Genomic DNA, 57,671 nt, shown 5'->3' on the forward strand with positions numbered 1-57,671 from the left:
CGGCGGCGAAGACGTTGTATGTCACGTTGTGCATGCGGACGAAACAGCTGTTCGAGTTTAAGGCCGTATACGGGTCGGTAAACCAGTGGGTGAATTACGTCGCCCGCCAGATGCAGGAAATGATGCCGGGTCGGCAGAAAATTAGCGTGCAGGACCTGAAGAAACAGCTTCAGGACAAGGCCACCGTAGGAGGAAGTGCCGAGCCGGAAATTAAGGCGAAGCAATTCGTGCTAGTCGAAAGCCCTGCGACGGAGGCCGCCGCCCTGGCAAACGTTAAGGCCAAACCCGGCTTCGAGAAGTTGGCCGGTGCGACGCTGACGTCTGAAGTGGTCGAGACGATTTACATGCCGAAGTTCCGGCTTATGACGAAGGGAGAACCCGGGTTTGCGGGTATTGGTGCGATATTCGGTGCAATCAATCTTCGTTTCGCTCGTGAGGAGTTGAAGAAAGCGAATCGGTTCAATCAGACGGAAGCTGGCATCAAGTTCGACAATGCAGTCGGTGGGCTCGTAGCGGGCGTCGCACAATATGGTTCATCCGCGCTTGAGCAGATGGAGAAGGTGGGCGTCAAGCTTTCCGAGAGCTTGGCCAAGGTTGGGCGGTTCCTAGCCATCGTGGGCAGGTTCGGTGGGGCTATAGTCGGGTTAGTATCGGCGGCTATCGATGCATACCATGCCTACGACGAACTGGAGCACGGAAATATTCTTATGTTTGCGCTCTACACCACGTCGGCACTTATCGGAGGAGCCTTGGTCGTTGCCGCGTTTTTGGGAAGTGTTCTGACGTTGCCGTTGCTCCTTCTCGCTGCTCTTATCGGTGTATTGATTAATTATTTCAAAAGTCGCGAAGTGGACGATTGGCTAGAGCAATGCTATTTCGGTATCAAGGCGACTAGTGAAAGATTTGAGCGCCTTGAAGAAGATCGGAAGGCGTTTACAGCAATTTTTTCTTGAATGGAACCAGTATGGCTTTCGACGGACACTCCCGGTACAAACTAAATCGACCGGTAACGGATACGGAGTCATCAGCACGACTGTATGTCAACGAACGGTGCACTGATAGTGCAAAGAGTGTTGGGACGGCCTTCAAAGCAACCGATTCCTACCTTGAGGTGTGTGATGGCCTTTATCGTGAAAAAGGCTGGGGGTTACTGGCATTCTCTACCGCTGGTCTCCTCTTCTTGTGCCTAGTCGCGATGTTTATGTGGATAGCGACACACATGCCAATCGCTGTCCGGGAAAAAGGGCAGGAGGGTATTGTTTACTTCCTGCTGACCATTTTCACATTGGCTGGCATTGGAGGGCTCGCAATAACAGTGCGAGCGCTTCTCGTCGATTGCTTTAATTACACTCGCAAGCCGATACGGTTTAACCGCCTGGACCGCACGATATACGCCTTCCGTCACAATGGGCCAGGCGGCGTCTTCTCAGTTCCGTGGGATAGCGCATTTTTGTATATTGAACGCAAGCCAAAAGCTGGGCTCGCGGCAACCGCGCCTCGTGTGGTCCGTTGCCTTGTGCTTAACGACAAGGGGGTGGTTGTCGGGACGTTCTCCGTCGGAAAATACGTAGAGCTGGCATTTGACGAGAACAGCCCGGCTGGACAGCAGGCGATGGAAGAACTCTATCAAGACTTTGAATACTATCGGCGTTTCATGGAAGAGGGGCCATCTGCCGTACCTCCGGTAGCCGAGTTTCTCAGTACGGAAGTCTCGTTTCGAAATTCGCTAAAGTTGCAGTTCGACGGCGCATCGGACCTGTTGAAGTCGGGGAGTCTGGTTATGTCTCTGATGACGGTTATTGCAGCGGTACCGACACTCGCCCTGGCTGTTGCCTACTACATCGCGCAACTGACCTGTCGCGAACCGGTGTGGCCCGAGGAAGTCGAGCGGGCGTGCAACGCTGTGACGCCATCCAACGGGCTTACAGCATGAGCCGACGGTTCATTCGTCAGAGCGATAAGACCGACCGGAGTGGGGCTGTGATTGACGGTATCGCAGGGACCTCGTTTCAAGGTCAACCTTTCTCATATCTGGGCGCCACACGTTCAGTGTCCGGCCTGCGGCACAACTACTTCAAAGGAAAGAAAGTGGATGAGTAGCTCGAACGATGTTTTATAAGTTGAAAGAGGCGAAAGACCGGTTTCCGACTCTGGCCGAAGACCAAAAGGCATTTGCGGCAATGCTTTCGTGATGGAGAAAAGAGATGGCATTTGATGGACTCTCGTGGTACCGCCTGAATCGGCCGGTCAGCGAGGAAGAACAGGGTGCTCGTCTCGCAATCGGACAGCCTGCATCTGACACGCCCAAGGACGACCGTTCCGTATTCTCGATGAGCGATACCTGTCTTGAGGTCCGCGATGGAACCTACTTGGAGAAGGGCTGGGGGGTTTTTGCCTTTATGCTGCCAGGGCTCGGTTCGTTGGCATTCACGGCGGCCCTACTTTGGATGCTGACTCATGTACCTCCAATCTACGAGCAGCGAGGACAACAGGGCTTCATGTACGGTGCGCTGGGCTTTTTCCTGTTTGTCGGGCTTTGCTTCTCGGGGATTGGCATTTGGGCATTGACGCGCGACTGTTTCAACTACATCAGCAAACCCGTCCGTTTTGACCGGCGCAACCGGATGATTTATGCGTTCAGGCACAATGGCCCTGGCGGGGTTGTGTCAGTACCTTGGGATAGTGCTTTCCTGTACGTTGAACGCAAACCCAGACAGGGCCTCGCGCGTACCACGCCGCGTATGGTTCGCTGCCTTGTTCTTGACGACAAGGGACTGGTTAGGGACACTTTTTCGATAGGAACACGAGTCGTCATGGCATTCGATGAGAGCAGTGTGGGAGGCCGGGAGGTCATGAAAATCCTTTACCAAGACTTCGAGTTTTATCGGCGGTTTATGGAGGAAGGTCCCGCTTCCGTGCCGCCCGTGACAGAGTTTCTGCCGAGGGGAGCCTCCCTGCGCAATTCGCTTAGGTTGAATTTTGAAGGCTGGTCTGCCCTGACTAACTCGCGCAATCCGATGGTGTGGCTGGTAATGGGTATTGGCGCACTTCCAGCATTCATTTTCTCCCTGATGCAGTGGTTCGCCCAACTGACTTGCCGCGAACCGGTGTGGCCCGCAAATATCGAACGTGCGTGCAATGCCGAGGCTTCGTCCACGGGGCTTCCGGTATGAGCCGACGGTTCATTCGTCAGGGCGATAAGACTGACCGCAACGGTGTCGTGGTTGACGGTATCGCTGGGACCTCGTTGCAAGGCCAACCTTTCGCTTATCTGGGCGCCCCTGTTCAGTGCCCCGCCTGTGGTACGACGGGCGTCATCATAAGCGGCGGCTCACCGCGCACGATGACGATGATGGGTAAGCAGGTCGCATTGGAGAACGATTTGTGCCAATGCAAATGTGAGCCACTGCCGAAGCTGGTGGCGTCACAGACTCTTGGCTCAATAAAGGCATGACGGGGCGTCGCTGCCTGTTGCAGGACAACGGGCGTGGTCGTTGAAACGTCTCAACGACGGGCCCGTTGCCGCTCGCGATGAGCTTTACGGTCATTTCCTATCAGCGTGCGAACGACTGAGGGGTTGGCTTGAGAAAGATGTTCGATTTCCGCGCGATAGCCATATAGCTGGTGGAGCGCCAAGGCGATGGTACATGAACGCGAGCAACCTCCTTCGCAGTGGACGACCACCGACACGACTTCGTCAGGCAGGGCCTCGACGAACGCGCGAATCGTCTGAGCCTGCTCTGCGGTGAACGCCTCCCCCAGCTTTTCCCGCGCCTTCTCCGAGAGACTCGGACTCAGGAAATCGACGTCCGCGAAGCTCAGGCGAAGCAGATGGGCGAAGCCATCGAGGCTGGCGGGCGGGCGCTCCGGTGCGGTGACCGAGATGATGGCAACCGACGGTAGCCGCGGCAGTTTCTCGGCGTCGCGGCGCGACAGCGCAAACACCTGGCGTGCACCGTCCGCCGGTGGCTTGTACAGCTTGCCCACCACCTCCTGCAGTCGCTGGACCATCGGCTGGATGCTAGGAACTCAAGGGTGGATGCACTTCGACCAGCCACTCCCGGATGCGCTGCTGGACTTGCGCGTCGCCAATTCCGCGCTGGGCGTCGAGCAAGACCAGGTGCGGACTCAGGTCGAGGAAATCGGTGCTCAGGTGATATGCACCGTAGACTGAGTCGTCAATCGCCAGTCAATTTTTCAGGCGTTTCGCGAACACGTAAAACCTGATGATATAGGTCCGTGCCGACCCGTCCATCAGATACCCAAAGCGCGCTTTGATGCCGCAAGTTGTGCCCACGACCCGTCTGGCAAGCGCAGCCGGCAGGTACGAGACGACCTGGTCGAGCGGTAGTGTGTCGAGCCAAGACGTTGTCAGGACAATCTGTACGTCCGGGTACGGCTCGAGCATTTCCGCCAGCAAAGGAGCAAATTCGAACAGCGGATGTCCCGAATCCAGTAACACATCGCCGTTCTGGTCGAGAGCGGCGTGTCCCCGGTGGAGCGTGCCGTCATAGTCGACGAAGAGGGTAGGTGTCGGCTGGTCGAGCACGAGCACGGTGTACCTACTATCACTCACCATAATTGTCGTTCCCGCTATGGCTAGGAAGATTCGAGTCTGGTTCGAGGGATTTGTCGCCGGCTGTGGCGGTCGACAGCAACATGCGGGTACGGTCGACGGTCCAGCACTTGGACGGCGCAGATGTACAACATACCGCACATGCTGGTTTAGCAAGCGAGTTTACGCGCGAATGCGCGCCCAGATATCCGTGCGGCGAGCGCCGGCTGGATGTTATTGAGCTATGTAGCTGGTGTGAGGTTTTGGACATTACAGCCAGCCAGTTCGTCGCTGAACTTGAGCAGAAGTTTTGACCGATTGAGTGCGCTCCTCGAGAACGAGCAGCATCATCTGTAACAATGGCCGTTGTCATGATGACGGTGCACTGCAAGGTCCCCGTATGCACAACTCTGCTGCCCACACCACAAGGGTGTGGACAGCCGCCCTGCGGGCGGTACCACAGTTGCACACACTCGAACGTCTGACGCGCCGGCTTTGGCAACTCGCCCCTATCTGTAAAAAGAGGAATGGAAAACCCGAGAGGGTTGCTGTCGGTCGATTCGGATCTGTTGCCTAACGCTCGTAGGCTGGGCCGGGACCGCCGTTACTCGTCTGTCACAAAGACATACGCTCGCGGCCGACGTCCATACGCTTCCGATTCCGGGGTGAACGTCCATACCTGCTTATGTGCGGGTGAGCTACAGACTTCAATCTATGGTCTTTAACCTGTCTGTATAACGAAGAAGTAGTTGCCGCCGACGTACAGCACGAGCTTCGGCGCGGTGAGGTCGCCGTGGAAATCGGCGAGCACGTCGACCTGCGGCACCGTGAATTCGAGGCCGCGGTTCGTCGCGTCGTTGTTGCGGCCGTCCTGCCACGGCGGAAAGACGCTGTTTGAAGCATCGGCCGGGGCAGCGAGCGACAGCGCCGACGTGCAGCAGAGCGCGGCCAGCGTGGCGGACAGCGCCGTGAGCCACCGGCGTCGCCACGGAGAACGCGTGCGGATCGATGTCATCGGGCGCCTCACTTCGCGTAAGTGAAACCGGCGTGCTGCAGCTCGGGCAGCGTACCGACCACGCCCGGCGTGACGATCGCCGACGGAATCACGTGGTTGGTCAGGTCGGCGGCGAGCGCGTCGAGCGGGAGCTTGTCCGGATTTGCATTCGCGCGGTCGAGCCGTTCCGCGAGCTCCCAGATCGCGTTGTGGCATGCCAGGAACACGACGCCGCGCTGCTGCAGCGCGGCGATGCTGTTGTCGTGCGACGAGAACGCGCCATCAGGTAGTTCGTGATCCTGCGCGTCTTTCGACTGCGCGGGTTCCGCGGCGAGCAGCGTGTTGGTCGCGAACGCGGCGCCGGCGAATGTCGCGAGGCCGTATTTGTCCCACGCGGCCGGGTCGAACAGCGCGAGATGCGCGGCGCCGTGCGTGGCCGACACGACGAGGAAGTCCGGATGACCGAATCCCCAGACCTGCGCGTTCAGCGCATTGCGCATCAGGTTCAGCCACGGGCCGCGAGCTCGGTGTTGTCCCACACCTGCTTCGGGCCGCCGCGATAGCCGATCACTTCCATGAGCGCCGCGTGATCCCATTGATCGGGGCGCTCGACGATCATCGGCACCGTCTTGAAGTCGCGTCGTCTCGGCGTGGCCGCGAGGCGGCGGGTGAGGTCGGCGAGGCGCGTCGCGCCGCCGGCCAGCAGCGCGCCGGATTCGGGCGTCGCAGCCTGAGCGGTGCGCGCGGCGCCGAGCAGCGCCGTGGCGGCCGCGAGGCCGAGTGTCTTGAGCGCGCCGCGGCGCGCATCCCGGTCGGACATCGAACTCTCCCATATCGTTTTCGTGGGGGCGTGCCGCTGCGCAGCGTCGCCATCGCGTAGCCAGTCTAGAGGCGCGCGATCGACAGCGGAAATCGCGATATCGGATGGGAGATATTCGAGGGTGCGATGATTGGATGAAACGACAAGGCCGCGCGGTGCTGACTCATGCGGCGCCGCGCGGCCTTCGTCAGCCTTGAAAGGTCAGTGTGCGGTGCGTTCGCGCAGCACTTCCGACGGCCGTGCGTTGCGCACGAACACGCCGGCCAGCACCGCGCCCGCGAGTGCGATCGCGCCGGCCAGCACGAACGCGGACGCGAACGAGCCGCTGCGCTCGACGATGAAGCCGGTCACCGCCGGCCCGATCACGCCCGACAGGCTGCCCATGCAATGCAGGAAGCCGCTGACGCCGCCGACGCGCGCCGGGTGCACGACGTCCTGCACGATCGCCCAATAGATCGCACCCGTCACGTACAGGAAGAACAGCGACACGGACATCAGCGCGACCGCGCCTTGCGTCGACTGCACGGCGCCCGCGACGGCCACGCACGCGCCGGCGCCGAGCAGGCAGGTGACGAGCACGATCCGGCGCGACAGCAGCAGGTTGCCGGTGAGCCGGTACAGCGCATCCGAGATCGCGCCGCCGCACGCGAGGCCGACCGTGCCGACGAGCCAGGGCACGACGGTGGCGACGCTCATCTCCTTGATGTTCAGATGGTGCGCACGCACGAGGTAGCTCGGGAACCAGCTCAAGAAGAAGAACAGCACGTAGTTGTAGCTGAAGAACGCGGCGGCCGTCGCGAGGATGCGCGGCTGGCGCACGTAGTGCGACAGCGTGTGTGCGGGCGTTGCGGGGCCGGCGGCGGCACCTGCGTGGGGGGGCGCAGCGGCGGGTGTCGCTGCGGGCGCACCCGCTGCGCCGCCGACCGGCGTGGCCGGACGGTCCGAGGTCGACATCATCCACACGACGACCCACACGAGCCCGATCGCACATACGATCCAGAACGCCGGTCGCCAGCCGAACTGCGCGGCCAGCAGGCCGACGATCGGCCCGGCGATCGCGCCGCCGAGCGGCGAGCCGGCGCTGAGCAGGCCCATCGCGGTCGCGGCGGCGTCGCGCGGCAGCCAGTTGTTGACCATCTTGTTCGCGGCCGAGCACAGCGGCCCTTCGGCCATGCCGAACAGCAGCCGCACGATCAGCAGGCTCACGAAGCCGACGGTGAGCGCGGTCATTCCGCAGAACACTGACCACAGCCCGACCGACAGCACGTATACGAGCTTCGGCCCGAGCCGGTCGGACGCGAGCCCGCCGATGAAATTGAACAGCGCGTAGCCGATGAAGAACGTGCTGAAGACGAGGCCCATCTGCGCGGCGTCGATGCCGAGATCGGTCTGCACGATCGGCGCGACGATCGACAGCGCGACGCGGTCGAGATAGTTGATGCCATACACGAGGAACAGCAGGAATACCGTGAACCACGCCTGCGACTTCTGCTTCATGTCCGTCTCCTTCGTGCCGGTGGGCCGGCTGTCATGGTTGTCTTGTCGATCGTTTGCCGCGTCGGCATGTGCGTCGGCGGGCAGGGCACTGCGCGGTTCGATCAGGAGTCCAGCGAACCGGGGTAAGCGGTCGTTCAGCGCGCGTACAACGGTGCGAGCAGCCCATCGGTGCCGCTCGCGCGAAGCGTCGCGAGATGGGCACCGATGCGCGTGATCACTGCATCGGGCCATGCCGCCGAACCGGCGAGCGCGAGGCTGCCGAGGGCAGCCCGAACCGCGCGGGTGGCATCGCCGGCTGCCGACAGCGCCGCGCCGAGTGCGGCCGCGCCCGGATCGCTGACCGCGAGCGCGCGGCCCGATTCGTCGCGCGCGTTGGCGAGGTAGTGCAGCCAGAGCGCGAGCGCGCGTTCCAGATAGGGCCGCTCGACGCCGGCCCGCGCGCTTTCGGCGAGCGCGGGAAGCCAGCGCAGCGGCACCTTCTGCGTGCCGTCCATCGCGATCTGTTCGGTGCGATGCGCGAGAGTCGGATTGCGGAAGCGCTGCACGAGCGTCGCGCAATAGCCGTGCGCGTCATAGCCGGACGGCACGTCGACGGTCGCGAGCAGGTCGCGCGTCATCACGCCGTCGACGAGCGCCGCGATCGCCGGATCGGCCATCGCGTCGGACACCGTCGCGCGGCCGCGCAACTGTCCCGCATACGCGATCGCCGAATGCGAGCCGTTCAGCAGCCGCAGCTTCATCGTTTCGTAGGGCCGCACGTCGCCGACGAGGTGCGCGCCGGCGTCTTCCCAGCGCGGGCGCGGGCCGGCGAAGCGATCCTCGATCACCCATTGCGAGAACGGCTCGCAGACGATCGCAGCCGCATCGCGCGCGCCGAGATGGGCGTGCGCCCAGTCGAGAGATTCGGGCGTCGCGGCCGGCACGATCCGGTCGACCATGCTGTTCGGGAACGCGACGTCGTCGCGGATGCGCCGCGCGAGCGCGCCGTCGATGCGTTCCGCGTAGTCGATCAGCAGCGCGCGCAGCGTGTCGCCGTTCGATGTCATGTTGTCGCAGCAGACGACGGTCAGCGGCGCATGGGCCGGCCGCAGGCGCAGGCCGGCCGCGATCACGCCGAGCGCGGTGCGCGGCGTGCCGGGCGTCGCGAGATCTTGCCGGATCGCAGGATCGTCGGTATCGAGACCGCCGCCGGGGCGGCGGCAATAGCCTTTCTCGGTGACGGTCAGGCTGACGATCGACACGGCCGGATCGGCGATCAGCGCCAGTAGCGCGGGCAGCGATTCGGGCGCGAACAGCGCGTCGTGCACCGCACCGACGATGCGCGCGCGCGCGCCTTGGCCATCGCGTTCGATCACCGTATACAGGTGATCCTGCGCGGCGAGCAGGTCGACGGTATGCCGCCGCCGCAGTTCGACGCCGACGATGCCCCAGCGCAGGTCGCCCTGTTCGAGCACCGTCTCCGTATGCAGCGCCTGGTGCGCGCGATGGAACGCGCCGAGGCCGAGATGGACGATACCCGTGCGAACCGCCTGCCGGTCATAACCGGGACGGCCCGTGCCGGGCGGCGCAGTGCGCAGAAAATCGGGGGCAGATAGCATGACGGTCGGTAACGGTTTGTACCATGGTAGATGATGGAATGCGTGCAGGTTATTTCGAGTTTTAGCGCGAAGTTATCGGTGTAAACGCTAGATCGCCTGAAATCGACTGCTTATGTACCATGGTAGGCATCGATATCAAGTCGGATCCATCGCAACCATGAGCGAAACGGCAGCACTGGAAGAAGCGGACGTCGTGGTCACGGCGTTGCAGGGGTTCTCGCTGGACGAGAGCCGGTCGTATACGGAGCAGGTGCATGCGCTGCTGCGCCACGCGATCGTGCGCGGTGCGCTGCCGCCGCGCACCGCGCTGTCGGAGGCGGTGATCTCCACGACGATCAAGGTCAGCCGCACGCCGGTGCGCGAAGCGTTCGCGCAGCTCGCCGACGAGCGGCTCGTGCAGATCATCCGGAAGGTCGGCACGCTGGTCGCGCCGATTCCGGTGTCGATCCTCGAGGAAGGGCGCTTCGCGCGCAGCACGCTCGAATGCGCGAACCATGTCGAGCTCGCGCAGAAGATCACGCCGGCGCAGCTCGCGGAGCTGTCGCGGATCATCGACGCGCAGCGCGAGGCGGTGGCCGCGGGCGACGTCGAAGCGTTCTTCGATCTCGACGAGGCAATGCACGGCCGGATGTTCGCGTTCGCGGGTCGGCCGCACGTGTGGGAAATGCTGCAGCCGATGAAGCGCCAGTTCGACCGTGTGCGCTGGCTGCTGCTCGACCGCGTCGAGGATCACGCGCGCCGCGCGCTGCAGGAACACGAACAGATCCTTGCGCACATCGCGTCGCGCAACATGGCGCTGCTCGGCGCATCGGTCGCGTCGCACGTCGACCGGATCGGCTCGCATCTGCCGGAAGTGCGCAGCCGCGCGCCCCATTACTTTGTCGACTGAAACGCCCGCTGGAGGAGCGCAGTGAAAATCGAACGCTTGCAGACCATCGTCACGTGTCCGGGCCGGAATTTCGTGACGGTGAAGATCGTGACCGACGAAGGCGTCTACGGCCTGGGCGACGCGACGCTCAACGGGCGTGAGCTCGCGGTGCGCGCGTACCTGGAAGACCACGTGTTTCCGTGCCTCGTCGGACGCGACCCGCGCAACATCGAGGACATCTGGCAATACCTATATCGCGGCGCGTACTGGCGGCGCGGGCCCGTGACGATGGCGGCGATCGCCGCGATCGACATGGCGCTGTGGGACATCCTGGGCAAGCTCGCGGGCATGCCCGTCTATCAGTTGCTCGGCGGCAAGAGCCGCGACGGCCTGATGGTATACGGCCACGCGAACGGGCGCGATCACGAGGAAGCGGTCGACGCGGTGCGCGCGCACATCGACGCCGGCTACCGCGCGATCCGCGTGCAGTCCGGTGTGCCGGGGCTCGACAAGGTGTACGGCGTCGGCAAGACGGCCGGCGCGTACGAGCCCGCCGAGAAGGGGCTGCCGCCCGAGGAGCCGTGGGACACCGCGCTCTACCTGCGCCACACGCCGGAACTGTTCCGCAAGGTGCGCGACGCGGTCGGCGATGCGCCGCACCTGCTCCACGACGCACATCACCGGCTCACGCCGATCGAAGCCGCGCGGCTCGGCCGCGATCTCGAGCCGTATCGCCTGCTCTGGCTCGAGGACGCGACACCCGCGGAGAACCAGGACGCGTTCCGCCTGATTCGCCAGCACACGACGACGCCGCTCGCGGTCGGCGAGGTATTCAACTCGATCTGGGATTGCAAGGACCTGATCCGCGACCAGCTGATCGACTACATCCGCGCGACCATCGTGCACGCTGGCGGCATCACGCACGTACGGCGCATCGCCGACTACGCGGCGATGTACCAGGTGCGCACCGGTTTCCACGGCGCGACCGACCTGTCGCCCGTCTGCATGGCGGCGGCCGTGAACTTCGGGCTGTGGGCGCCGAACTTCGGCATCCAGGAACTGATGCCGCACAGCGCGCTGACCGACGAAGTGTTTCCGCACAGCTACCGCTTCGAGGACGGCTATCTCGTGATGGACGACGTGCCGGGCCTCGGCGTCGACATCGACGAGACACTGGCCGCGAAATACCCGTACGAGCGCGCGTACCTGCCGGTCGCCCGGTTGCGCGACGGATCGATGTGGAACTGGTAAGCGCCGAAGACCGGAAGGAGAGAACCGAAATGTTGAGCGTCGTTGTCGATCGTCCGAACAGCATGGGCGTGCGCGAAGTGCCGCTGCCCGTACCCGCAGCCGGCGAAGTGCGCGTGAAGGTGCGCTATGCGGGCATCTGCGGGTCGGACCTGCACATCTTTCACGGCAAGAATCCGTTCGTGTCGTATCCGCGCATCATCGGCCACGAGTTCGTCGGCACGATCGAGTCGGTCGGCGCGGGCGTCGACGCCGCGCGGCTCGGCGAGACCGTCGCGGTCGATCCGGTGATCAGCTGCGGGCATTGCCACGCGTGCACGATCGGCCGGCGCAACGTCTGCCGGCACCTGACCGTGCTCGGCGTGCATCGCGACGGCGGCTTCAGCCAGTACACGTGTGTGCCGGCCGGCAATGCGTACCGGATTCCGGACGCGATCGCCGAACCCTGCGCGGCGATCGTTGAACCGTTCGCGGTGGCCGCGAACGCGACGTCGCGCACCGGCGTGCTGCCGGGCGACGTCGCGTTGATCTATGGCGCCGGCACGGTCGGGCTGACGATCCTGCAGGTGCTCAAGCGCGTGTACGGCATTCGCGCATTCATTACCGACCGGCTCGATGCACGGCTTCAGCTCGCGCGCAAGTGCGGCGCGGCCGAGGACGAAATCATCGACACGAGCGTCGAGTCGTTGCCCGACGCGCTGGAAAAGCGCGGCGTCGACGGCGGCCCGACGCTGATCTTCGATGCGGTCTGCCATCCGTCGATTCTCGAGGAGGCCGTGCGGATCGCCGCGCCGGCCGGCCGGATCGGCGTGCTCGGGTTTTCGTCGGAACCGTCGGCGATCGTGCAGGCGGAGCTGACGAAGAAGGAGTTGACGCTCGCGGCATCGCGGCTGAACTGCGCGATGTTCCCGCAGGTGATCGACTGGATTGCTCGCGGGCTGATCCAGCCGGAGCACATCGTTACGCACAAGGTGGGCTTTCGCGACATCGCGCAGGCGTTCGAGATGGCCGAGCGCAATCCCGAGAAAAGCTGCAAGATCCTGCTCGATTTCGCGGGCGGGTGAGATCGGCTCGTGTCGCCGGCGGGGGCGCGTGGCACGGCCCCAGCCCCGGCCACCCGGCGCAAAGATGCGTCAGAACGACACCGTCGTCGTCAGCGTGACGAGCCGCGGCTCGCCGACCGCGACGATCAGGTTGCTGTTGCTCGACGGGTAGTAGGTCTTGTCGAGCAGGTTCTTCACGTTGAGCTGGATGCGCGTCGGGAACTTGCCGATCGTCGTTTCGTAGGCCGCGAACGCATCGACGGTCACGTAGCCGGGCAGCGTGAAGCTGTTCGCGGTGTCGCCGGGCCGTGCGCCGACGAGCCGCGCGCCGCCGCCGAAGCGCCAGCGCCCCGGGAGGTTCGCGATCGCCGTGTCGTACACCGCGAACACGCTGCCGGTGTGGCGCGCGACGTTGACGAGCGACGTGTTGCTGTCGCGGTCGTTCGCGTTCGTGTACGCATAGCTGCCGATCAGGCTCAGGTGCCGCGTGAGCTGCCCCGCGACGTCGAGTTCGATGCCGCGCGAGCGCGCGGTGCCGATCGTCGACGTGATGTCGTTGACCGTGACCGCGACGTTGCGCTTGTCGATCTGATAGGCCGCGAGCGTGCCGGTGATGCCCGGCTTCAGGCTGAACTTCAAGCCGGCTTCCAGCACGCGGCCGAATTCCGGCGCGAGCGGCGCGGCCACGTTGGACGCGACGTTCGGCTTGAACGAACGGCTCACGTTCGCATACGCGGTCAGCGACGGCGTGAGCGCATACGCGAGCCCGAACTGCGGCAGCCACACGTTGCCGTGCGAGCGGTCGGCGAACACGAACGGCCGCCCCATTCCCGATTCCTGCTGCCAGTCCTCCCAGCGCAGCCCGCCGACCGCGGTGAGCCGGTCGGTGATCTTCACCGAGTCCTGCACGATCATCGAGTACGTGTGGACCTTCGAGAGCGAATCGCTCTGCTTCGCGCTCACCGTGCCGCCGGGCGCGAGCAGGCCGTAGACGGGATCGTAGAGATCGAAGCCCTTCGTCGCGGTGCCGCGGATCGTGTCGCCGCGGAAGCTGCGCTGCCGCTCGTATTCGCCGCCGACATAGAGCGCGTGGCTCATCCCCGCGAGCGTCAGGTTGCCGAGCAGGCCGAGCGTCGCGATCTGGTCGGAGTCGTTGCGTCCGAGGTTCGCGTCGGACGAGCGCGATAGCGCGCCGGTCGTGCTGTTGAAGGCGGTCGCGCGGGCGATGTATTGATCGTAGCGGTCGCGGCCCCAGCCGTAGGTCGCGCGCATGCGCCATGCGTCGGAGAAGCGGTGCTCGACGCGCGCGCGCAGCGTTTCCTGGATGCCGCTGCTTTGCGCCCACGCTTCCTCGTAGCGGCGATAGCGCAGCGCATCGTCGGGGCGGCCGTTCACGAGCACCGTGCCGCGATCGAACGGCATCGTGTAGTCGACGTACTGGTAGCTGACGTCGATCGACGTGTTCGCGTCGTGCCACGACAGCGCGGGCGCGATCAGCGCATTGCGCTCGCGGCCGAAGCTGCGCCAGTAGCGGCTCGTGTCGTATTCGCCGGTGAGCCGGAATGCGAGCGTGCCGCCCGCGACCTGGCCCGGCTTGCCGAGCGGGCCGGTCAGGTCGAACTGCGCGCTGCTGCCGCCGTGGCTCGTGCGCGAGGCCGAGATCGAGCCGCCGAACGTGTCCTCCGGCTTGCGCGTGACGAGGTTGATCACGCCGCCCGGGTCCTGCATCCCGTACAGCAGCGAAGCCGGGCCCTTCAGCACTTCGACGCGGTCGATCGTCGCGAGGTAGCTGTGCAGCACCGGCGTGCGCACGCCGTCGACGAGCACGGAGCCGTCGTTGTTCGAGCCGAAGCCGCGCTTGATGAACGCATCGCGCGTGCCGCCGAGCGTGTTGGTCTGCGTGACGCCGCTGATGTTGCCGAGCACGTCGTCGAGCGAGCGCGCCTGCTGGTCCTGCATCACGCTGCTGCTGACCACGGCGACCGATTGCGGAATCTCCCTGAGCGGGCGATCGTCGCCGCCGGCGACGCTGCTCGTGCGCGGCTGGTAGCCGACGGTCGGATCGACTGCTGACGATGCGCTGACGCTGATCGTCGGCAGTTCGCGTTCGGGGCGCGCGGGCGTCGACGAGGGCGAGGGCGTGGCCGCCGAAGCCGTGGCGGCAGGTTCGGCATCCGCATGCGCGCCGCTTGCGACGCAAAGCGTGATCAGGGCAGGCAGGCTCGCGCGCCACGGACGAAGCGTCCGGGCGCGGTGGGGCGTTCGGCGGGATGGCATGAATCGATGAATGGACGGAGTGCTAAGGACGATGACGCGGGCCGCAGCGCCTTTACTGCGTCGCGCGGAGGATGTGCATGATATACGTAATGAGAATCGTTTGCAATTGTAAAGAGGCCGATTCGGACCGGGCATCGTGATTGCCGGGCCGCCGGCCGTCTGCTACCGTAGCGCCCAAAAACAGACGCAGTGAAATTCAATGAGAGCCGGGGGCCGCACCATGTCATCTTCCTGTCACGTCGCGTGCCGCGCGACGTCGCGCACCGCAGCCGACCACGCGGGTGCTGAAGTGATTGCAGCCGTGTTCCACGATTCGAACGATTGACGCAACGGCCGCACGTCATTCCCTGGTGTTTCGCCGGGCAGCCGGCGAAGCGCCGCGATCGATTACTTCAACCACCACGCTTGACGGGAGACCACCCAATGAAAAAGAGTTCCGCGCCGTTCATGACGGCCGCGCTGGCTGCCTGCGCGATGCTGGCGGGCGTTCCCCAGAGCGGCTACGCTGCGCCGGCCGCCGAGCCCGCGATCGACGCGCACTACGCCACCGTGATCGAGGCCTACACGCAGGACATGGCCGCCGCGAAGACGAAATACGACGGCAGGCGCCTCGCGTTCGTCGGCGCGGTGATGCGGATGGGCAGCGACCCGGGCGGCACGTACTTCGGTGCGTTGACGGCCGACGGCGAGCAGTTCGACACGCATTTCGACGCGGCCGACCAGGCCGCGTTGAAACCGAAATTCCCGGGCGGCGAGATCAAGCCGTTCACGGCGTCCGCGAATTTCCGCTTCAGCTGCGTGAACGAAGGTTATATCGACGCGCCGGTGCTGCCCGGGCTGAAGCTGTCGCATTGCCGGCTCGCCGATTGATCGAGGTGCGGTGTCCGGCGTTCAGAACTTCTGCTGGATGCCGGCCATCACGCCGAGCTGATTCATCCCGGTGCCGACCGTCCCGCCGGCCGCGACCGCGTTCGCGGCCAGCGCGCTGTTGAACATGTAGCCCACCGACGTATACACGGTCGTCCGCTTCGACAGGAAATAGTTTGCGCGCCCGACGACCAGCGTCGCGTTCGTGCCTTCCTTGTTTTCGCGGCGTTGCAGGTAGCGCACGCCCTGCAGGTCGAGCGCGAGGTAGGGCGTCGCGTAGTACGTGCCGCCCGCGAACACGATGTCGGCTTGCAGATGTTCGGCCGCCGCGAGGTTGCGGCGGATCCACCCGGCGCCGAGTTTCGCGGGGCCGATCTTCACGTAGCCCGCGACGATGTCGCGCGTGTCGGTGTAGGCCGGATTGTTCAGCGGCGCGAGCGCGCCGCCGCCGCCGCGCATCACGTCGTGCGACGCGGCCAGCCCGAAATTGCTCGCGTCATACGCGAGCATCGCCGTGTATTGGCGGCACGCGACGATGTCGCCGGGCACCTGTCCGGCGCAGCCCGTCGCCGACGGCCCCGCCGGCCCGGCCGCGTCGCGGCCGAAGCTGTAGGTCGCGCCGAGCGTCACGCCGTGGAACGTGCCCTTGTAGCCGATCGCATTGTCGCTGCGCGCGTTCGGCAGATACGAGTCGAAATCCGCCATCGAATGAATCGACGGGCCGATCACGTCGGCATTGGTCAGCACGATCATCGACATGTTCATCTGACGGCCGAGGGTCAGCGCGCCGAACGGGCTGTTTACGCCCACGTTGGCCTGCCGCCCGAACAGGCGCCCGCCGTAGTTCAGCGCGCCGGTGCCCGGCTGGAAGCCGTTTTCGAGCACGAAGAAGGCCTGGTAGCCGCCGCCGAGATCCTCCGTGCCTCTCAGGCCCCAGCGTGACGGCACTTCGCCGGTCAGCGTCGGCATCCCGGTGAAAGACCCGCCGCGCGCGGCGTTGTTGTAGTAGGACACGCCGGTATCGATGATCCCGTACAGCGTGACGCTGCTTTGCGCACAGGCCGGCCCGGCCAGCGCCATCGCCGTCGCGAGTGCAACGCCCAGTTTCGTTTTCATGGCTGTCTCCAAACAGTATGCAGATGTACTTATCGATTTTTTTATTGCCCCGGACCTGCCCGGGATGCCGACGGGTATCGGCAGGACTGCGGGTGTCGCGTGTTACGAGATCGCCGGATCGCGTTGCCGGTGCGGCGCCGCGACACGCGCGCCCGCCACGGCGACGGCGATCGCCGCGCCGGCCATCGGCACGAGGAACGCGAAATAGAGATGGGGCACGGACCAGCCGTCGTCCAGCAGCGCGCCGACCGTCATTGGCGACAGGATCGCGCCGAGGCGGCCGATGCCGACCGCGAGACCGATGCCGGTCGTGCGGATCTCGGCGGGATAGGGCGTTGGCGACAGCGCGTACATGCCGGCCACGCACGCGTTGATCACGGCGCCGAGGAACACCGCGACGATCATCCCGGTGCCGAGCGAGCCGGTGTTCGCGCCGAACGCGACCATCAGTGCGCCGCCCAGCAACAGCGTCGCGCCCAGCAGGCTGCGCAGGCCGAACCGGGTCGACAGCAGGCTGAACAGCGACGCGCCCGCGATGCCGCCGAGGTTGAGCAGCACGCCGCCGGTCACACCCTGCGAGGCCGACAGGCCGGCCTGGACCAGCAGCTTCGGCGTCCAGCTGACGACGAAATAGAAACTGCCCATCACGAGGAAGAATGCGATCCAAAGCGCGATCGTGCGACGCGTGAGCGGCGCGCGCAGCACGGCTGTCCAACTTGAGGCGGGGCTCGCCGTGTCGATGGATGCGCTCGCGGCCGGCAGCGCATCGATCGGCGCGCGCTTCATTCTCGCGAGGATGCGGTTGATCTTCTGCAGCGCGTCGTCCGGACGTCGCGCCAGCAGGAAGTCGAGCGATTCCGGCAGCAGTGCGAGCACCATCGGGATCGCCATCAAGGTCAGGATGCCGCCGAACGCGAACACGCTGCGCCATCCCCATACCGACAGCAGGTAACCGGCGAGAACGCCGCCCGCGGTGGCGCCGATCGCGTAGCCGGTCGACTGCATGCCGATCGCGGCGCTGCGCCATTTGTTCGATGCGTATTCGCCGCTGATGACGGTCAGGCTTGCGAGCATCCCGCCGATGCCGAGCCCCGTATAGGCACGCGCGACGGCGAGTTGCAACGTGCTGTGCGTGGCCGCACAGGCCAGCATGCCGGTCGAGATCACGGCGAGGCAGAGCAGGATGATGCGGCGGCGGCCGACGCGGTCGGCCAGCGGGGCGATCAGCACCGAGCCGATCCCCATGCCGGCCAGCCCGGCGCTCAGCAGCAGGCCGATTTCCTTTCCGCTCAGTTTCCACTCGGCCGCCAGGTGCGGCGCGGCAAACGCGATGGCCAGCACGTCGAAGCCGTCGAGCATGTTCAGCACGACGCAGGCCGTGACCGCCATCGTCTGGAACGCGCTCATCGGGGACGCGTCGATCGTATTGCGGATGTTTTCGCTCACGTCAGAGATCCTTGATAAAAATAGTATGACTAATCGAATGGGATGAAATCGAAGGCGGCAGCAGCGAAATGGGACGAAAGCGAATGCGTGGATTGACGGGCAATCCGGGGAACGTCCGTCGCGGCCGGCTCGCGTCGTTCGCGCGCCGGGGCGAGGGTTACGCGGGGTCGGGCTGCAGCAGCAGCCGCTCGATCACGCGCCGCGCGCGATTGGGGCCCGCGTCGACATGAATGTCGATCTGGCGGCAGTCCGGAAACCGCAACTGATTCCGGTATTGCGCTTCGATCACTGTCTTGTCTTCGTCGAACGTCGCCGCGGATTGCTCGATGACGGTTTGCGCGATGCGTTCGACGTCGTGTTGCGGATTGGTCGCGACGGTCCAGAAGTAGTGCGTCGTCGTTTCCGTCTCGGGCGTGATGCCGTGGAAGCCGCGCATGTGAAAACCGCCGCGCGCCGGGTCGTGAAGGTCGCCGGTGCCTGCGTCCATCGCGCCGGTCCAGATCCGGATATGCGACACGTGGAATTCGATTTCCTGCCAGCGGTCGACGCGGCCCGCGAACGGCCACGCTGCCGTGTAGGTCGGCGGCGGGTCGGACGCCGGCATCCGGCGGACCAGCGTCACCGTGTCGCCTTCGCTGCTGACGCGGGTTTCCGCGCCCATATGCAGCGGCGCGTTACCGCCGATCGTTTTCAGATGAACGTAGCCGAGGTGGCTCAGGTCCATCAGGTTGTCGTGAATCAGCTGATACGGCGCGTCGTAATGGTAGTGGCCGCCGCCGAACCGGTATTGCGGATCCGTGTGGAACGCATAGCGCGGCGGCGCGCAGGTCGGTTGGGCGTGCGCGTCGGCGCCGATCCAGATCCATACGATCGCGTCCTGCTCCTGCACCGGATACGACGCCACGCACGCCTTCGCCGGAATGCGTTCCTGGCCGGGAATCTCCACGCAGGTGCCGCCGCGGTCGAACAGCAGCCCGTGATAGCCGCAGCGCAGGCCGCGCGCCTCGAGCGAGCCGCACGACAGCGGTAGCGACTTGTGGCAGCAGCGATCCTCCAGCGCGCCGACTTCCCCGGACGGCAAACGGAACAGCACGACCGGACGGCCGAGCAGCGTGCGGGCGACGGGGCGGTCCGTCAGTTCGGATGACAGCGCGGCGACCCACCATCGGTCGACCGGGAATTGAGCAGTACTGATGGGTGCCTGGGCAGGTCGTTCCATTGATCGTCTCCAGTATTGTGGTTGGCCGCCGCGTATCGGGCGGTCCGTCTACAGATCGAGGACCAGCAGGTCGCTTCGCGATCGGGAGCAGCACGGCATGAACTGGTCGCCGGCCGCTTGTTCCGCTTCCGTCAGATACGAATCGCGATGATCGGGCTCGCCTTCGAGCACGCGCGTCATGCAGGTGCCGCATACGCCTTGTTCGCACGACGTCAGAACGTCGATGCCGTTGGCCGCCAGCGCCGCGATGACCGTGCATTCGGCCGGCACGTCGATCACCTTGCCGCTGCTCGCGATCCGGACCTGGAACGCGCGATCCGCGCCGGACGACTCGACCGCGCCGCCGAAGAACTCGTAGTGCAGCCGCGCTTCGGCCCAGTTGCGCTCGCGCGCGGCGTTCAGCACCGCATCCATGAAGCCGCGCGGGCCGCATACGTACAGGTGCGTGCCTTCCGGCGCGGCGGCGAGCACCGCGGCGAGGTCGAAGCGTTGCGCGGGGTCGCCGTCGTCGACGTGGAAGCGGACGCGGTCATGGAACCCGGCGGCGTTGATCCGCTCGACGAAGGCCATGCGATCGGTCGAACGCGCGCAGTAGTGCATGTCGAACGGCAGGCCGGACGAGAACAGCCGTTCGGCCATGCTGAGGATCGGCGTGACGCCGATTCCGCCGGCGAGCAACAGGTGGTGCGGGGCGTCGGGCGCGAGCGGGAATTGATTGCGCGGCATGCCGATCCGCACGGTATCGCCTTGCCGGACTTCGTCGTGAATCGCGCGCGACCCGCCGCGGCCCTCGGCATCGCGCAGCACCGCGATCTGGTAGCGATCGCCGTGCTCCGGGTGGTTGCACAGCGAGTACTGGCGCACGAGCCCGCCCGGCAGATGCACGTCGATATGGGCGCCGGCGTCGAAGCGCGGCAGGGGCGAACCGTCGTCGCTGATGAATTCGAAGCCGCAGATGTCGCGCGCTTCCTGCCACTTGCGGGCCACGCGGACCGTCAGCGTCGCGGCGCTCATGACGCCTCCTTGATCTGCGCGACCGGAATCACGGGCCGCTGCGGGCTCGCCGCATTTTCCTCGGCGAGCAGCCGCTCGATCACCTTGCGCGACAGCACGCCGCCGGCGTCGATGTTGAGCTTGAGCAGGTTGCGCTCCGGCCACTGCTCGAGGTTGCGCTGCTGGCGCTCGAGCATCTCGAGGTCCTCGGCGAAGATCTTGCCCTGGCCTTCGCGGATCTCGGCGGTCAGCGCGTGATCGTCGGGCCGGAAGTTGCGCGCCATCCCCCAGAAGTACCAGATCGAGGTGTCCGTCTCCGGTGTGATGAAGTCGACCACGATCGACGACGCCTTCAGCTCCGCCGGCGCGTCGTAGCCGCCGTGGCCCGCATGCGCGACGCCCACTTCGATCATCACGTGGCTCGGCGGCGTGAAGCGGCAGATCTGCCAGCGGTCGACCGGCACGTCGTCGGCAAGGCCGTTGCCGCGCAGCGCCATCCGCCAGAACGGCGGCGGCATCACGTTCTCCATGAAGCGGCTGGTGACGACTTCGTCGCCATTGCTGGTGGTCTTCGGCGCGGCTTCGTCGATTTCCTTCTGGCCGATGCTCGTCGCATGCACGTAGGTCTCGTGCGTGAGGTCCATCAGGTTGTCGATCATCAGCCGGTAGTCGCAACGGATGTGATACAGGCCGCCGCCGTGCGCCCAGGCCGGATCTTCGGCCCATTGCAGCGCGGGCAGCCTGGCGGGATCGGCTTCGGACGCGTCGCCCGGCCAGACCCACACGAATCCGTACCGTTCGACCACCGGAAAGCTGCGGATCGGCGGGAAGCCGCCGACGCGCTGGCCCGGCATGCCGGCCGTCTTGCCGTTGCAGCCCATTTCGAGCCCGTGATAGCCGCACACGAGCACGCCGTCACGCACGAAGCCCAGCGACAGCGGCGCACCGCGGTGCGGGCAGAAATCCTCGAGCGCGGCGACCTGGCCGTCCGCCGCGCGGTAGAACACCATCGATTCGTTGCAAATCTTGCGTCCCAGCGGCTTGCCGTCGATCTCGTCGGGCGTGCAGGCCACATACCAAGCGTTCTTGAGAAACACGTTGTTCGTCTCCTTCAGGGCGGTGCCGCCGGTACGCGGCAACTCGTCATTCCGTGTACTGAATGTGATTCAGTGTACTCATTGAGATTGGCTGGAGCAAGGCGAGCGGTATACTGGTTTTCCCGGGAAATGGCGCGAGGCAGCGCCATGCCGTCGGCGCACGCAACGGCGTGCGCCGCCTATGTCATCGACTCATTCATGGAAAAAACGAATCCCGCCGACACGCCGGTTTTCCCGCTCGACCTGTACGACGAGCCCGGGCATCTGATCCGGCGCGCGCACCAGATCGCGGTCGCGATGTTCTACGAGAAGCTGGGCCGGGACGTGACGCCGGTGCAGTACGCGGTCCTGCGGATGCTCTACGAGTGCCCGGGGCTCGATCAGGTGACGCTCGCGCAGCGGGTGGCGCTCGACACGTCGACGACTGCCGATCTCGCGGTCCGGCTCGAGGCGAAAGGATTGATCGTCCGCGAAGTGCTGCCGCGGCGTCAGCGGCGCCTGCTGCTGACGCCGGCGGGCGTCGAGCTGCTCACGCACCTGATTCCGTCGGTGAAGGAATTGCGCGCCGGCCTGTTCGACGGCATGGGCGAGGACGATTCGCAGGAACTGATGCGCCTGTTGCGCAAGTTCGTCCATCTGAACAACGAGCAGAGCCGCGCGCCGCTGCGGGTGAGCGAGGAATCGTAGCGGTTGGACTCGGCTCGATGGAGCAGGTGATGCGGCAAGGCGCCAGGCGCGCCGCACCGCCTGCCGGCGTCACGCGCGTGACGCTTCGCCTTCCAGCCGCCGCACCGCTTCCGCGACTTCGTTCCTGAAGCGCACCAGCGCCGCCTGCTCCGGCGCGGGCGGCTGCACGGCCGCCCACAGCATGTCGATCAGCTGCGTGGCCGTCGTTTCCGTATCGAGCTTGCGGTGCCCGAGGATCGCATCCCACAGCACGTGCTCGATCGGCCCGAACACCATCGAGCGCAGCAGGCTCAGCGGCATGTCGCGGCGCACCTGCCCGGCCGCCTGGCCGCGCGCGAGCACGTCCATCAGCGGCGCCGTGTAGCGGCGCTGCAGCGCGGTGAGCTCGTCGCTCAGCGCATGCTGCTTCGCACGCCCCTCCGACAGCACCAGTGCGCACAGTCCCGTGCCGTTCACCAGCATCAGCCGCAGGTGCGTGCGCACGATGAACGCGAACTGCTGTTGCACCGGCGCGTCCTGCGGCATCCCGAGTTCGAACGCGGCAATGATTTCGTCATACCAGTCGGCGATCACACGCGCGCACAGCTCGCGCTTGCCGCGGAAGTAGCTGAACACCGTCGCCTCCGACACGCCGACGCGCTGCGCGATCTCGGCGGCCGTCGCATGCTCGTAGCCCTTTTCGGCGAACACTTCACGGCCGGCGCGCAGGATGTCCTGCACGCGCTGCTGGGACTTGCGCCCGGCGGGTGCGCGCGACGGCTCGGCGCGGTCGGCTTTGGCGGTGGCGGTCATGGTGTCGGCGGTAGCGGCTGTCATCTCGCAATGATATCTGAGTGTCACTCAAAAAACTATTGACGGCAAGCCGGACGAGGCGCGAAACTGTGCAAAATTTCCGCTGTATTGGCTTAATGAATCGACGCATTGATCCGATTTGAGCGAAACTCAGAAATCGGCGCGTGCGACCCACTTTCTGGAGACGGAGGAGACATGATCAACCTGCCCGGTGTGCAATTCATGCTCGGTGAGGACATCGAGATGCTGCGCGACGCCGTCGCGACGTTCGCGGCGAAGGAAATCACGCCGCGCGCGGCGGAGGTCGACCGCACCGACCAGTTTCCGATGGATCTGTGGAAGAAGTTCGGCGATCTCGGCGTGCTCGGCATGACGGTCGCCGAGGAATACGGCGGCGCGAACATGGGCTATACCGCGCACATGGTCGCGATGGAGGAGATCTCGCGCGCATCGGCATCGATCGGCCTGTCGTACGGCGCGCACTCGAACCTGTGCGTGAACCAGATCCACCGCAACGGCACCGACGCGCAAAAGCAGAAGTACCTGCCGAAGCTCGTGTCGGGCGAACACATCGGCGCGCTCGCGATGAGCGAGCCGAACGCGGGCTCCGACGTCGTCAGCATGAAGCTGCGCGCGGACAAGCGCGGCGACCGTTACGTGCTCAACGGCACGAAGATGTGGATCACCAACGGCCCCGATTGCGACACGCTCGTCGTCTACGCGAAGACGGACCTCGACGCCGGCCCGCGCGGCATCACCGCATTCATCGTCGAGAAGGGGATGAAGGGCTTCTCGGTCGCGCAGAAGCTCGACAAGCTCGGCATGCGCGGGTCGCACACGGGCGAACTCGTGTTCCAGGACGTCGAGGTGCCGGAGGAGAACATCCTCGGGCAGCTCAACGGCGGCGTGAAGGTGCTGATGAGCGGCCTCGACTACGAACGCGCGGTGCTGTCGGGCGGCCCGACGGGCATCATGGCCGCGTGTCTCGACGCGGTGGTGCCGTATATCCACGACCGCAAGCAGTTCGGCCAGTCGATCGGCGAATTCCAGCTGATCCAGGGCAAGGTCGCCGACATGTACACCACGTTCCAGGCGTGCCGCGCGTACCTGTACGCGGTCGGCCGCCATCTCGACTCGGCGGGCAGCGACCATATTCGCCAGGTGCGCAAGGACTGCGCGGGCGTGATCCTCTACACGGCCGAGAAGGCGACGTGGATGGCCGGCGAGGCGATCCAGATCCTCGGCGGCAACGGCTACATCAACGAATATCCGGTCGGGCGCCTGTGGCGCGACGCGAAGCTCTACGAGATCGGCGCCGGCACGAGCGAGATCCGCCGGATGCTGATCGGCCGCGAGCTGTTCGCGGAAACGATGTAACGCCCCACGTCACGCGAACGGAGCCCCGTCGATGCCGATCATCGAATCGAAACTGAACCCGCGTTCGGAAGAATTCCGCGCGAACGCCGCGGCGCTGGAGGCGGTCGTCGCCGACCTGCGCGCGAAGATCGAACAGCTCGCGCAAGGCGGCGGCCCGGCCGCGCGCGACAAGCACCTGTCGCGCGGCAAGCTGCTGCCGCGCGACCGCATCGCGCAACTGCTCGATCCGGGTGCGCCGTTCCTCGAGCTGTCGCAGCTCGCGGCGAACGGCATGTACAACGACGACGCGCCGGGCGCGGGCGTGATCACCGGCATCGGCCGGATCGCGGGCCGCGAGTGCGTGATCGTGTGCAACGACGCGACGGTCAAGGGCGGCACCTACTACCCGATGACCGTGAAGAAGCACGTGCGCGCGCAGGAAATCGCCGCGGAAAACCGGCTGCCGTGCGTGTATCTCGTCGATTCGGGCGGCGCGAACCTGCCGAACCAGGACGACGTGTTTCCCGATCGCGATCACTTCGGCCGCATCTTCTTCAACCAGGCGACGATGTCCGCCGCGGGGATCGCGCAGATCGCGGTCGTGATGGGCTCGTGCACGGCGGGCGGCGCGTATGTGCCGGCGATGAGCGACGAGTCGATCATCGTGAAGAACCAGGGCACGATTTTCCTCGGCGGCCCGCCGCTCGTGAAGGCCGCGACCGGCGAGGAAGTGAGCGCCGAGGACCTCGGCGGCGGCGACGTGCACACGCGCCTGTCGGGCGTGGCCGACCACCTCGCGCAGAACGACGCGCATGCGCTGTCGATCGCGCGCAACATCGTCGGTCACCTCGCGCCGAAGATCGCGTCGCCGGTGGCGCTGCGCGAACCGAAGCCGCCGCGCTACGACGCGAAGAGCCTGTACGGCGTGATTCCGGTCGACACGCGCAAGCCGTTCGACGTGCGCGAGGTGATCGCGCGCATCGTCGATGATTCGGAGTTCGACGAATTCAAGGCGCGCTTCGGCACGACGCTCGTCACGGGCTTCGCGCACATCTGGGGCCATCCGGTCGGGATCGTCGCGAACAACGGCATCCTGTTCTCCGAATCGGCCGTGAAGGGCGCGCATTTCATCGAGCTGTGCTGCCAGCGCAAGATTCCGCTCGTGTTCCTGCAGAACATCACGGGCTTCATGGTCGGCCGCAAGTACGAGAACGAAGGCATCGCGCGGCATGGCGCGAAGATGGTGACGGCCGTGTCGAACGCGAAGGTGCCGAAGTTCACCGTGATCATCGGCGGTTCGTTCGGCGCCGGCAACTACGGGATGTGCGGCCGCGCATTCGGCCCGCGTTTCCTGTGGATGTGGCCGAACGCGCGGATCTCGGTGATGGGCGGCGAGCAGGCGGCGTCGGTGCTCGCGACCGTGCGCCGCGACGGCATCGAGGCAAAGGGCGGCGCGTGGTCGGCCGAGGACGAAGAGGCATTCAAGCAGCCGATCCGCGACCAGTACGAGCGCCAGGGGCATCCGTACTACGCGAGTGCGCGCTTGTGGGACGACGGCGTGATCGACCCCGCGCAGACGCGCGACGTGCTGGGCCTCGGCCTCGCCGCGTCGATGAACGCGCCGATCGACGACACGCGCTTCGGCGTGTTCCGCATGTAACGGCCGGGAGGGCTGACCGATGCGATACGAAACGATCAAGGTAAGCGAAGCCGGCCGCGTGGCGACCGTCACGCTCGCGCGGCCCGACGTGCGCAACGCGTTCAACGAGACGACGATCGCCGAGCTGACCACCGCGTTCGAATGGCTCGACGCGCACGCCGGCGTGCGTGCGATCGTGCTCGCCGCGGAAGGCGTGGCGTTCTGCGCGGGCGCGGACCTGAACTGGATGAAGAAGATGGCCGGTTACTCGGACGACGAGAACCGCGCCGACGCGCGCAAGCTCGCGCGCATGCTCGAGGCGATCCATCGCTGCGGCAAGCCGGTGATCGCGCGCGTGCACGGCGATGCGTATGCGGGCGGCGTGGGTCTCGTCGCGGCGGCCGACATCGCGATCGCCGCCGACGGCGTGAAGTTTTGCCTGTCCGAAGCGCGGCTCGGGCTGATTCCCGCGACGATCGCGCCGTACGTCGTGCGGGCGATGGGCGAGCGCGCGGCGCGCCGCTACTTCACGACGGCCGAGGTGTTCGACAGCGCGCGCGCCGCGTCGCTCGGCTTCATTCACGACGCGGTGCCGGCCGATGCGCTCGACGAAACGGTCGCGAAGCTGGCCGCGACGCTCGTCGCGAACGGCCCCGACGCCGTGCAGGCGTGCAAGCGGCTCGTCGCCGACGTGGCCGGCCGGCCGCTCGACGCGACGCTGATCGAGCAGACGGCCGACTGGATCGCGCGCACCCGCGCCGGCGCGGAAGCGCGCGAAGGGATCGCGTCCTTCCTCGAGAAACGCACGCCTTCGTGGCGTGAATGACGGCGTGCCCCTAACTTTCCGGACGACATCGAAGCCATGTTCGACAAGATTCTGATCGCCAACCGCGGTGAAATCGCCTGCCGCGTCGCCGCGACGTGCAAACGTCTCGGGATCGCGAGCGTCGCCGTCTATTCCGACGCGGACGCGAACGCGAAGCACGTCGCCGCATGCGACGAAGCCGTGCACATCGGCGGCGCGGCGGCCGCGGACAGCTACCTGCGCATCGAGCGCATCATCGAGGCCGCGCGCGCGACCGGTGCGCAGGCCATCCACCCGGGCTACGGCTTCCTGTCGGAGAACGAGGATTTCGCGCATGCCTGCGAGGCGGCCGGCATCGCGTTCATCGGGCCGCCGGTCGACGCGATCGCGGCGATGGGCTCGAAGGCTGCCGCCAAGGCGCTGATGCACGCGGCCGCGGTACCGCTCGTGCCCGGCTATCACGGCGACGACCAGGACGCGGCGAACCTGCATCTCGAAGCCGACGAGATCGGCTACCCGGTGCTGCTGAAGGCGAGCGCGGGCGGCGGCGGCAAGGGCATGCGCGTGGTCGAGCGCTCCGAGGACTTCCCGGCGGCGCTCGCGTCGTGCCAGCGCGAGGCCGCGAGCAGCTTCGGCAACGACCGCGTGCTGATCGAGAAATACCTGACGCGCCCGCGTCACGTCGAAGTGCAGGTGTTCGGCGACACGCACGGCAACACCGTCTACCTGTTCGATCGCGACTGCTCGGTGCAGCGCCGTCACCAGAAGGTGCTCGAGGAAGCGCCGGCGCCGGGGCTGCATGAAGACGTGCGCCAGGCGATGGGCGAGGCGGCCGTCGCGGCCGCGCGCGCGGTGAATTACGTCGGTGCGGGCACCGTCGAGTTCATCATGACGGGCGAAGCGTTCTACTTCATGGAAATGAACACGCGCCTGCAGGTCGAGCATCCGGTCACCGAGATGGTCACGGGGCTCGATCTCGTCGAATGGCAGCTGCGCGTCGCAGCGGGCGAGCCGCTGCCGCTGAAGCAGGACGAACTGCGCGTGCAGGGTCATGCGATCGAGGCGCGTCTTTACGCGGAGAATCCGGCGCGCGGCTTCCTGCCGTCCACCGGCACGCTGAAGCACCTGCGGCTGCCGGAAGGCGTCGAGTTCGCGATCGGCGCGCCGGTGCGAGTCGACAGCGGCGTGCGCGAGGGCGACGCGATCACGCCGTTCTACGATCCGATGATCGCGAAGCTGATCGTGCACGGCGCGGACCGCGCGGAAGCGCTCGGCCGGATGCTGCGCGCGCTGCGGGCCTGCGAGGTGGTGGGCCTGCACACGAATGCCGCGTTCCTGCAGCGGATCGTCACCTGCGGGCCGTTTGCGAGCGCCGATCTCGACACGGGCCTGATCGAGCGCAACCACGATGCGCTGTTCGCACCGCAACAGCCGCCGCGCGCGACGCTCGCGCTGGCCTGCGCGGCACTGCTCGCGCGCGAACGCGGCGCGGCCGCACGGGAAGGCGCGTCGCCGTGGGGCGCGCTGCCGGACTGGCGGCTGAACGGCGGCTATCGCCGCACGCTCGAATGGCATGCGCCCGATCGCGAAGCGGACGTGACGGTCACCTACGAGGACGACGGCGGCAGCACGCGCCTCGCCACCGGCGACGCGGCCGCGCAGCCGTTCGCGTGGACGCGCGGCGCGACGCCGCTCGACTTCGACGTGACGCTCGACGGCGTGCGCAGCAGCGGCCGCGTGTATGCGGACGGCGACAGTTTCCACGTGTTCACGCAGGGTGTCGCCGAGACCTTCGAATGGCGCAACGTGCTCGCGCACGCGGGCGATGCCGAGCATGGCGGCGGCCGCCTCACTGCGCCGATGCCCGGCAAGGTGATCGCGGTGCTGGTCGAGCCGGGCCAGAAGGTCGAGGCCGGCACGCCGCTGATCGTGATGGAGGCGATGAAGATGGAGCACACGATCGGCGCGCCCGGCGCGGGTGTCGTCGCGGAAGTGCTGTACGGCGTCGGCGACCAGGTCGCGGATGGCGCGCAGTTGCTGATGATGGCGGAAGATTGAGTGACGTGTGTGCGTGAGAGCCGCTGCCGACTCTCACGGATGGCGCAAGCTCCGCGCTTCGATGCAGAAAAAGGCCCGGCGTCGCAGCGGTGACCGACGCCGGCCATCGTGGCTCGTGCTGCTGAATCGTTACGGCAGCATCCTGTAGCGGGATGTCCGACGCAAATGCATCAGGACGATATCCGCATTTCGCGTTGACGGTCGCTTTCGTTGCCTGCAGAAAAAAACAATGATACGCACGCAACGCTGTCGAGGCTTTTGACAATTCAACTGTTTCCAACTGTTGACCGGCGGCACAGCGGCACCGTTTCGCACTGGTTCGTTTGCTGCAACGGTTGTTGAAGAATTGACAGCCGGCTTGTCCGGGCTGCTTCGTCAAGCCAAGCCGGCTTCTTCCTCTTGTAAATGAAGGGGGGCGAGCCACAGTAACCATCGTTTGCAAGCGTCAAAAAGGTCAGGCCGGCTCGAGAAGTGGTCGCATCTTCCTGCCCGCGTTCGAGTGATTAGGCTACGGTAACAGCCGGGGTGCAGCATGTGCGCTGCACACTCATCAAATGAGCGTTGCCGAGAGACGAATCGAGATGACGAAGAAATATAATTACGGGGTGCATGGAAACCTTACGCCACCAGAACTTTTTTTCCTGATTGTTATCGACGTAGCCTGCGATGAATTGGGTATCGACGACGCGGTCGGGATCGCAATGATTTTGCTGGGGCAACGATTCGTGCCGACAAGGGGAAAGTTTGGCGGAGCGGTCAAGGGAACCTCGATCGCATCGCGGGTTTCGCGGAGATTGCTGCCTTATGAGGTCAAGCACAAAATTTTGCCGACGGTGACGTCATTCAAGAGTCTTGTGCTTCTGAAGGTCAAATTTACCAGGGAACTCGGTGTATTTGTCGGGCGGGCCGTGCCGGTGGTTGGATGGGTTATTACCGCTGCCGACATATCGATCATAATGTATCGTTCTGCAGTCAAGTACAATGACTTGGTCAAGCCGGAGGATCGCATCTAATGGATGCTCGTCTAATCGAGATGGTGCGGGATGAAGCTGACTCACCATTGTGGGGCGAGCTCGAAATTTCTCCGGAAACAGATCTCTGTGTCGATCTCGAAATTTCCGATCGGGCTATGTTGCGGCTAATGAGAAGGCTTTCGGATGAATTCGGTGTTGATATGTCGGACTTCGATATAGATTATTACTATCCGTCGAGAAAAATGCGATTCGGTCAGTTTTTGATGGAGGTGCTGAGATCTCCGTTCAGTGCCGGCGCCAGGGATAAAATACTGGAGCGTCCGCTGACCATTAAAATGATGGAGTCTGCAATCGAGACCGGACGATGGAGGATATAACCGGTGCGAAAGCATCGCGTGTTGCGTCGGTACTTTCCAAAAGCGAAAAGGAGCCTGGAAGAAGAGAAGTTCCTGGGGGACGATCGTTAAAGGGAGCTCTGGCGCGGGAGCCCGGTGCACGGCGATGATGTCCTCATCGGTTTAGCGACGGGCGAAGGCATTCGCCGGCGTGCCCTTCAGCCACGCGAGCCTTGGCCCTTGAACCCAGCGCTGTACCAGCAGTGTCATGTGAGCTCGGCTGAAACCGCTAAAGCGTCGCAGATAGCGCAGCACGAGCCCGCGGTGAGGCCGCTTGAGCTGATCGTAGCGAAAGCGCCGCAGCACGGACGCGACCCATTCGCGACGTTCGTGAGGGCACGCGGCGGGTGCAAAGTCGAGCGTCCGTGTGCCGTCGAGGACGGCGCGCACTTGGTCCAGGGCGCGGATTTGCGATTCGTTCAAATTGATGATCATCCGCCCTGGTGCTCCAGTGTCGGTCAATTCGCGCGTGTCGGGCCAACAACCGGCTCCTGTTCCATTGTAAACGCTGCCGCATCGCGTATGACCATGCCTGACAGTCTGGCGGCCGGCGCTCCGCTAGACTGGCGGATTGCTCACGTGGCCATTGCCGTGAGCTACACTGCATCCATTCAATCACGCCCCCGCCGACGAGATGAAGTCTCCTGCCCTGAACGGCCTGCGCATCGGTATCACGATCGGCCTGCGCGCCCCCGACGAAAGCCTGTGGATCAACGGCATCAAGCAGAACGCGTTGTTTCTCGCGAAGTTGTTGATGGCGTCGCCGCATGGGTATCGCGTGACGCTGGTCAACACGACCGACGTGGCGCTTACCGACGCGCTGCCTTGGGATCGCCGCGTATACGACACGCGCGCGTTCGCCGACATGAAGGATGCGCTCGACGTGGTGATCGAGCTGGGCGGTCAGATCGACGGCGAGCAGACGGCCTACCTGAAGGCGCGCGGCGCGAAGATCGTCAGCTACTGCTGCGGCTTCGAGTACATCACCTCGATGGAATCGATACTGTTCGGCCGCCGCATGTGGGATTCGCTGTTCATCAACCGCGGCTACGACGAATTGTGGGCCATTCCGCAGATAGCGGAGTCGTCGCTGCCGTTCCTGCAGTCGCTGCGCCGTTGCCCGGGGCGCGTCGTGCCGTTCGTGTGGGACCCGATGTGCCTGGAGGCGCGTGCGCAATCGCTGCCGGAGCGTGGCGAATACCGGCCGCGCAGCGAACCGGGCAAGCGGCTGACGGTGATGGAGCCGAACCACAACGTCGTGAAGTTCTGCATGTATCCGATGCTGATCATCGACGAGGCGTATCGCCGCGACCCCGACGCGATCTGCTTCACGCACGTGACGAACGCCGATCGCCTCGCGCACAACAGCCCCGAGTTCGTGACGCTGATGAACTACCTGGACATCGTGCGCGCGGGCAAGGCGAGCTTCGTCGGGCGTTTCGACACGCCGTTGTTCCTGGCCGACATGACCGACATCGTCGTGTCGCATCAATGGGCGAACCCGCTCAACTATTTCTATTTCGACGTGTGCTGGCAGGGTTATCCGCTCGTGCACAACGCGAGCCTCGTGCCGGACCTCGGCTACTACTATCCTGGCAACGACGTGCAGAAGGGCACCGAGGCGCTGCTGCACGTGCTGCATACGCACGACGACGACTGGCAAGGGTATGCGCGGCGGCAGCGCGAGATCCTGCGCCGCTATACGTCGGCGAACCCCGCGCTCGTCGCCGACTACGACGCGCTGCTCGCGAACCTGATCGGCGCGACGGCGGCATAAGGCTGCACGACGCGGCACGCGCCGCCGCCTGCGGCCAGCGGCCAGCGGGCGCATTCGATCGCGATTTGCGCGATCGAGGCAGTCGGCTCGATTTCGCCGCCTGCCGTCAACCGGATTGACCCGGGTTAATGTCTGAAGAAATGAGCCGTTAAAAAAGAAACCGCCGAACCGGGGAGATTCGACGGTTTTTGAAGGCACGAATTTGACGGCTCCGAGGGAAGTCCGTCAAAAATAATTTTATAGGTTAACTAGTCGGAAAGATTGTTAAATATCTTTCGATGGATGGTTGTCGTATAATTCGACTTAATTATTGTCGTTCAAATCAGCCGGATTATCATTCAAATATTTTCAATATCGTTTGAAACGGCAAAATTGAATTCTGCGGAGACCGAATGCGTCGTCGCAATGCAATGGCTGCACGGTTTGCCAGCAGTTGCGAGGAATCCGGCCGTCGGGTCCGGGTCGCGTTTCGCTGGCGCGCATTTGTCATATGATATTTCAAACATCCGATTTTTGAAACGGGTCTTGCGATAAATCGATTCACCCGAAGATGTTCGGATGGGGCAAATAACCAGTATCGATCGGAGTATCGTCGACGTTTTTGTGTAACCTGTCGCACTGTTGTCGACGTGCGCGTGTGGTGTATTTTCGGTGTTTGAATATCATTGACAATATCTGATTTGACGGCACGCCGGAATAAAAAGTACGCTCCCGAAAAAGATCGAAAAAGAGGTTGGGCCGGGTAGGCGGTGGTGCGCGTCGTGGTCGGCTCGCGCCATATGTATCGAGAGCGCGGGCCGTCATCGGCGGTCCGACAATTGCCGGAGCGCCGGATGAATGCGGTCGAACCTCGCCTGGAGGCGAACAGCGTAGCGAATCGGGACGAGATCGATCTCGTATTCGGCGCGCCTGACGATCACCCCGACCTTGCGTCGGTACGCAGTTTCGTCGAAAGCCGGCTCGGATTCGCGCGAGAGCCGGTTTGCCGCGCCGATTTGTCGGGCGGCGTGCTGTATCACGAATGCCTCGCGCGGCTGCGCTGGGGGGCGCGCGATGTCTTGCCGCCGCTCGCGTTCCTGCCGCGCCTCGAATCGCTCGGGCTGATGCGCTGGTTCGACCGGCTCGTGGTGGGCCGGACGATCGACGCGCTGCGCGCCGATCCGAAGGCCGTGTACGGCTGCAACGTCGCGGCGACGAGCGCGGTCGTGGACGACGCATGGCTCGCGCTGTTCAGGCGGCTCGAGCGCGAGCCGTCGGTCGCGGCGCGGCTGGTCGTCGAAATCACCGAGACGGGGCCGCTGAACCCCGTCGCGGGCCGGTCGTTCGTGAACCGGTTCCGCCAGGCCGGGTGCCGCGTCGCGATCGACGATTTCGGCGTCGGCTTCAGCGCGCTGAACAACCTGGTGGTCGGCAATCCCGACATCGTGAAGCTCGACAGGTCGGTCCTGTCGCTGATCAAGCGCAACGCGATCGGGCGCTACCAGTTTCGCCGGCTGATCGCGTTCGCGCACGAAAGCGCGCGGCACGTCGTCGTCGAAGGCGTGGAGAACGAGATCGACCGGCAGATCATCCTGGATTCCGGCGTCTCATGGGCGCAGGGCATCCGCTTTACATGGCGGTCACCGGCCGCCGCATGACGCTGCGGCGCCGGCGCGGCGCGCCGGCATCGGACAACGAAGAATTGAATAGGGGCGTGGGCATGGCGGCGACGAAGAAGGCCGGGCACGGAACGGGCACGCAGGCGACCGATGCGCGCGAGCTCGTCGCGATCGCCGAACTGGCCGAGATGCTGGAGCAACTCGGCGCCGACGCGATTGACGCGACCGGTGCACCGGTCGACGTCATGCCGTTTCTCCACGGCCTGAAGGACGTCTCGCAACACATTCACCGGCTGAAACCGCTCGATGCCGACGATCGCGAGCGCGCGGCGCGACACTATTTCGCCGGTGTGTTCGCGGGCGCTTGCGGCGACGATTCGGCGATCGCATGCGGCGTATCGGGCAGCCTGGCGCAACAGGCCGGCGCTGTCGGCCCCGCGGCGGCACGTTGTTTCGCGAGGCTTGCGCGCATCGGCCGGCGGCATGGCCGTGCGTTCGCCGAGCGACGCGGGCAGCGTGTGCCGGCTTGACGCCGGTTCGCGCATCAAGTCCTCGTCAGGTTCTCGTCACACTCTTCAGGAGTACTGCCGCTTGCGTCGCGCGGCAAGGTCACTCGTCAATCCTTCCCGAGTCCACCCAGCACGAGCGCCAGCGCACGGTCGACCGCATCGTCCCAGCGGCCCGGATGCGCGGCGCGCACGATCCGGATGCCCGGGTACAGCGCGGTACGCGAGCCGGTTTCCCAGCGCGCATCGGCTTTCGGGCTCAGCAGCAGGACGGCCGGCACGCCCAGCGCGCCGGCCAGGTGGATGTGCGCGGTGCAGGTGGTGACCACGGCGTCCATCGCGAGCATCAGTGCGGCCAGATCGCTGAAATCGCCGATCGCGTGATGCGGGAACGTGACCGGCAGATCCGACGGCTCGGACTGCGCGGCGATATCGCGGTTGATGCAGTATGCGGCATGGCCGCGCAGCCGCGCGAGCGGCGCGAGGTCGCGCAGGCTGGCCGCGCGCAGGAAGCGCGCATCGCTTTCGTCGCGGCCGCGCCAGTTGAGGCCGATGCGGCGCGTGCCCGGCGCGTTGCCGTCGCGCGCGACGCGTTCGCGCCATGCCGCCGCCCGTTCGGGCGGGCACGACAGGTAGGCGGCGGCCGGCGCGCCGGCCGGTGCCGGCGCGTAGCCGAACTGCGCGGCCAGCACCAGGAACGAACACCAGTAGTCGTGAGCGATCTGCGACGTGTCGACCCACGCGCCGTGTGCGGCGACGACTTCGATGCGCGGGAACGTATGGCGCATCAGGTCGGCCAGCGCGGCGGGGACGATGACCGTCACCGCCACGCCGTCGAGCGCGTCGAGCGCATGCAGGTAGCGCGCGTACTGGAGCTGGTCGCCGACCCCGCCGTAGCTGATCACGAGCAGCCGCTTGCCGTGCAGCGCCTGGCCGTCGTAGAGCCGTTCCGTCGGCAGCCCGAACCGTGCGGCCGTCAGCACGTTCTCGCTGGCGATGGTCGCGCGCGCGGCTTCGTCGCGTCGGCCGGCACGCAGCAGCAGCGCCGAGCGCGCGAGTTCGACGCGCCCGCGCAGCGCGTCGGGCAGCGCGGCCGGTTCGCCGATGCGTTCGAGTGCCGCGAGCCCGGCGTCGGGCGCGCCGGCGAAGCCGTAGCACGACGCGAGCTGGAACGCGATCGCATCGTCGTCGAGGCCCCGGCCGCGCGCGCACAGCCAGCGGGCGATCGCGTGGCCCCATTCGCAGCGGGATTCGTGGTCGAGCGCGCGGTTCCAGTGCGTTTCGGGCGCGTCGTCGGCCTCGGCTGACACGGCGGCATTCGCGTCATCGTCTGCCCGGGCGGATACGCGGCCGACGGGCTCGCCCGAGATGAACAGGCGTTGCCGGTCCCAGCGCGGGTTCGGCACGCACAACAGATTCGGCCCGTCGAACCGGTAGAACGTGTAATCGAGGCCGGCGAACGTATCGATGACGCGTGCGTCATCCGCGTTCCGGCAGGCGATCCAGCACCACGGCAGATGCGTTTCGATCAGCAGGCGCGCGCCGTGCAGCGCGTCGACCTCCATCCCGTCGATGTCGAGCTTCAGGAAATCGAGGCGCGGCAGGCCGAGCGAATCGAGCCTGACGGTCGGGGCGGGCGTGCCGTCGGCCGCGTGCGCGTCGACGCGTGCGGCCGGTTCGGCGCCGGCGGGGTGCCCGCCGTCTACGTCGGGCACCGTCATCGTGCCGTTGCGGCTCGCGAGCCCCATGTTCAGCAGATGAAGGTTGTCGAGCTGGTTGAGCGCAACGGTGCCGCCGAGCGCATGGAACAGCGTGCGCCGCGGCTCGAACGCGTGGACGTGGCCGCCGCGATCGCGCAAGCGCTGCGCGATCGGCACGCAGACGAGTCCCGCATTGGCCCCGCCGTCCACCGCGAGCGCGCCGTCGGGCAACTGGTCGATCACCTGCATGATCGTGTCGAGCTCGCCCTGGTTGTGCGGCCGGCCGGTCTCCAGCAGCGCGTCGGCCTGCCGCGTGCTGTGCCGGTCGATGACGAACGGGCCGTGGATCGAATCGATCACGACGAAGTGGCGGACGGTGTGCTTCATGAACGGATGGCGAACGGGCGCGGTCAGCCGAGCGCGCGCCCGGCGAACAGGCGCTGGATCTGCCCGGAATACGCGCGGACGTTGTGGTCGGCGAGCGTGTCGACCTGCTGCAGGCAGCGGCGGGCCGCTGCCGCGTAGTCGTCGAGCCGCGCGTCGTGCGTCTGCGCGGCGGTCGCGATCGCGCGTGCCGCGTCGAAGATCTCGAAGTCCGGGTAGTAATAGCCGACGTCGCGCAGGAACGGCGAGTTGTGCACGAGCGGATAGTTGCCGTACAGCGCGTCGTACAGCAGGTAGTTCAGGCCGTTTTCCCAATGGTGCGACACGACGATGTCGGTGTGATGCGCGGCCCACGCGACGAACGGCGCGCGCACGTCGGCCGTCGCTTTGCCGTCGCGCACCATCTCGAGCCCGAGCGCGAGATGCTTGAAGGCGACGTTTTCCTTCTTGTCGAACGTGTTGGTCATGTACACGTGTTCGACGAGCTCAGGATGCTCGACGTAGCACGCGTTCGCGGCCAGCATCGGCACGATCGAACTCTTCACGACGTTCAGGTTCGGCTCGAAGAACGCGATGCGCTTGGCCGGACCGTGGTTGCGGTAGCCGAAGCGCGCCTTCAGCTCGGGGTCGGCGTCGAGGCTGCGTTCGATGAAGTACGGCGACCAGATGTGCGGCAGCTCGATCACCGGCGCGCGATATACGGCCTGGAAGTAGGCCGCGCACGTGTGCATGTGCTGCGGGTTGGTCCAGATCTCGTCGAACTGCACGCGGTTCGGGTTCGGCCGCCAGTTGTTCTTCTCGAAATTGATCGTCTCGACCGCGATCACGTAGTCGTTGCCGAAGCGGTACGACACGCACTTGCCGCCGCGCCGGCGCACCGCGTCCGTGTGCGACGGGTCGACGAACGCGTTCATCTCGATCAGCAGGTCGGTCTGGTGGACGATCGCCGACAACGGCCGCAGCGCGTCGCCGAACGCGTCCATCATCAGCGCCTGCGGGTAGTCGGTGATGCCGTCGTCGTGCGCGAGCCACACTTCGCCGATCAGCGGCGAACGCTTCAGCAGCATGTACAGGTACACGCAATGCTGGTTCGCGCCGTTGTACCAGATCGACTGCGTCGCGTCGCGCTGCACGTTCATCGTAATCGCGACATTGATTTTCATCGGCGGCTCCGGGCGGACGGTGCGCGTCAAGCGTCGCGATAGAGCGACGCGATCGCGTCGGAATACGCGGCGACGTTGTCGGGGTTGTAGATGCTGACCGAGTCGAGCACGTGCTTCGATTGCTCGCGGTATGCATCCAGATTCGCGTCGTGTTCGGCAAATGCCCGCAGCAGCGCGCGGCCGCCGGCCTGGCAGTCGAAGTCCGGATAGAAATACCCGGCATTGCCGAGGAACGGCGAGTTGTGGATCAGCGGATAGTCGCCGTACAGCAGTTCGTAGTACAGGTAGTTCTGCGCGTTTTCCCACGTGTGCGACACCACCGCGTCGCCGTAGGCGGCCATGAACTCGTACACCGCGTAGCGGCTTTCGAACGTCGTGATCCCGTGGTTCACGATGTCGAGACTCTTCGCGAAATGGACGAACGTCGTATGTTCCTTCAGGTGCAGCGTATTGCACACGCGCACGAATTCGACGAAATCGGGCTTCGCGCGATACGCTTCCTCGGTCACCAGCATCGGGATGATGCTCGTCTTCACCATGCAGATGTTCGGCTCGAACATCGTCACGCGCCAGCGCGGCTTGCCGGGCTGATAGCCGAACGACAAACCGGCGCCGAGCGTTGCGCGTGCCTTGTCGAACAGCATCGGATGCCAGATGTGCGGGACGATCGTCACCGGCGCGCGCAGGCCCGTCTGGTAATAGTGCAGGCACGAGCGCTCGAATTCCGGAATCGTCCATACCGCGTCGTACGGCGCGCTCGAGAACAGGAAGCCCGACGGCTTGTCGAACATCGCCCGCTCGATGTCGATCACGTAGTCGTTGCCGACCCGCATCGTGACGACCTTGCCGCCGCGGTCGCGGAACGCGCGCAGGTAATCGGCGCCGAACTGCGCGCTCATTTCGATCAGCACGTCGCAGCGCTCGAGCGCTTCGTCCATCGACAGCAGCGGCACGTCCCATTCGCCGAGCATCATCTGCGGATCGGCGAGCTGTTCGCCGCCGTTCACCATCACGGCTTCAGCGACGAGCGGCGACTGGCGCAGCAACAGGATCAGCAGCAGGCAGTTCTGGAAGATGCCGTTTTCCCACAGCGACTGGCCGGCGCCGCGCACGAACAGCGACACGCCGACGACGAGACGCTTGCCCTCGCCGGGCGCTTGACGGGCATTGGAGTCCGACATGCGTATTCTCCGGTTCAGGCGACCAGACGCGAGACGAACGCGTCGAGGTTCGCGGGGTTGTCGATCGAGACCGACCGCAGCAGCCGGTCGGCTTTCGCGCGGTAGTCGTCGAGCTGGTCGTCGTGATGCAGCCAGGCATCGAGCAGCACGCGGCCGCCCGCGGCGGAATCGAAGTCCGGGTAGTAGTAGCCGGCGTCGCCGATCAGCGTCGAGTTGTGGATCAGCGGATAACCGCCATACAGCACGTCGTAGTACAGATAGTTCTGCGCGTTTTCCCAGTGATGGGACACGACGGCGTCCGCGTGGCGCGCCATGAAGCCCGGCAGGTCGATGCGCGGCTCGAACGTCGCCTTGTGATGGCGCACGAGGTCGAGGCTGTTCGCGAAGTGCACGAAGGTCGGATGGGCCTTCATGTGCATCGAGTTGACGACGAACAGATGCTGCACGGCGTCCGGATGCGCGCGGTAGAGTTCGTCGCACGCGAGCATCGGGTAGTGGCAGGACTTCACGACCGAGATGTTCGGCTCGAGCGTGGCGAGATTCCACGGGCGACGGCCGGGCCGATAGCCGAACGTCAGGCCTTCGCTCGCCAGCGCGGCGATGCGGCGATCGAGGAAATACGGCGACCAGATATGCGGCATCAGGTGCACCGGCGCGCGCAACAGGGTTTGCAGCATCGGTGCGCCGGTCTTCTCGTACTGCGGCAGCAGCCATACTTCGTCGAACGGCGTGTCGTTGAAGATGTGTCCCGACGGCTTGCCGAAGATCGGTGTTTCACCCAGGCCGGCGTAGACGTGTCCGCAGAAGAAGGCGACCAGTTTCTTGCCGAGCGCCTTCATGTGCCTGCGCCATTCGAGCGGCAATTGCGCGCCCATCTCGATCACGACGTCGAGGTCGTGCGTGACGTCGGAAGGCTTCACGAGCGGCACGTCGAGGCCGTCGAGATCGAGCCCGGCCGGAAACGCGTTGGCGTCGCCGCCGTTCAGGAAATAGACGGGGCCGACGCGATCGGAGCGCTTGAGCATCATCGCGAGGAACGCGATGTTCTGGTGAATGCCGTTTTCCCAGATCGCCTGGCCGTCCCGCGCAAACAGCGAGATGCCGACGGCCGGCCGTTGCTTGCGGGTGCCGCCCGAGGCGGCTTGATTGATGTCCGTCACCGGTTGGTTTCCTCTGCGGCGTCGTGCGTTCGGCCGTGGCCGCGAAACGGCGCGCCGTGGATTGTCGTGGTTGTGTTCGCGCCGGCACGCGCCGGAATATGCGTCGAGCGGCGCGGATCGCGGGGCGGCCGCCGGATTCCGGTGTGTCGTCGGGCGGGTCACGGCGCGCGACGCGGGCGGAACGCCTCGGCAGCTGTCTGCGGCGATTGTGGCACGGAAGGCGCCGTCTTGTGGAGGGGGCCTGACGAACTTTGACATAGCCGCCCGCGCGGGAGCCGGGGCCCCGGCGAAGCGGGGTCGGTGCGGTCGGGCGGGGTGGCGGCGGGGCGGCTGCGCGTTGCCGGTCGAGGCCGTCGCGTGCGGGCGCGGGGTGCGCCGGGGCCGCGACGGCCGGCTGCTCAGCGCTGCAGCGAGATCTCGACGCGGCGGTTGCTCGCGCGGCCTTCGGCCGTCGCGTTGGACGCGACCGGATCGGCACTGCCGCGGCCCGTGACCGACACGGCCTGCGCTTTCAGTCCGTGTGCCTTCAGGTAGCTTGCGACGGTTTCCGCGCGGCGCTTCGACAGCGCGAGATTGGCGGCGTCGTTGCCGACCGAATCCGTATGGCCGGTGACCGTCACATGCGTGTACGTGCGGTCTTCGCGTTCGTTCAGCAACTTGTCGAGCGACGCACGCGCGGCCGGCGTGAGCGTGGCCATGCCCGTCGCGAACAGCGCGTCGCCCGCGAGGTTGACGTGTTCGACCGCGGCCGGCGCGGGGGCCGGCTCGGCCGTCGACGCAGCTTGGGCCGGTGCGGCGCCGCACTGGAACACCAGCGTCGCGGGATCGGAATTGTCGCGCAGCGCGCGGGCGGAATCGACGGTGCGCACCGGCTGGTCGCCGCAGATCTTGCGGGCGGCCTTCATGCAGGTCTGCGGGCCCGACAGCAGGCCGTGGCAGTCCACCTGGAAGGTGCGCACGCCGTCGCGCGGCTGCAGTTCGGAGGCACTGAAGGTCGGGCCGGATGCGGTCGAGCACGCGGCGAGGGCCAGCGCGGAAAGCGCGAGCGCAAGAGCGAGTTTGTTCACGGTTACGTCCTCAATACTTGGGTTGACTGAAGCCCGCCGCGCGTTGCGCGGCGGGCTCGTCCTGCCGTCGGGGCCCCCTGGCGCCGCCGGCTCGCGAGCCGGCGGCGTGGCGGCGCGACGGGTTACTTCCACTGGTACAGCATGCCGGCGCCGATCACCTTCTGACCGCCGCTGAAGCCGCCGTTGATCGACGCCTTCAGGTTCTCCGTGATGCGCGCCTGCATGTTGACCGCCATCGCCTTCTGGCCGAGGAAGGTCGACGTGCCGATACCCATCCCGAAGTTGGCGTCGCGATCGAGCTGCGGGATCGACGCCATCGCGCCGACGGCCGCGATACCCTGCTTCGCCATCTGGTCGGTCTGCTGCAGTTGCGAACCCAGCGCGTTGATCTGCCCTTGCTGGCCGGACAAGGCGGTCGACAGCGTCGTCTGCACCTGCGTCAGCTGGTTCACGTTCACCGCGTCGGTGCCTTGCGTACCCGGCGCGACGTTCGTGATCTGGCGCTGCTGCGTGTCGCTGCCGACCGACACCACGTTCGAGCGACCGCCGTCGTTCGAATTCGCGCCGATCGCCACCGAGTTCGAGCCGGCGGTGACGGTCGGCCGGTCGTTGCCGGTGCCGTTCATGTCGGCCGCGATGCCGGTGTTGTTCGCCGCACGTGTCGTGTTGTTGTTGATCGTGGTCGACAACTGGTTCACCTGATCGCCAAGATTCGTCACGCCGGTCGACAGCGAAGCCACCGTGCTGTTCGTCGTGCTCAGGCCGGTCGACAGCGAGCCGATGCCGGTCGAGGTCGACGTCGACAACGACGTGAGGTTGCTGTTCGTCGAGCTGAGGCCCGTCGACAGCGAGTTGATCGCCGTCGAGGTCGACGTGGACAACGACGTGAGGTTGCTGTTGGTCGAGCTGAGGCCCGTGGACAGCGAACCGATACCGGTCGACAGCGACGCGATATTCGACGCGGTCGACGTGGACAGGCTGTTGACCGCCTGGTTCGTCGCGTTGAGCTGGCTGCCGTTGATCGCGTCCGTGCTGGTGGCCGATACCCGGCCTGCCGCGACGTTCGTGATCTGGCGTTCCGCACCCGGTGCGCCGACGCTGAAGACGCCCACTGGCGAGGTGCCGTAGACCGGGTACGTGATGCCGCCCACCGTGACGCTCGATACGCCGACGGCGTTGCCCGTGGTCGAGTTCGCGCCCATCGCGATCGAGTTGGCGACATTGGCCTGCGCGTTCGTGCCGAAGGCGAGGGCGTCGGTTGCCGTGGCCTTCGCATTCGAGCCGTAGGCCTGGGCGCCGATCGCGCTGGCCGTCGCCTGATTGCCGAGCGCGATCGTGTTGTCCGCGGTGGCCTGGTTTGCGCTGCCGAGGGCGAGCGCGCTGTTGCCGGTTGCCGTGTTCGCGTTGCCGAGTGCCACTGCGCCGGTGCCGGTCGCCGTGTCGTTCGCGCCCAGCGCCACTGCGCCGGTGCCCGTCGCGATGCTCGGGTCGCCGATCGCGACCGCGCCGTCGCCGCTCGCGGTGTTGCCGGAGCCGATCGACACCGCCTTGCCGCCGGTGGCCGATGCGTTCTGGCCGATGGCGACTGCGCCCGCCGTCTGCGCGTTCGAGCCGTCGCCGACTGCCACGCTGCTGGCGCCTGCCGCGCTGGCGTTCACGCCGGCTGCCAGCGAGTTGACGCCCGTCGCGCCGTCGTTGGCGTAGTTGCCTTGCTGCGTGCCGTTGTCGTTGACGCTGTAGTAGTGCGTCTTCGCGGCTTCGATCGCGGTCGAGGTCGAGGTGGACAGCGACGTGATCGAGCTGGTGGCCGTCGAGAGACCCGTCGAGGTCGACGTGGACAGCGACAGGATCGTGCTGGTGGCCGTCGAGAGACCGGTCGAGGTCGACGTGGACAACGAGTTGATCGAGCTGGTTGCCGACGACAGGCCGGTCGAGGTCGACGTGGACAGCGAGCTGATCGAGCTGGTCGCCGACGAGAGGCCGGTCGACGTCGAGGTGGACAGCGACGCCACCGAGCTGTCGGTCGAGCTCAGGCCCGTGGACAGCGACGTGACGCTGCTTGCGGTCGACGTGGACAACGACGTCAGCGAGCTGTTGGTCGAGCTGAGGCTGGTGGACAGCGAGCCGATCGAGCTGGTCGCGGACGACAGGCCCGTCGAGGTCGAGGTCGACAGCGAGCTGATCGAGCTGGTTGCCGAGGACAGGCCGGTCGACGTGGAGGTCGAGAGCGATGCGACGGTGCTATCGGTCGAACTCAGGCCCGTGGACAACGAGCTGATGCCCGTCGAGGTCGACGTGGACAACGAGCCGATCGAGCTGGTAGCCGACGACAGGCCGGTCGACGTGGAGGTCGACAGCGAAGCGACCGAGCTATCGGTCGAGCTCAGGCCCGTCGACAGCGAGCTGATGCCCGTCGAGGTCGAAGTGGACAACGAGCCGATCGAGCTGGTTGCCGACGAGAGGCCAGTCGACGTGGAAGTCGACAGCGAAGCGACCGAGCTATCGGTCGAGCTCAGGCCCGTCGACAGCGAGCTGATACCCGTCGAGGTCGACGTGGACAACGAGCTGATCGAACTGTTAGCCGACGACAGGCCGGTCGAGGTCGAGGTGGACAGCGACGAAATCGAGCTGTTAGCCGACGAGAGGCCAGTCGACGTCGACGTCGACAGCGAGGCCACCGAGCTATCGGTCGAGCTGAGGCCCGTCGACAACGAGCTGATCCCCGTCGAAGTCGAGGTGGACAGCGACGAAATCGAGCTGTTAGCCGACGAGAGGCCCGTCGACGTGGAAGTCGACAGCGAAGCGACCGAACTATCGGTCGAGCTCAGCCCCGTCGACAACGAAGTGATGCCGGTCGACAGCGACGAGATTGCGCTGCTGGACGACGACACCGTCGTCGACAGCGAATCCACGATGGAATTGGTCGCGAAGAGTTGGGAGCCGTTGATCGCGTCCGTGCTGGTCGGCGTGATTTGACCTGCTGCGACGTTGGTGATCTGACGCGTGGTGCCCGTACTCGCGTTGCCGACGCTCACCACGCTGCTCGGGTTGCCGCCCGCGAACGTGGTGGTTACGCCGCCGACGGTACCCGTTGGCGTTGCGTGGGGCGTGTCGGTGACGGAGCCGCTGCCGAGTGCGACGTCGCCGGTGTTGTTGGCGATGGCATTCGGGCCGATCGCGACCGAGTCGGTGCCGAGCGCCTGGCTGTCGGCTGCCGTCGACTTCGCGTGGAAGTACTTGATGCCCTGGCTGTTGATGCTGTCGATCGCCGAGCCGACGCTGCTGGCGGTCGACGTCGTGCCATTCGCGTTGTACGTCGTGTACGCCGGAGCGGAAACCGTTCCGGTCGTCGGATCATACTTCGCACCGCCGCCGAGGGCGGAGGCCGTGCTGGTGCCGAGATTGTCGGTCTTGGTCGTGACCGTGCTGAGGCCGGTGGACAGTGAGTTGATGCCGGTCGAGGTCGACGTGGAGAGCGAACTGATCGAGCTATTCGCCGACGAGAGGCCGGTCGACGTGGAAGTCGACAGCGATGCAACCGAGCTGTTGGTCGAGCTCAGGCCCGTGGACAGCGAGCTGATACCGGTCGAAGTCGAGGTGGACAGCGAGCCGATCGAGCTGTTCGCCGACGACAGGCCGGTCGACGTGGACGACGACAGCGAAGCCACCGAGCTATTGGTCGAACTCAGGCCCGTGGACAGCGAGCTGATACCGGTCGAGGTCGAGGTGGACAGCGAGCCGATCGAGCTGTTCGCCGACGAGAGGCCGGTCGACGTGGACGACGACAGCGATGCAACCGAGCTATTGGTCGAGCTCAGGCCCGTGGACAGCGAACTGATGCCAGTCGAAGTCGACGTCGACAGACTGGTGATGTTCGACATAGTCGTGGTTGCGACCGCGTACAGTTGGCTGCCGTTGATCGCGTCCGTGCTCCCTGCGCTGACCAGGCCGGCGCCGACGTTCTGAATGCGGCGTTCGGCGTTGATGGCGCCGACGCTGACCACGCCGCCCGCCGATCCGGCGCCTGCGTACGGACCGAAGCTCTGGCCGCCGATCGTCGAGCTGCTGACCAGGCCGGTGCCGCCGGTCGTGGTGCCTGCCGTCGCGATCGTCGTCGAGTTGCTACCGAGCGCGACCGAGTTCGCGATGGTCACGCTCGACGCGGTGCCGATTGCGATGGCATTTGTGGCCGATGCATTAGCGTTTTGGGAGAGTGCGATCGAGTTTGAACCCGATGCGGTCGCGTTCGCTCCCAAGGCCGTCGCATAGGTGCCCGATGCGACGGCTGCCGCGCCGACGGCGACCGAGCCGGCGGTGCCGCTGGCTGTCGAGCCGTTCCCGAGCGCCAATGCGTCCGAGCCAGTGGCCAGCGACTTGGCCCCGAAGCTGCCGATGGTGCCGAGCGAGATCGCGCCGGTGCCGGTTGCGGTCGCGGCATTGCCGATGGCCACCGCTCCATTGGTGCCCGTGGCCGTCGCCGAGCTGCCAAGCGCGACGGAGCTGTTGGTCGCAGTGGTGCTGTTACCCAGTGCGACGGCGCCCGTACCGCTTGCGGAGGTGCTGTTGCCGAGCGCGACGGCGCCGGAACCGCTCGACGTGTTGTTTGCACCGATCGCCAGTGCACCCGTGCCGGTTGCGCTGTTCGGATCGCCGATCGCGACCGCGCCGTCGCCCGTCGCCACCTGGCCTCGGCCGATTGCGACGGCACCGCCCGCTGACGTGGCGCTGTTGGCCGTCGTGCCGCTCGAACCGATCGCGACGTTCTGGCCTGTCGCGCCCGAGACGACGCTATCGCCTTGTGCAATACCGTACGCGCCATTGACAGTCGCGTTGCGGCCGACCGCGACGCCGGACGTGGCGCCCGATGCAACGGAAGACTGACCGCCGATCGCGATCGAGTCCGAAGCGGCTGCTTGCGCGCCCTTGGTTGCGTTACTGCCGATCGCGATTGCACCCGCACCCGATGCGATGGTCGAGTTTGCCTGGGACAGCGGCGTCGTGCCGTTACCGCCCGCGCCGCCGATCGCGACCGAGTTCAGCGCGTTCGCGGTCGAGCCGAAGCCGAGCGCGGTGGACCCGGCGCCGCTGGCGGTGGTTTCGAGGCCGGCGGCCGTGCCCCACAACGCAGCCGAGCTGAGGAAGCCCATGGCGGTGCCGCCCTTGCCGGTGACCTGAGAGTAGGTGCCGTAGACCGTCGCGGCGAGATTGTTGTTGCCGGATGCGTTACAGCCGGTCACGGTCGACCACGTACCCGAGCCGTCGGTCGGATACGAGTTGGTGTCGCCCATGGTTATGCGCCCGGCTGCCGTGCTGCCGCTGGAGGACGTACAGCTCGATGGCGAAAACTGTCCGAATCCGTTGACTGTCCCGGGGATGTAAGTCGCCGCGCTGGCGAACGATGGCAGACCGATCGTCAGCGCCGCGAGGGCCGCGACCACAACGGCGGACTTGTTCGGCTTGCCCCGTGCCGAATCGTGTTCGGATGCCGCGACCCAGGCGCCAAGGGCTTCGTTCCAGATCGAGCGGTATGTGCGGTTCATGTCCTACTACCTCCAAATATGCACGCCACACACCGGTCTCTTTCGTTAGAGGAATCTGCCGTGCGCTCGCGCGAATCTTAAAATTGATGGGCGGAGTTTATTTGAGGCGATATTTTGAGATTGACAAACAGTGATAAATCGAAGGTTTTGGAAGTTAAAAGATGGTTAATAGATCGTGTTTTGATCTGTTGGTGTGTAAGAAAGTTGAAAATGACTGGAAGGTGGAGTGAAGGTCTCGTGCGGATGCGGTGATGGATGAAAAAAAACCATAAAAATCAACGTTGTGACGTAGTTTTGTGTGTGTTGCCGCACATTGGGTAACCAAAAAAGTAAGACAAATGAAACGACAAACGTTTGCGGCAAACGTTTGCCTTTCTGAGTTGTAATGTCAGGCGGGACGCTGGCTCGTATGCATTCGAGGCTCTTGTTAATTTATTAATACGAGATTTGATGTGGATTTTTAATTGTATTTATTGGTTTGCCGGTAAATCAAAAAAAACATGAGCCACGGATTGTCTGATTATGCTGGTTTGCGCATCTCATCGGCCGCGCGCGCCCGTGGGGCGGGCCTTCCCCGGCGCCGGTTTCTCAAAGTTGTAAAAAAGTGCTACAGGTGCATTGGTACGGCGATTGGGATTCCAGTTCGGAATCTGTTCAATTGACGTACTTCATATGACGGGTTGGGGCAGGGGGAGACGAGGTGCCAGATCGCCCGCGCCGGGCAGTCTTGCAACCGGAGTCGTTGCGATGATGTGGCGGGGCGCCCACGATGACGGCCGAAGACGCGAACGATGGGGGCAACGGGGAGCCGCGAGCAGAAACCCGCATCTGCTTCGCGGTGACTCTACCGTGCTGGCAAGGGGGGCATTCCGCTGGAGAGAAAGACGATACGCAAGCGCGTCGGATGAGCATCGTCAGGCTGACGAGCGTTCGTTGGCTGGCGTGATGCCGCACCCAAATCGCCGGATGCGAGCCGGGGTGTGGTTCGTTCTCGTCCGGAAGGGTGAACCGCGATGAGGATGGCGGCCGCGGCAACGCGACCCGGTTCTGCCACCCGGTCGGGGCGGCGCAGTACATCGTCCCGGACAAGGCGCCGACGGCCGGCCTGCGTGCGTCGCCGGCAATCCGCCGCAGCAGCCTTATTTCCGCATGAATCGCAGCGCGAGGCGCGCCATGCGCGGCACGAACATCGGGCGCAGCAGCCGTTTGTCGTACCCGGCCATGCGCCGGTCGTTCTCGCTGACGCACAGTTCGATCAGTTCGCGCGGATTTAGCGCATCGCCGATGTCGGCAGTGCTCGTCGCCGGAAAGTTCGCGTCGTGCGCGACGCCGTCCGCATCGATCCCGCGCGCGATGCCGATGCGTTCCCGGATCAGGAATGCCCACACGGCCGCCACCCGCGCGAAGAACCACGGCCGGCGCCACCACGGCAAACTCCGCCAGTACCATGCATACCAGTTCACGAAGAACAGGATGTGCCGGCCTTCCTCCTGGATCACGGGCTCGAAGGTGTCGACGAGTTCGGGCGGGAAATAGCCGGAGCGTTGCGCGGAGCGGAACAGGCCGAACGCGAAGAAGCTGTCGATGCATTCGCTGAAGCCGGTCACCATCCACGACCACTCGGGGTCCTTCGGTGCCGGATAGGCCGGTTCGGGGGCGAGCTTGATGCCGTATGCCTGGACCAGCTTCGACAGCACGACCTTGTGCCGAGCTTCCTCGGCGCCGTCCATCTCGAGCGCCCGGCGCAGCAGCGGATCGCCGACGGTTGCGGCGAAGGTGGCGACGCGGATCGACGCGCGGCCTTCGGTCTGCACGGCGATGTCCCAGATCGGCAGCGACGTGAGCCGCTTGAGTTCGTCGGGCTTGAGCGGCGGCCAGTCGATGACGGCCGGTTTGTACGGGTTGTGCGTATCGAGCAGCATGCGGCAGAACATTTGCCTGTGCGCATCGGAACCGATCCTGACCGGACCTTGACGTTCGAAGGTCCAGTTGCGCATGGCGTGATCTGCCGCTGCATGGTCTTCCTGCAGCGTGTCGGACATGGCTGTTGTTATGCGATTACGAGACGAAAGATTCTTGCATAGCTTCCGTAATCGCGCATTTTCGAGCAGCCCTGCTGCTGCCGGGTGCCGCGCTCAGGCCTGTGTATCGACCCAGAGGCGTCCCCAGCGGGACGCATACGCGAGCGCGTGTTCCTCTTCGAAGAAGAAATCGATTGCGTCGAACGATACGGCGCGCGGCGACGGGCCGCCGCTTGCCTTCTCGATCGTCAGGTTCGCGGCGAACAGCCCGTTCGGCAGCCGGGCGGCGGCGGGGGCGACTTCGTAGCCCTTGTAACGGATCGTGCGGTTCATGGCGTGCGCATGGAAGGTTCGGGCTTTCAGCGTACGAAAACCCGCGGCCCGCGTGAACCAATCTTTCGGCCAATGCAAATCACGTGGTGGGCCGGATCGTTATCGGGGTGGGGAGCCGGCATGAAGCAGGCGGCAGCGCTGCGATGCGCGCCGGACTGCCAGACGCGCGCAGCCCGCGCGCGGCGAACGTCGTCGGCCGGGCGCGGGCTGCGGGGAGGCGGGGATTACTGGTTGGCGATCTTCAGCACGGGCGCGAGCGCGTCGACCGACGCGGCATGCGTGGCCGCGCGATGCGATGCGAACGCGAGCGCGAATTCGGCTGCCTGCGAGCCGACGGTCTCGAGCTGTGCGACGACCTTCGGATCCGAGCAGCTGTCGGCGCTCTCGAAGCGCGTTTCGAGCGTGTTCACGGTGGCGCCGAACGGGGTCGGCCAGCCGCGCAGCGCGTGGACGATCGAGCGCAGCGACGTCAGCACGGTGCCGGCGGCCTGCCATCCGTAGGCCGTGACGATCAGGCCGACCGCGCGACCGTCGAGGTACGGGCGCTCGTCGGCGCGCAGTTCCTCGAGCGTGTCGAGCGCGTTCTTCACGAGGCCGGACACGCCGCCGTGATAGCCGGGCGTCGCGATGATGATCGCGTCGGCTTCGCGCACGGTGTCGATCAGTTCTCGCTGCGCGTCGGTCAGCGTCTTGTGTTCGGGGGCGTAGTGCGGCAGCGTATGCAGGAACGGGCCGTCGAACAGGCGCGTGCGTGCGCCGGCGGCTTGCGCGCCGCGCAGCGCGAACGACAGCGCGCGCTCGGTCGACGACGCGGCCCGGGTGGTGCCGCCGATGCCGACCACGAACGGGCGGCGGTGTTGATCGAATGCAGTCAAAGGGCGCTCCTTGGGGATGGCTTGCCCGGCTAAGCACAGGCTTAAAACCAGATGGTAACGACCCCGCCGCCACTCTGAAAACGACTTTTCGTTCTATCGATATGCCAGGCACGCGGGGCGCGCGTGCGCGCGGCGACGCAGATGGATAGCAGAAATGCTTGGTTGGGACGGCGAGCCGCGCTCGATAAGATGGGCCCGTCTCCTCCATGAATGTCTCTACTGACATGGGTTGGCCCCGCCGCGCGGATGCAGGCGGGGCGTTTTTTCGTCCGGCGCCGGAAAGGGGGCGCGATGCGCGGGGTTACTCGAACACCGGCCGGAAGAAGCTGCGCTCGTAGCTGACGATGCAGCGTGTTTCCTCTGCATACCGGAACGCGGCCTGGCACGCGGGATCGGCCTTCGAGCGTTCGCGATAGCGCTCGTACTCGGCGAGACTCGGGAACGAGAACATCGCGAGCGCGATGTTGCTCGCGCCCTCGGAAGGCAGGAAGTAGCCGTGGTGCGTGCCGCCGAATTGCTCGACGAGCGGAATCCACATCTTGCCGTAGGTTTCGAACTGCTCGAGTTTGTACGGATCGATGACGTAGCGAAGGAAGCAGGTGACCATGTGCGCTCGCGGTGCGGTGGAGGATCAGCGAGTCTGGAGCGCGTCGCCGGGTGTGTCAACGACGATGCGGGGCGCTCGCGCGGGGCATCGCAAGTCCGGAATCGCGCGGCATGGGGTCGGCGACGCAGTGTGCGTCACGCATTGCTTGCAGGCACAACGATCGGTGTGTTCGACCACGTGACCGAAGGCGTCGGACGCATGAAAATGCACACCGTCGCGCCATCGCCTCGCTTCGAATTCTCGTCTTTTTTACGACATTTTTTCTTGCGACGCCTCGCGGCGCGCTCCTAGACTTCGGTCATCCTGACCACGGAGCGCTGCCATGTCGATATCCCGGAACACGATCGCCGAACGTTCACCCGCCGCGCCGCCTGCCGTGCGCGCCGACCGGGTCATCGTGCGGCGCTTCGATCCGGCAGTCGACAGCTACACGCAGCTCACCGCGCTGCTGCATCGTGCGTTCGCGCGACTCGGCGCGATGGGGCTCAACTGTACGTGTGTCGACCAGGCCGAGGAGGTCACGCGTCGCCGCGCGGAAGCGGGTGAATGTCATGTCGCGGTGTCTGGTGGTCGCGTCGTCGGCACGATGACGCTCTACGCCACCGATCCGGCGTCGCCGTGTTCGCTGTACCGTCGCGACGGCGTCGCGAGCGTGCGCCAGGTGGCCGTCGATCCCGGCTGGCAAGGCGGCGGGATCGGTGCGACGCTGCTCGCGTTTGCCGGGCAGTGGGCCGCGTTGCGCGGTTATTCGCTGCTCGCGCTCGATACGCCGCATCCCGCGTCGCATCTGCTGGCGTTCTACCGGGCCCAGGGTTTCGACGTCGTCGATATCGTGCGCTTCGCCGGCAAGCGCTATGACAGCGCGATCCTGTGCAGGCGTCCCGTCGCATGCGTCGCGCGTCGCATGCCGCCGGCATCGCGGCGGGGCGTGCGGCCTGTCGTGATGGCGCAATCATGGGCGCTTCGCGCGATCGCGGCGATCCGGGCCGACTGGCGTGCGCGTCGCGGTACGCGCTCGCCGGCGATGGGGGCGGCCGGCGCGGCCAGCTGCCGCTCGTCACCGTGGCGTCCGCGTCCGCACGGCCGCGTCGCGGCGCGAACGGTGTGAACGGTGGGAACTGCGCGAACGGTGCGAGCGGCACCGGCCTGATTCGGCGTGCCGGTGTGCCGGCGTGGTGGCGTGGTCCTACTCGTCGCGAGCAGGCGTGTCGCCGCCGCCGCGTGCGAGGCGCCATGCGATCGTGCCGAGCACGCCGACCGCGACGACCAGCGCACCCCACAGCACGTAACGGCGGGCCGCATCCGTATCGGCTGCCGGCCCGGGCGGGACCGCCGAGGCCGGCAGCGCCGCACCGACGCGCGCGGGCCGTACCTCCGGCGCCATTCCGACCAGCAGCGCATCGCGGCTCACGGCCGACGACGGCAGCGACGCATTGCCGACACCGAGCGTGAACGGCGGCATGCCGCGCGCGACGAAGGTCAGGGCGGCCGGATGCCAGCCGACCGCGACGGCCGGCTGGCCGCCGCCGAGCCCGCCGTTGCGCATGTCGACGATGATTCGCCACGCGCGATCGGGATTCGATGCAAACGCCAGCGGCGGGTTGCGCTGTTCGCCGCCCTTGCCCTGCAGCCGGAACAGCACGGCATTGGCGACCTCGCGCCACGGCGCCTGCGCGTCGGGGCGACTCTGCAGCGTTGCGCGCGCAACCGTATTCGGTTGCGGCAGGTCGATGCGCACGCGGTCGACCGGATAGGCGCCATCGGTATCGAACAGATACTCGCCGGGCGCGCCGCCGGCCCGCACGTGTACGGCTTCGCGCCATTGACGCGGCACGGCAGCGGAGTCCGCCGTGCGCGCATCGTGCGGTTGCGTTTCGATCTCGATCGATCCGATCGCGGGCGCGCCGTCGAGCCAGTCGAGCCGCAGGTAGCGCGGCCCCGCGCCCTCGAGCGCGATGCGTTCCTGCACCAGCAGGTCGCCGCCGCGGCCGACCTTCAGCAGTTGCGTGCTGCCGAGCGAGCGCCAGCTGCGCAGGTCGTCGCTGGCTTCGACGGCGACACGGCCCTGGTAGCTGTCGTCGCTCACATGCACGAGCAGCGCGTCGACCTCGCCGTCCGCATGCGACAGGTCGACGAGATCTGCCGCATGTTTCGCGCGAGCCGGTGCGGTGACGGCCGCGCGCAGCGAGCCGTCCGGCGCGACCGACACGCCGAGCGGCGCCTGACCGTCGTCGGCGCGCGCGGGTGGCAGCGGGAACCAGTGCACCGGCGTGCGCGCCGGCGGCACGGCGGCCGCCGCAGGCGCATCGAGCGAATACGGCACGGGCTCGCCGGCGCCGTTGAACACGCGCACGTCGCCGAGATCGTCGCGCCGGCTGGCCGCATAGACGGCCTGCGGCACGGTGAGCTGGTAATACGCGGCGCTGCCGTCGAGATCGAGCGAGAAGCGCCGCGCGACGCGTTCCGCGCCGGGGGCGCCGTCGGCCGTCGCGAACGACGTCAGCAGGCTCAGGCCGAGCAGGGCTGCGAGTCGTTTCATGGTTGGGTGTCGCCCGGTTGGGCCGCGGCCTTCGGCGGCAGCGGCGAGAAATAGCCGATCAACAGCAGCAGGATGCCGATGCCGATGAACGACACGATGCGTTCGATGCCGGTGACGTGCGACAGGTCGAACAGGAACAGCTTGATCACCGTGAGCGCGAGGAGTGCGGCGCCGACGAACCACAGCGGACGCAAGCCGCGGCGCGTGGCCCCGATCATCGTCGCGAGCGCGCAGAGCGTCCAGTACACGGAGACCGACGCCTGCACGAGCGTCGATTCCGCCATCGCGTCGAATGCGTACGGCACGCCGGTCCAGTGATGCAGCGTGCGCAGCAGGATCGCGTTCAGCCACAGGAAGGCCGTTGCGCCGGCCGCGCCGAGCAGTTCGACGCGATAGTTGCCGAACGGCCAGCCGAGCGTGCGCGCACGCACGAACCACGACGCGGCGAGCGCATAGACCACCACCAGCACGAGGTCGAGCGGATTGAGCAGAGGAATGCGCGCCCAGCTGCCGCCGTCCTGCGTGAAGTTCGCGTAGAAGGTCCAGGCCCACATCACGACGATCAGCGGCAGCGACGCCAGCGCGCACACGCGCGCGATGCCGTTGCGGCGCGTCAGCCACATGCCGGCGAACGCGAACAGGCTCCAGCCGACCATGAACACCTGCTGGATGCCGAACGAGGACAGCACGGCGTCGATGTCGTAGGCCAGGTGGAAACGCTGATGCAGCGTGCGCAGCAGCAGCGCGTTGAACCACAGGAACACGGTCGCGAGCGCGGCGAGGTCGGCCGCCAGCGGATGCCAGGTGACCCCGAGCGTCTTCAGGCGGCGCAGCCAGGTGGCGAACGCGACGAAGATCAGCAGTTGCGCGACGTCGAGCGGATTGAGCAGCGGCAGCCAGAACAGCGGCGACGCATCGCCGTCGCTCGTCACGCTGGCGATGCTCCACAGCCACAGCAGCGCGGCGAGCGGCGCAGCCCCCCATACCTGATACGCGCGCGGGAACGCGGCGACCGGCCAGCGCAGGCGCGAGCCGGGGCCCGACACCAGCAGAAGCAGCGCGCCGAAGCCGTAGGCCCACGCGCTCCAGCTCCACGCGCCTTCGGGGACGAACGCGCGCAGGCGCCAGAAGCCCTCGAGCGAGAACAGCCCGCACAACGTCCAGAACATCAGCGTGTGCAACGGCGCGATCACGGGAACGGGGATGGCCGCCACGGCCAACGTGCCCGCCGCGCCCGCCGCGCCCGCCGCGCTCGCCGCCGGACCGGCTGCCGCCGTGCCGCGCGACTGCCGCAGCAGCAGCGCATAGCATGCGATGACGGCGATCGGCCACGCGAAGGCGCCCATGCCCGACAGCGGCGCCTCGTGCGAATCGAACGCGCGCAACGCGAGGAGCGCGAGCACCGGCGTCAGCGCGAGTGCCGGCCATTCGGCGATCGGCCACGCGAGCTTGCGGCGCGCGACGTGCGCGAGCCACGCGGTGCCGGCGGCGAACAGCGCGGTCGCGTCGACGACGAACCGGTCCGCATGCAGGTCGACGTGACGGCCCGCGTAGACGAGGATCTCGTGCAGTCCGCCGCTCAGCCACCACAACAGCCCCCACGCCGCGGCGGCCGCGCCGACGTCCGGCATCCACGCGTGCCACGCGCGCGCTTCGTCGCGTCCGTGCAGCCACCAGCCCGTGAACAGCCCGGCGAGCGCGATCAGCAGCATCGCGATGTATGCGCTGTTGAGCACCGGCAGCGCGTTCGTGTCGGCCGGGCCGAGCAGGCTCGTGAAGAATGCGCCGGCCGCGGCGATCTGCATCAGCAGGCCGAAGCCGAACGGCGCAAGGCGTTTCTCGCGCACGCCGACCCACACGATCGCCGCGCCTTCGATCGCCCACGCGGCACTGGTCGTCGGGCCCGAGAACGCGAGCGGCACCGCGAGCGTCGCGAAGATCACCGCGAGCGCGAGCATCGCTTCGAACAGCAGCGCGAGACGATCGCGGCGCCGCGCGAGCCAGGCGGCGATCGCGACATAGAACGCCGACAGCGCGACCGCGCTCCATGCGAGCCCGAACGGCATGTCCTTCACGAGCGACGCCTGCAGCGCGGTCGCGACGATCGGCGTGCCGAACACGAGCGTGCCGTCGACATAGTGACGCAGCGCCAGTTCGCGTTTCACCGCGTACAGCAGCGCGATGCCGACATACATCAGGAAGAACAGGATCAGGAACGGCTCGGTGGTCGCGAACAGCGCGGGGCGGTACGCCGTCACGCCCCACGCCGAGCCGATCGTGAACGTGAACACGAAGCCGAGCAGGTTCAGCGGACGCCAGGCCTTGAACCACGCGATCGCGAAGATGCCTGCGTTCAGCAGTGCGTAGTAGCTGAACAGCGCGACATGGCTGCCGTGGCCGGTCGACAGCAGCACCGGCGCGAGAAAGCCGCCCGCGCTGCCCATGAACGCGAGCGGCAGCGCGTTCTGCTTCACCGCGAGGAACGCGCTCAGCGCGCACACCGCGACCATCAGCGGGAACGCCGCGCCGACCGGCAGCAGCGCGTAGAGCTTGGTCGCGGCGAAGATCGTCAGGTACAGGATGCCGATGCCGCCACCCTGCAGCACGAGACCGTACGCCGCGCGGCGCGCACGCACGCGCCAGCCGATCGCGAGCAGCGCGGCCGCGGCGAGCGCCGTGCCGGCCAGGCGGAATTCGATCGGCAGCATGTCGTTGTCGGCCGCGTACTTGAGCAGGAATGCGACGCCGAAGAACAGCACGATGATGCCGACGCGCACGACCGTGTTGCCGCCGAGCAGCCAGTCGCGCGCCGCGCGGAGCGCGCGTTCGGCGATACCGGGTTCGCGGGGTTCGGGCGGGGCGGGTGGGGCGGGCGGCGTGGTCGTTGCGGGCGCACTCGTCGGTGCGCCGGCGGCAGCAGGTGCGGCGCTCGTCCGCGTGGCGACTGCCGGCGCGGGCGCGGGCGCGGACGTCGACGACGGCACGCCGGCGCTCGCGACCGCAGGCTGCACGGATGGTCGAGGCGGGATCGCGGCGGGCGCAGGCGTGATGGCGGAGGGAGGCGTCGACGGCACCTGCGCGGCGCTGCCGGTCGCTGCGGCACCGGCCTTCGCGCCGGCGAGCTGGCCGCGCAGCACGTCGAGCTCGCGCGTGAGCGCGTCGACCGTCGCTTCGAGGCGCGCGACGCGATCGGCGAGCGGCACGGGAGCGGGTTGCGGCGTCGCGGAAATCGCGAACGCGTCGGGGGGCGTACCGCCGTGCGTGTGCTTGCGTTGCTGCAGCGCGTAGCCGATGCAGAACCCGGCCGCCGCACCGAGCAGCGCGCCGTTGGCGGCGGAGAAATCCCCGAACAATGCGGCGATACCGCCCACGATGAAACCGATTGCGGCAAAAGCCCAATTCATCGCCTTGCTCCCTCTCTCATTTCGTTATCGTCCTTCGATCGTCGCGCGGCGCGATCGAGGCTGTTTCCGTATGGCCGGCAGGCGAACCGGCGTGCGCGGACTGCCGGCGCAGCGCCATGCGCAAGGCGCGCGGCGACGTCGCGATCGGCGTGTTTGCCGGAATGTATCACAATGGCCATGGGGGATTTTCTGGGTTGCGGGCGGGCCGCGAAGCATGGCTGCCGCGCGTTCGCGGCGCCCGTTTTCGTACGACCATTCTTTTTGCCGGCGCCGGGCAGGCGAACGGTCCGATCGGACGTGGAATTGTCGTAAAGCGACGCGCGGTTTTTGCGGGTTGTCGTAAAACGCCGCCGCTCGCGCGTCGCGCTGCTGCGCACAAGTCACGCCCGCGATGCCCGCCGGTGCTGGCTGTGCGCGTATTGCGTCGCCGCAATCGGGGGCCGCCGAGCGCCGCGCCCCGCCGGGCGGGCCTGCGGGGTGTGTCGTATTTGCGCAAGCGTTTGTCGTAATTCGTCGGCAGGTCGGGGTTTTTTCTGGCAACTATGTAGGCACGTTGAGTCACACGCGTGAGTCCCCGCTACACGAGGAGAAGGTTTCGATGGATGCCCCCAAGGTCGTAGTCGAAGGTCTGTGCAAGGTATTTGGAAGCAACCCGCAGCAGGCGCTCGACATGCTCGCCGCCGGCGCAACGAAAGACGATGTGCTCAAGCGTACCGGTCAGGTCGTCGGTGTGCACAACGTTTCGTTCGACGTGCAGGAAGGCGAAATATTCGTGCTGATGGGCCTGTCCGGCTCCGGCAAATCCACGCTGATCCGCCTCGTGAACCGGCTGGTCGATCCGAGCGCCGGCAAGGTGCTGATCGACGGGCTCGACGTCGCGTCGGCACGCCGCTCGGCGCTGACCGCGCTGCGCCGCAAGGACATGAGCATGGTGTTCCAGTCGTTCGCGCTGATGCCGCATCGCACCGTGGTGTCGAATGCCGCGTTCGGCCTCGAGGTCGCGGGCGTCGGCAAGAAGGAACGCGAACGCCGTGCGATGGAGGTGCTCGAGCAGGTCGGCCTCGCACCGTTCGCGCACAAGCTGCCGTCCGAGCTGTCGGGCGGCATGCAGCAGCGCGTCGGCCTGGCCCGCGCGCTGGCCGTGAACCCGTCGCTGATGATCATGGACGAGGCGTTCTCCGCGCTCGATCCGCTCAAGCGCCGCGAAATGCAGGACGTGCTGCTGCAACTGCAGAAGGAACAGCGCCGCACGATCATGTTCGTGTCGCACGATCTGGAAGAGGCGCTGCGCATCGGCAACCGCATCGCGATCATGGAAGGCGGCCGGCTCGTGCAGGTCGGCACGCCGCAGGACATCATCGCGAACCCGGCCGACGACTACGTGCGCGCGTTCTTCGACGGCATCGACACGAGCCGCTATCTGACGGCGGGCGACCTGATGCAGACGGGGGCCGTGCCGACCATGTCGAAGT

General features: G+C 66.1%; 44 protein-coding genes and 3 pseudogenes (2 of these 47 cut by a window edge). 21 read left to right on the plus strand and 26 right to left on the minus strand.

What is annotated here, in order from left to right; all coding sequences use genetic code 11:
* From DIE12_RS07640 to DIE12_RS07660, 4 genes are all read left to right on the plus strand, one after another.
* Nucleotides 1–953 carry the end of a T6SS effector BTH_I2691 family protein gene (locus DIE12_RS07640; protein WP_124488666.1) on the plus strand. It extends 1,609 nt beyond the left edge of the window, so the window shows 953 of its 2,562 coding nt (coding positions 1,610–2,562); its start codon lies off the left edge, out of view; the stop codon is at nucleotides 951–953.
* 266 nt (nucleotides 954–1,219) lie between these two features.
* The gene (locus tag DIE12_RS07645) at nucleotides 1,220–1,933 is read left to right on the plus strand and encodes a DUF6708 domain-containing protein (RefSeq protein ID WP_260426201.1); all 714 of its coding nucleotides are present in this window, start codon (nucleotides 1,220–1,222) and stop codon (nucleotides 1,931–1,933) included.
* 271 nt (nucleotides 1,934–2,204) lie between these two features.
* Entirely contained in the window at nucleotides 2,205–3,173 is a 969-nt protein-coding gene (locus DIE12_RS07655; RefSeq protein ID WP_124522682.1) for a DUF6708 domain-containing protein, read from the plus strand.
* Nucleotides 3,170–3,454: a PAAR domain-containing protein gene (locus tag DIE12_RS07660; protein ID WP_124488663.1), complete on the plus strand. Its 285-nt coding sequence runs from the start codon at nucleotides 3,170–3,172 to the stop codon at nucleotides 3,452–3,454. The genes DIE12_RS07655 and DIE12_RS07660 overlap by 4 nt, the downstream gene beginning before the upstream one ends.
* Before the next feature lie 50 nt (nucleotides 3,455–3,504).
* On the opposite strand, the gene DIE12_RS07665 is transcribed toward DIE12_RS07660, so the two are convergent.
* Nucleotides 3,505–4,011 (minus strand): hypothetical protein, encoded by a 507-nt coding sequence (locus DIE12_RS07665; RefSeq protein WP_124488662.1) that lies wholly within the window; start codon nucleotides 4,009–4,011, stop codon nucleotides 3,505–3,507.
* 28 nt (nucleotides 4,012–4,039) lie between these two features.
* On the opposite strand from DIE12_RS07665, the gene DIE12_RS38550 reads away from it, so the two are divergent.
* Nucleotides 4,040–4,174 (plus strand): hypothetical protein, encoded by a 135-nt coding sequence (locus DIE12_RS38550; RefSeq protein ID WP_259645653.1) that lies wholly within the window; start codon nucleotides 4,040–4,042, stop codon nucleotides 4,172–4,174.
* 15 nt (nucleotides 4,175–4,189) lie between these two features.
* Here DIE12_RS38550 and DIE12_RS07670 read toward each other — a convergent pair whose 3' ends face one another.
* The 5 genes and pseudogenes from DIE12_RS07670 to DIE12_RS07690 all read right to left on the minus strand — a co-directional run bounded on the left by DIE12_RS07670 (nucleotide 4,190) and on the right by DIE12_RS07690 (nucleotide 9,464).
* A complete protein-coding gene (locus DIE12_RS07670; RefSeq protein WP_124488661.1) occupies nucleotides 4,190–4,555 on the minus strand; it encodes an HAD domain-containing protein in 366 nt (121 codons plus the stop codon).
* A gap of 733 nt (nucleotides 4,556–5,288) precedes the next feature.
* A pseudogene (locus DIE12_RS07675) lies at nucleotides 5,289–5,570 on the minus strand (ABC transporter substrate-binding protein); the annotation flags it as partial.
* 8 nt (nucleotides 5,571–5,578) lie between these two features.
* Nucleotides 5,579–6,369, minus strand: a pseudogene (locus DIE12_RS39030) (transcriptional initiation protein Tat).
* Nucleotides 6,370–6,570: 201 nt separating this feature from the next.
* A complete protein-coding gene (locus DIE12_RS07685) occupies nucleotides 6,571–7,866 on the minus strand; it encodes an MFS transporter (protein ID WP_124488660.1) in 1,296 nt (431 codons plus the stop codon).
* 134 nt (nucleotides 7,867–8,000) lie between these two features.
* A complete protein-coding gene (locus tag DIE12_RS07690; RefSeq protein WP_124488659.1) occupies nucleotides 8,001–9,464 on the minus strand; it encodes a mannitol dehydrogenase family protein in 1,464 nt (487 codons plus the stop codon).
* Nucleotides 9,465–9,621: 157 nt separating this feature from the next.
* Here DIE12_RS07690 and DIE12_RS07695 point away from each other — a divergent pair, with 157 nt between their 5' ends.
* The 3 genes from DIE12_RS07695 to DIE12_RS07705 are packed head-to-tail and all read left to right on the plus strand — an operon-like array spanning nucleotide 9,622 to nucleotide 12,644.
* Nucleotides 9,622–10,353, plus strand: a complete 732-nt coding sequence (locus tag DIE12_RS07695) for a GntR family transcriptional regulator (RefSeq protein ID WP_124488658.1) — start codon at nucleotides 9,622–9,624, stop codon at nucleotides 10,351–10,353.
* A gap of 21 nt (nucleotides 10,354–10,374) precedes the next feature.
* The gene (manD, locus tag DIE12_RS07700; protein WP_124488657.1) at nucleotides 10,375–11,583 is read left to right on the plus strand and encodes a D-mannonate dehydratase ManD; all 1,209 of its coding nucleotides are present in this window, start codon (nucleotides 10,375–10,377) and stop codon (nucleotides 11,581–11,583) included.
* Between the two features lie 29 nt (nucleotides 11,584–11,612).
* Complete coding sequence (locus DIE12_RS07705; protein WP_124488656.1) at nucleotides 11,613–12,644, plus strand: Zn-dependent oxidoreductase; 1,032 nt, start codon at nucleotides 11,613–11,615, stop codon at nucleotides 12,642–12,644.
* Between the two features lie 69 nt (nucleotides 12,645–12,713).
* Here the strand turns inward: DIE12_RS07705 and DIE12_RS07710 are convergent, their stop codons facing one another.
* The gene (locus DIE12_RS07710; RefSeq protein WP_124488655.1) at nucleotides 12,714–14,900 is read right to left on the minus strand and encodes a TonB-dependent siderophore receptor; all 2,187 of its coding nucleotides are present in this window, start codon (nucleotides 14,898–14,900) and stop codon (nucleotides 12,714–12,716) included.
* A 423-nt stretch (nucleotides 14,901–15,323) separates the two neighbouring features.
* Between DIE12_RS07710 and DIE12_RS07715 the strand changes: the two genes are divergently transcribed.
* The gene (locus DIE12_RS07715; protein ID WP_124488654.1) at nucleotides 15,324–15,770 is read left to right on the plus strand and encodes a hypothetical protein; all 447 of its coding nucleotides are present in this window, start codon (nucleotides 15,324–15,326) and stop codon (nucleotides 15,768–15,770) included.
* Nucleotides 15,771–15,791: 21 nt separating this feature from the next.
* Here the strand turns inward: DIE12_RS07715 and DIE12_RS07720 are convergent, their stop codons facing one another.
* The 5 genes from DIE12_RS07720 to DIE12_RS07740 form a co-directional block, all read right to left on the minus strand.
* Nucleotides 15,792–16,883: a porin gene (locus DIE12_RS07720; RefSeq protein ID WP_059834828.1), complete on the minus strand. Its 1,092-nt coding sequence runs from the start codon at nucleotides 16,881–16,883 to the stop codon at nucleotides 15,792–15,794.
* Between the two features lie 102 nt (nucleotides 16,884–16,985).
* Nucleotides 16,986–18,329, minus strand: coding sequence for an MFS transporter (locus DIE12_RS07725; RefSeq protein WP_124488653.1), 1,344 nt, complete (start codon nucleotides 18,327–18,329; stop codon nucleotides 16,986–16,988).
* Nucleotides 18,330–18,486: 157 nt separating this feature from the next.
* The gene (locus DIE12_RS07730; protein ID WP_124488652.1) at nucleotides 18,487–19,548 is read right to left on the minus strand and encodes an aromatic ring-hydroxylating dioxygenase subunit alpha; all 1,062 of its coding nucleotides are present in this window, start codon (nucleotides 19,546–19,548) and stop codon (nucleotides 18,487–18,489) included.
* A gap of 48 nt (nucleotides 19,549–19,596) precedes the next feature.
* The gene (locus DIE12_RS07735; protein ID WP_124488651.1) at nucleotides 19,597–20,562 is read right to left on the minus strand and encodes a PDR/VanB family oxidoreductase; all 966 of its coding nucleotides are present in this window, start codon (nucleotides 20,560–20,562) and stop codon (nucleotides 19,597–19,599) included.
* Nucleotides 20,559–21,638 carry an aromatic ring-hydroxylating dioxygenase subunit alpha gene (locus tag DIE12_RS07740; RefSeq protein WP_124488650.1) on the minus strand — a complete coding sequence of 360 codons (1,080 nt, stop codon included), beginning with the start codon at nucleotides 21,636–21,638 and terminating at the stop codon, nucleotides 20,559–20,561. Before DIE12_RS07740 ends, DIE12_RS07735 begins: the two co-directional genes overlap by 4 nt.
* 198 nt (nucleotides 21,639–21,836) lie before the next feature.
* Here DIE12_RS07740 and DIE12_RS07745 point away from each other — a divergent pair, with 198 nt between their 5' ends.
* Nucleotides 21,837–22,325 carry a MarR family winged helix-turn-helix transcriptional regulator gene (locus tag DIE12_RS07745; protein ID WP_044847436.1) on the plus strand — a complete coding sequence of 163 codons (489 nt, stop codon included), beginning with the start codon at nucleotides 21,837–21,839 and terminating at the stop codon, nucleotides 22,323–22,325.
* Between the two features lie 69 nt (nucleotides 22,326–22,394).
* On the opposite strand, the gene DIE12_RS07750 is transcribed toward DIE12_RS07745, so the two are convergent.
* Nucleotides 22,395–23,141, minus strand: a complete 747-nt coding sequence (locus DIE12_RS07750; RefSeq protein ID WP_124488649.1) for a TetR/AcrR family transcriptional regulator — start codon at nucleotides 23,139–23,141, stop codon at nucleotides 22,395–22,397.
* A gap of 171 nt (nucleotides 23,142–23,312) precedes the next feature.
* Between DIE12_RS07750 and DIE12_RS07755 the strand changes: the two genes are divergently transcribed.
* The 6 genes from DIE12_RS07755 to DIE12_RS07780 all read left to right on the plus strand — a co-directional run bounded on the left by DIE12_RS07755 (nucleotide 23,313) and on the right by DIE12_RS07780 (nucleotide 30,326).
* A complete protein-coding gene (locus DIE12_RS07755) occupies nucleotides 23,313–24,494 on the plus strand; it encodes an isovaleryl-CoA dehydrogenase (protein WP_044847409.1) in 1,182 nt (393 codons plus the stop codon).
* A gap of 31 nt (nucleotides 24,495–24,525) precedes the next feature.
* Nucleotides 24,526–26,133 carry a carboxyl transferase domain-containing protein gene (locus tag DIE12_RS07760; protein WP_124488648.1) on the plus strand — a complete coding sequence of 536 codons (1,608 nt, stop codon included), beginning with the start codon at nucleotides 24,526–24,528 and terminating at the stop codon, nucleotides 26,131–26,133.
* A gap of 19 nt (nucleotides 26,134–26,152) precedes the next feature.
* Complete coding sequence (locus tag DIE12_RS07765) at nucleotides 26,153–26,938, plus strand: enoyl-CoA hydratase/isomerase family protein (protein WP_124488647.1); 786 nt, start codon at nucleotides 26,153–26,155, stop codon at nucleotides 26,936–26,938.
* A gap of 36 nt (nucleotides 26,939–26,974) precedes the next feature.
* Nucleotides 26,975–28,975 carry an acetyl/propionyl/methylcrotonyl-CoA carboxylase subunit alpha gene (locus DIE12_RS07770; RefSeq protein ID WP_124488646.1) on the plus strand — a complete coding sequence of 667 codons (2,001 nt, stop codon included), beginning with the start codon at nucleotides 26,975–26,977 and terminating at the stop codon, nucleotides 28,973–28,975.
* A gap of 581 nt (nucleotides 28,976–29,556) precedes the next feature.
* Nucleotides 29,557–29,988: an STM2901 family protein gene (locus DIE12_RS07775; protein ID WP_124488645.1), complete on the plus strand. Its 432-nt coding sequence runs from the start codon at nucleotides 29,557–29,559 to the stop codon at nucleotides 29,986–29,988.
* Complete coding sequence (locus tag DIE12_RS07780) at nucleotides 29,988–30,326, plus strand: DUF1493 family protein (RefSeq protein WP_124488644.1); 339 nt, start codon at nucleotides 29,988–29,990, stop codon at nucleotides 30,324–30,326. The genes DIE12_RS07775 and DIE12_RS07780 overlap by 1 nt, the downstream gene beginning before the upstream one ends.
* Nucleotides 30,327–30,467: 141 nt before the next feature.
* Here the strand turns inward: DIE12_RS07780 and DIE12_RS07785 are convergent, their stop codons facing one another.
* A complete protein-coding gene (locus DIE12_RS07785) occupies nucleotides 30,468–30,779 on the minus strand; it encodes a hypothetical protein (RefSeq protein WP_124488643.1) in 312 nt (103 codons plus the stop codon).
* A 199-nt stretch (nucleotides 30,780–30,978) separates the two neighbouring features.
* Between DIE12_RS07785 and DIE12_RS07790 the strand changes: the two genes are divergently transcribed.
* The 3 genes from DIE12_RS07790 to DIE12_RS07800 all read left to right on the plus strand — a co-directional run bounded on the left by DIE12_RS07790 (nucleotide 30,979) and on the right by DIE12_RS07800 (nucleotide 34,249).
* Nucleotides 30,979–32,121: a DUF2827 domain-containing protein gene (locus DIE12_RS07790; protein WP_124488642.1), complete on the plus strand. Its 1,143-nt coding sequence runs from the start codon at nucleotides 30,979–30,981 to the stop codon at nucleotides 32,119–32,121.
* An 833-nt stretch (nucleotides 32,122–32,954) separates the two neighbouring features.
* Complete coding sequence (locus DIE12_RS07795) at nucleotides 32,955–33,758, plus strand: EAL domain-containing protein (protein ID WP_124488641.1); 804 nt, start codon at nucleotides 32,955–32,957, stop codon at nucleotides 33,756–33,758.
* A gap of 62 nt (nucleotides 33,759–33,820) precedes the next feature.
* On the plus strand, nucleotides 33,821–34,249 hold the full coding sequence (locus DIE12_RS07800) for a hypothetical protein (protein WP_124488640.1): 429 nt from the start codon (nucleotides 33,821–33,823) through the stop codon (nucleotides 34,247–34,249).
* 86 nt (nucleotides 34,250–34,335) lie between these two features.
* Here the strand turns inward: DIE12_RS07800 and DIE12_RS07805 are convergent, their stop codons facing one another.
* The 10 genes from DIE12_RS07805 to DIE12_RS07850 all read right to left on the minus strand — a co-directional run bounded on the left by DIE12_RS07805 (nucleotide 34,336) and on the right by DIE12_RS07850 (nucleotide 50,256).
* The gene (locus tag DIE12_RS07805; RefSeq protein WP_124488639.1) at nucleotides 34,336–36,312 is read right to left on the minus strand and encodes an FkbM family methyltransferase; all 1,977 of its coding nucleotides are present in this window, start codon (nucleotides 36,310–36,312) and stop codon (nucleotides 34,336–34,338) included.
* A 23-nt stretch (nucleotides 36,313–36,335) separates the two neighbouring features.
* Nucleotides 36,336–37,472 carry a DUF2827 family protein gene (locus tag DIE12_RS07810; RefSeq protein ID WP_044847402.1) on the minus strand — a complete coding sequence of 379 codons (1,137 nt, stop codon included), beginning with the start codon at nucleotides 37,470–37,472 and terminating at the stop codon, nucleotides 36,336–36,338.
* A 26-nt stretch (nucleotides 37,473–37,498) separates the two neighbouring features.
* Nucleotides 37,499–38,653 (minus strand): DUF2827 domain-containing protein, encoded by a 1,155-nt coding sequence (locus DIE12_RS07815; protein ID WP_124488638.1) that lies wholly within the window; start codon nucleotides 38,651–38,653, stop codon nucleotides 37,499–37,501.
* A 14-nt stretch (nucleotides 38,654–38,667) separates the two neighbouring features.
* Nucleotides 38,668–39,813, minus strand: a complete 1,146-nt coding sequence (locus tag DIE12_RS07820; protein ID WP_124488637.1) for a DUF2827 domain-containing protein — start codon at nucleotides 39,811–39,813, stop codon at nucleotides 38,668–38,670.
* Nucleotides 39,814–40,211: 398 nt separating this feature from the next.
* Nucleotides 40,212–40,880, minus strand: coding sequence for an OmpA family protein (locus DIE12_RS07825; RefSeq protein WP_124488636.1), 669 nt, complete (start codon nucleotides 40,878–40,880; stop codon nucleotides 40,212–40,214).
* 122 nt (nucleotides 40,881–41,002) lie between these two features.
* The gene (locus DIE12_RS07830) at nucleotides 41,003–46,420 is read right to left on the minus strand and encodes a YadA-like family protein (protein ID WP_124551112.1); all 5,418 of its coding nucleotides are present in this window, start codon (nucleotides 46,418–46,420) and stop codon (nucleotides 41,003–41,005) included.
* 1,139 nt (nucleotides 46,421–47,559) lie between these two features.
* Nucleotides 47,560–48,462 (minus strand): ferritin-like domain-containing protein, encoded by a 903-nt coding sequence (locus DIE12_RS07835; protein WP_124485089.1) that lies wholly within the window; start codon nucleotides 48,460–48,462, stop codon nucleotides 47,560–47,562.
* A 93-nt stretch (nucleotides 48,463–48,555) separates the two neighbouring features.
* Nucleotides 48,556–48,774, minus strand: coding sequence for a hypothetical protein (locus tag DIE12_RS07840; protein WP_006749916.1), 219 nt, complete (start codon nucleotides 48,772–48,774; stop codon nucleotides 48,556–48,558).
* Between the two features lie 224 nt (nucleotides 48,775–48,998).
* On the minus strand, nucleotides 48,999–49,649 hold the full coding sequence (locus tag DIE12_RS07845; RefSeq protein WP_044844444.1) for an NADPH-dependent FMN reductase: 651 nt from the start codon (nucleotides 49,647–49,649) through the stop codon (nucleotides 48,999–49,001).
* A 301-nt stretch (nucleotides 49,650–49,950) separates the two neighbouring features.
* On the minus strand, nucleotides 49,951–50,256 hold the full coding sequence (locus DIE12_RS07850) for an NIPSNAP family protein (RefSeq protein WP_124485090.1): 306 nt from the start codon (nucleotides 50,254–50,256) through the stop codon (nucleotides 49,951–49,953).
* A gap of 322 nt (nucleotides 50,257–50,578) precedes the next feature.
* On the opposite strand from DIE12_RS07850, the gene DIE12_RS07855 reads away from it, so the two are divergent.
* On the plus strand, nucleotides 50,579–51,364 hold the full coding sequence (locus tag DIE12_RS07855; protein WP_124521390.1) for a GNAT family N-acetyltransferase: 786 nt from the start codon (nucleotides 50,579–50,581) through the stop codon (nucleotides 51,362–51,364).
* A gap of 78 nt (nucleotides 51,365–51,442) precedes the next feature.
* Here DIE12_RS07855 and DIE12_RS07860 read toward each other — a convergent pair whose 3' ends face one another.
* Together DIE12_RS07860 and DIE12_RS07865 are read right to left on the minus strand one after the other, a co-directional pair.
* Complete coding sequence (locus tag DIE12_RS07860) at nucleotides 51,443–52,795, minus strand: DUF3999 domain-containing protein (RefSeq protein WP_124521392.1); 1,353 nt, start codon at nucleotides 52,793–52,795, stop codon at nucleotides 51,443–51,445.
* Nucleotides 52,792–56,199: a DUF2339 domain-containing protein gene (locus DIE12_RS07865; RefSeq protein ID WP_124521394.1), complete on the minus strand. Its 3,408-nt coding sequence runs from the start codon at nucleotides 56,197–56,199 to the stop codon at nucleotides 52,792–52,794. Before DIE12_RS07865 ends, DIE12_RS07860 begins: the two co-directional genes overlap by 4 nt.
* A gap of 356 nt (nucleotides 56,200–56,555) precedes the next feature.
* On the opposite strand from DIE12_RS07865, the pseudogene DIE12_RS07875 reads away from it, so the two are divergent.
* A pseudogene (locus DIE12_RS07875) lies at nucleotides 56,556–57,671 on the plus strand (glycine betaine/L-proline ABC transporter ATP-binding protein) (its annotated part continues 296 nt past the right edge of the window); the annotation flags it as partial.

Origin of the sequence: Burkholderia sp. Bp9015 (assembly GCF_003853505.1) — a bacterium.
GTDB lineage: Bacteria > Pseudomonadota > Gammaproteobacteria > Burkholderiales > Burkholderiaceae > Burkholderia.

Bases quoted from the DNA above. Each gene is read 5' to 3' on its own strand.
- DIE12_RS07645 (WP_260426201.1), top strand. From the start codon at position 1,220: ATGCCAATCGCTGTCCGGGAAAAAGGGCAGGAGGGTATTGTTTACTTC.
- DIE12_RS07655 (WP_124522682.1), top strand. From the start codon at position 2,205: ATGGCATTTGATGGACTCTCGTGGTACCGCCTGAATCGGCCGGTCAGC.
- DIE12_RS07660 (WP_124488663.1), top strand. From the start codon at position 3,170: ATGAGCCGACGGTTCATTCGTCAGGGCGATAAGACTGACCGCAACGGT.
- DIE12_RS07665 (WP_124488662.1), bottom strand. From the start codon at position 4,011: ATGGTCCAGCGACTGCAGGAGGTGGTGGGCAAGCTGTACAAGCCACCG.
- DIE12_RS38550 (WP_259645653.1), top strand. From the start codon at position 4,040: ATGCACTTCGACCAGCCACTCCCGGATGCGCTGCTGGACTTGCGCGTC.
- DIE12_RS07685 (WP_124488660.1), bottom strand. From the start codon at position 7,866: ATGAAGCAGAAGTCGCAGGCGTGGTTCACGGTATTCCTGCTGTTCCTC.
- DIE12_RS07690 (WP_124488659.1), bottom strand. From the start codon at position 9,464: ATGCTATCTGCCCCCGATTTTCTGCGCACTGCGCCGCCCGGCACGGGC.
- DIE12_RS07695 (WP_124488658.1), top strand. From the start codon at position 9,622: ATGAGCGAAACGGCAGCACTGGAAGAAGCGGACGTCGTGGTCACGGCG.
- DIE12_RS07705 (WP_124488656.1), top strand. From the start codon at position 11,613: ATGTTGAGCGTCGTTGTCGATCGTCCGAACAGCATGGGCGTGCGCGAA.
- DIE12_RS07710 (WP_124488655.1), bottom strand. From the start codon at position 14,900: ATGCCATCCCGCCGAACGCCCCACCGCGCCCGGACGCTTCGTCCGTGG.
- DIE12_RS07715 (WP_124488654.1), top strand. From the start codon at position 15,324: ATGAAAAAGAGTTCCGCGCCGTTCATGACGGCCGCGCTGGCTGCCTGC.
- DIE12_RS07720 (WP_059834828.1), bottom strand. From the start codon at position 16,883: ATGAAAACGAAACTGGGCGTTGCACTCGCGACGGCGATGGCGCTGGCC.
- DIE12_RS07730 (WP_124488652.1), bottom strand. From the start codon at position 19,548: ATGGAACGACCTGCCCAGGCACCCATCAGTACTGCTCAATTCCCGGTC.
- DIE12_RS07735 (WP_124488651.1), bottom strand. From the start codon at position 20,562: ATGAGCGCCGCGACGCTGACGGTCCGCGTGGCCCGCAAGTGGCAGGAA.
- DIE12_RS07745 (WP_044847436.1), top strand. From the start codon at position 21,837: ATGGAAAAAACGAATCCCGCCGACACGCCGGTTTTCCCGCTCGACCTG.
- DIE12_RS07750 (WP_124488649.1), bottom strand. From the start codon at position 23,141: ATGACAGCCGCTACCGCCGACACCATGACCGCCACCGCCAAAGCCGAC.
- DIE12_RS07755 (WP_044847409.1), top strand. From the start codon at position 23,313: ATGATCAACCTGCCCGGTGTGCAATTCATGCTCGGTGAGGACATCGAG.
- DIE12_RS07760 (WP_124488648.1), top strand. From the start codon at position 24,526: ATGCCGATCATCGAATCGAAACTGAACCCGCGTTCGGAAGAATTCCGC.
- DIE12_RS07765 (WP_124488647.1), top strand. From the start codon at position 26,153: ATGCGATACGAAACGATCAAGGTAAGCGAAGCCGGCCGCGTGGCGACC.
- DIE12_RS07770 (WP_124488646.1), top strand. From the start codon at position 26,975: ATGTTCGACAAGATTCTGATCGCCAACCGCGGTGAAATCGCCTGCCGC.
- DIE12_RS07775 (WP_124488645.1), top strand. From the start codon at position 29,557: ATGACGAAGAAATATAATTACGGGGTGCATGGAAACCTTACGCCACCA.
- DIE12_RS07780 (WP_124488644.1), top strand. From the start codon at position 29,988: ATGGATGCTCGTCTAATCGAGATGGTGCGGGATGAAGCTGACTCACCA.
- DIE12_RS07785 (WP_124488643.1), bottom strand. From the start codon at position 30,779: ATGATCATCAATTTGAACGAATCGCAAATCCGCGCCCTGGACCAAGTG.
- DIE12_RS07790 (WP_124488642.1), top strand. From the start codon at position 30,979: ATGAAGTCTCCTGCCCTGAACGGCCTGCGCATCGGTATCACGATCGGC.
- DIE12_RS07795 (WP_124488641.1), top strand. From the start codon at position 32,955: ATGAATGCGGTCGAACCTCGCCTGGAGGCGAACAGCGTAGCGAATCGG.
- DIE12_RS07800 (WP_124488640.1), top strand. From the start codon at position 33,821: ATGGCGGCGACGAAGAAGGCCGGGCACGGAACGGGCACGCAGGCGACC.
- DIE12_RS07805 (WP_124488639.1), bottom strand. From the start codon at position 36,312: ATGAAGCACACCGTCCGCCACTTCGTCGTGATCGATTCGATCCACGGC.
- DIE12_RS07810 (WP_044847402.1), bottom strand. From the start codon at position 37,472: ATGAAAATCAATGTCGCGATTACGATGAACGTGCAGCGCGACGCGACG.
- DIE12_RS07815 (WP_124488638.1), bottom strand. From the start codon at position 38,653: ATGTCGGACTCCAATGCCCGTCAAGCGCCCGGCGAGGGCAAGCGTCTC.
- DIE12_RS07830 (WP_124551112.1), bottom strand. From the start codon at position 46,420: ATGAACCGCACATACCGCTCGATCTGGAACGAAGCCCTTGGCGCCTGG.
- DIE12_RS07835 (WP_124485089.1), bottom strand. From the start codon at position 48,462: ATGTCCGACACGCTGCAGGAAGACCATGCAGCGGCAGATCACGCCATG.
- DIE12_RS07840 (WP_006749916.1), bottom strand. From the start codon at position 48,774: ATGAACCGCACGATCCGTTACAAGGGCTACGAAGTCGCCCCCGCCGCC.
- DIE12_RS07850 (WP_124485090.1), bottom strand. From the start codon at position 50,256: ATGGTCACCTGCTTCCTTCGCTACGTCATCGATCCGTACAAACTCGAG.
- DIE12_RS07855 (WP_124521390.1), top strand. From the start codon at position 50,579: ATGTCGATATCCCGGAACACGATCGCCGAACGTTCACCCGCCGCGCCG.
- DIE12_RS07860 (WP_124521392.1), bottom strand. From the start codon at position 52,795: ATGAAACGACTCGCAGCCCTGCTCGGCCTGAGCCTGCTGACGTCGTTC.
- DIE12_RS07865 (WP_124521394.1), bottom strand. From the start codon at position 56,199: ATGAATTGGGCTTTTGCCGCAATCGGTTTCATCGTGGGCGGTATCGCC.